At 72.3% G+C, this 55,225-nt stretch carries 59 protein-coding genes and 1 riboswitch (1 of these 60 only partly in view); of the genes, 30 read left to right on the top strand and 29 right to left on the bottom strand.

Annotated elements, in window-relative coordinates; translation table 11 throughout:
• Window positions 1-118 precede the first annotated feature (118 nt).
• From F9C41_RS09340 to F9C41_RS09350, 3 genes are all read right to left on the bottom strand, one after another.
• A complete protein-coding gene (locus tag F9C41_RS09340) occupies window positions 119-1,045 on the bottom strand; it encodes a phytanoyl-CoA dioxygenase family protein (protein ID WP_155386311.1) in 927 nt (308 codons plus the stop codon).
• A gap of 173 nt (window positions 1,046-1,218) precedes the next feature.
• Window positions 1,219-2,079: a hypothetical protein gene (locus F9C41_RS09345; protein ID WP_155386312.1), complete on the bottom strand. Its 861-nt coding sequence runs from the start codon at window positions 2,077-2,079 to the stop codon at window positions 1,219-1,221.
• 89 nt (window positions 2,080-2,168) lie between these two features.
• Window positions 2,169-2,987 (bottom strand): enoyl-CoA hydratase-related protein, encoded by an 819-nt coding sequence (locus F9C41_RS09350; protein ID WP_155386313.1) that lies wholly within the window; start codon window positions 2,985-2,987, stop codon window positions 2,169-2,171.
• 17 nt (window positions 2,988-3,004) lie between these two features.
• Here F9C41_RS09350 and hemW point away from each other — a divergent pair, with 17 nt between their 5' ends.
• Window positions 3,005-4,219, top strand: coding sequence for a radical SAM family heme chaperone HemW (gene hemW, locus F9C41_RS09355; protein ID WP_155386314.1), 1,215 nt, complete (start codon window positions 3,005-3,007; stop codon window positions 4,217-4,219).
• A 5-nt stretch (window positions 4,220-4,224) separates the two neighbouring features.
• Here the strand turns inward: hemW and F9C41_RS09360 are convergent, their stop codons facing one another.
• Window positions 4,225-4,743, bottom strand: a complete 519-nt coding sequence (locus F9C41_RS09360) for a DUF4870 domain-containing protein (protein WP_155386315.1) — start codon at window positions 4,741-4,743, stop codon at window positions 4,225-4,227.
• A 228-nt stretch (window positions 4,744-4,971) separates the two neighbouring features.
• Between F9C41_RS09360 and hrcA the strand changes: the two genes are divergently transcribed.
• The 3 genes from hrcA (at window position 4,972) to F9C41_RS09375 (ending at window position 7,992) form a co-directional block, all read left to right on the top strand.
• The gene (hrcA, locus tag F9C41_RS09365) at window positions 4,972-5,994 is read left to right on the top strand and encodes a heat-inducible transcriptional repressor HrcA (protein WP_155386316.1); all 1,023 of its coding nucleotides are present in this window, start codon (window positions 4,972-4,974) and stop codon (window positions 5,992-5,994) included.
• A 42-nt stretch (window positions 5,995-6,036) separates the two neighbouring features.
• Window positions 6,037-7,167: a molecular chaperone DnaJ gene (gene dnaJ, locus F9C41_RS09370; protein WP_155386317.1), complete on the top strand. Its 1,131-nt coding sequence runs from the start codon at window positions 6,037-6,039 to the stop codon at window positions 7,165-7,167.
• Window positions 7,168-7,257: 90 nt separating this feature from the next.
• Window positions 7,258-7,992 carry a 16S rRNA (uracil(1498)-N(3))-methyltransferase gene (locus tag F9C41_RS09375; RefSeq protein ID WP_155386318.1) on the top strand — a complete coding sequence of 245 codons (735 nt, stop codon included), beginning with the start codon at window positions 7,258-7,260 and terminating at the stop codon, window positions 7,990-7,992.
• Between the two features lie 129 nt (window positions 7,993-8,121).
• Here F9C41_RS09375 and F9C41_RS09380 read toward each other — a convergent pair whose 3' ends face one another.
• Window positions 8,122-8,886, bottom strand: a complete 765-nt coding sequence (locus tag F9C41_RS09380; RefSeq protein ID WP_155386319.1) for an SDR family NAD(P)-dependent oxidoreductase — start codon at window positions 8,884-8,886, stop codon at window positions 8,122-8,124.
• 23 nt (window positions 8,887-8,909) lie between these two features.
• Here F9C41_RS09380 and F9C41_RS09385 point away from each other — a divergent pair, with 23 nt between their 5' ends.
• The 6 genes from F9C41_RS09385 (at window position 8,910) to F9C41_RS09410 (ending at window position 14,111) form a co-directional block, all read left to right on the top strand.
• Window positions 8,910-9,263: a histidine triad nucleotide-binding protein gene (locus F9C41_RS09385; RefSeq protein ID WP_155386320.1), complete on the top strand. Its 354-nt coding sequence runs from the start codon at window positions 8,910-8,912 to the stop codon at window positions 9,261-9,263.
• Between the two features lie 10 nt (window positions 9,264-9,273).
• Window positions 9,274-10,650, top strand: a complete 1,377-nt coding sequence (locus F9C41_RS09390; protein ID WP_155386321.1) for a serine hydrolase domain-containing protein — start codon at window positions 9,274-9,276, stop codon at window positions 10,648-10,650.
• A 146-nt stretch (window positions 10,651-10,796) separates the two neighbouring features.
• The gene (locus tag F9C41_RS09395) at window positions 10,797-11,840 is read left to right on the top strand and encodes a PhoH family protein (protein WP_155386322.1); all 1,044 of its coding nucleotides are present in this window, start codon (window positions 10,797-10,799) and stop codon (window positions 11,838-11,840) included.
• 16 nt (window positions 11,841-11,856) lie between these two features.
• Window positions 11,857-12,408, top strand: a complete 552-nt coding sequence (gene ybeY / locus F9C41_RS09400; protein WP_155386323.1) for an rRNA maturation RNase YbeY — start codon at window positions 11,857-11,859, stop codon at window positions 12,406-12,408.
• 40 nt (window positions 12,409-12,448) lie between these two features.
• Window positions 12,449-13,765, top strand: a complete 1,317-nt coding sequence (locus F9C41_RS09405; protein WP_155386324.1) for a hemolysin family protein — start codon at window positions 12,449-12,451, stop codon at window positions 13,763-13,765.
• Window positions 13,758-14,111, top strand: a complete 354-nt coding sequence (locus tag F9C41_RS09410; RefSeq protein ID WP_155386325.1) for a cytidine/deoxycytidylate deaminase family protein — start codon at window positions 13,758-13,760, stop codon at window positions 14,109-14,111. The genes F9C41_RS09405 and F9C41_RS09410 overlap by 8 nt, the downstream gene beginning before the upstream one ends.
• A gap of 86 nt (window positions 14,112-14,197) precedes the next feature.
• Here the strand turns inward: F9C41_RS09410 and F9C41_RS09415 are convergent, their stop codons facing one another.
• The 3 genes from F9C41_RS09415 to F9C41_RS09425 are packed head-to-tail and all read right to left on the bottom strand — an operon-like array spanning window position 14,198 to window position 17,240.
• Window positions 14,198-15,007, bottom strand: coding sequence for a sugar phosphate isomerase/epimerase family protein (locus F9C41_RS09415; RefSeq protein WP_155386326.1), 810 nt, complete (start codon window positions 15,005-15,007; stop codon window positions 14,198-14,200).
• Window positions 15,004-16,098 carry a dihydrodipicolinate synthase family protein gene (locus tag F9C41_RS09420; protein ID WP_155386327.1) on the bottom strand — a complete coding sequence of 365 codons (1,095 nt, stop codon included), beginning with the start codon at window positions 16,096-16,098 and terminating at the stop codon, window positions 15,004-15,006. Before F9C41_RS09420 ends, F9C41_RS09415 begins: the two co-directional genes overlap by 4 nt.
• A complete protein-coding gene (locus tag F9C41_RS09425) occupies window positions 16,095-17,240 on the bottom strand; it encodes a Gfo/Idh/MocA family protein (protein ID WP_155386328.1) in 1,146 nt (381 codons plus the stop codon). The genes F9C41_RS09420 and F9C41_RS09425 overlap by 4 nt, the downstream gene beginning before the upstream one ends.
• Before the next feature lie 137 nt (window positions 17,241-17,377).
• On the opposite strand from F9C41_RS09425, the gene F9C41_RS09430 reads away from it, so the two are divergent.
• Window positions 17,378-18,403, top strand: a complete 1,026-nt coding sequence (locus F9C41_RS09430) for a LacI family DNA-binding transcriptional regulator (protein ID WP_155386329.1) — start codon at window positions 17,378-17,380, stop codon at window positions 18,401-18,403.
• Window positions 18,404-18,496: 93 nt separating this feature from the next.
• Entirely contained in the window at window positions 18,497-19,777 is a 1,281-nt protein-coding gene (locus tag F9C41_RS09435; protein WP_155386330.1) for a hypothetical protein, read from the top strand.
• Window positions 19,778-19,905: 128 nt separating this feature from the next.
• On the opposite strand, the gene F9C41_RS09440 is transcribed toward F9C41_RS09435, so the two are convergent.
• The 4 genes from F9C41_RS09440 to F9C41_RS09455 form a co-directional block, all read right to left on the bottom strand.
• Window positions 19,906-21,195 carry a delta-60 repeat domain-containing protein gene (locus tag F9C41_RS09440; protein ID WP_155386331.1) on the bottom strand — a complete coding sequence of 430 codons (1,290 nt, stop codon included), beginning with the start codon at window positions 21,193-21,195 and terminating at the stop codon, window positions 19,906-19,908.
• Window positions 21,196-21,264: 69 nt separating this feature from the next.
• Complete coding sequence (locus tag F9C41_RS09445) at window positions 21,265-21,651, bottom strand: hypothetical protein (RefSeq protein ID WP_155386332.1); 387 nt, start codon at window positions 21,649-21,651, stop codon at window positions 21,265-21,267.
• A complete protein-coding gene (locus F9C41_RS09450; RefSeq protein ID WP_155386333.1) occupies window positions 21,648-21,836 on the bottom strand; it encodes a hypothetical protein in 189 nt (62 codons plus the stop codon). The genes F9C41_RS09445 and F9C41_RS09450 overlap by 4 nt, the downstream gene beginning before the upstream one ends.
• 47 nt (window positions 21,837-21,883) lie before the next feature.
• Window positions 21,884-22,717, bottom strand: coding sequence for a phosphoribosylaminoimidazolesuccinocarboxamide synthase (locus tag F9C41_RS09455; RefSeq protein WP_155386334.1), 834 nt, complete (start codon window positions 22,715-22,717; stop codon window positions 21,884-21,886).
• Between the two features lie 111 nt (window positions 22,718-22,828).
• Here F9C41_RS09455 and F9C41_RS09460 point away from each other — a divergent pair, with 111 nt between their 5' ends.
• From F9C41_RS09460 to F9C41_RS09475, 4 genes are read left to right on the top strand one after another with little or no spacing between them, the layout of a single operon-like run.
• A complete protein-coding gene (locus F9C41_RS09460; RefSeq protein ID WP_155386335.1) occupies window positions 22,829-24,046 on the top strand; it encodes a helix-turn-helix domain-containing protein in 1,218 nt (405 codons plus the stop codon).
• Window positions 24,047-24,061: 15 nt separating this feature from the next.
• Complete coding sequence (era, locus tag F9C41_RS09465; RefSeq protein WP_155386336.1) at window positions 24,062-24,949, top strand: GTPase Era; 888 nt, start codon at window positions 24,062-24,064, stop codon at window positions 24,947-24,949.
• Between the two features lie 27 nt (window positions 24,950-24,976).
• Window positions 24,977-25,732, top strand: coding sequence for a DNA repair protein RecO (recO, locus tag F9C41_RS09470; protein WP_155386337.1), 756 nt, complete (start codon window positions 24,977-24,979; stop codon window positions 25,730-25,732).
• A gap of 34 nt (window positions 25,733-25,766) precedes the next feature.
• Window positions 25,767-26,576, top strand: coding sequence for an isoprenyl transferase (locus F9C41_RS09475; protein WP_155386338.1), 810 nt, complete (start codon window positions 25,767-25,769; stop codon window positions 26,574-26,576).
• A gap of 90 nt (window positions 26,577-26,666) precedes the next feature.
• On the opposite strand, the gene F9C41_RS09480 is transcribed toward F9C41_RS09475, so the two are convergent.
• The 4 genes from F9C41_RS09480 to F9C41_RS09495 form a co-directional block, all read right to left on the bottom strand.
• The gene (locus F9C41_RS09480; protein ID WP_155386339.1) at window positions 26,667-27,143 is read right to left on the bottom strand and encodes a hypothetical protein; all 477 of its coding nucleotides are present in this window, start codon (window positions 27,141-27,143) and stop codon (window positions 26,667-26,669) included.
• A gap of 95 nt (window positions 27,144-27,238) precedes the next feature.
• Window positions 27,239-28,027 carry an energy-coupling factor transporter transmembrane component T family protein gene (locus F9C41_RS09485; protein ID WP_407924680.1) on the bottom strand — a complete coding sequence of 263 codons (789 nt, stop codon included), beginning with the start codon at window positions 28,025-28,027 and terminating at the stop codon, window positions 27,239-27,241.
• A gap of 85 nt (window positions 28,028-28,112) precedes the next feature.
• Window positions 28,113-29,453 carry an ABC transporter ATP-binding protein gene (locus F9C41_RS09490; RefSeq protein WP_155386341.1) on the bottom strand — a complete coding sequence of 447 codons (1,341 nt, stop codon included), beginning with the start codon at window positions 29,451-29,453 and terminating at the stop codon, window positions 28,113-28,115.
• Window positions 29,453-30,037, bottom strand: coding sequence for an ECF transporter S component (locus F9C41_RS09495; RefSeq protein WP_155386342.1), 585 nt, complete (start codon window positions 30,035-30,037; stop codon window positions 29,453-29,455). Before F9C41_RS09495 ends, F9C41_RS09490 begins: the two co-directional genes overlap by 1 nt.
• Before the next feature lie 98 nt (window positions 30,038-30,135).
• Window positions 30,136-30,240, bottom strand: a riboswitch (TPP riboswitch).
• A gap of 109 nt (window positions 30,241-30,349) precedes the next feature.
• On the opposite strand from F9C41_RS09495, the gene F9C41_RS09500 reads away from it, so the two are divergent.
• The 3 genes from F9C41_RS09500 to F9C41_RS09510 all read left to right on the top strand — a co-directional run bounded on the left by F9C41_RS09500 (window position 30,350) and on the right by F9C41_RS09510 (window position 34,278).
• A complete protein-coding gene (locus tag F9C41_RS09500; RefSeq protein WP_196279697.1) occupies window positions 30,350-31,378 on the top strand; it encodes a permease in 1,029 nt (342 codons plus the stop codon).
• The gene (locus tag F9C41_RS09505) at window positions 31,375-32,226 is read left to right on the top strand and encodes a TIGR03943 family putative permease subunit (protein ID WP_155386343.1); all 852 of its coding nucleotides are present in this window, start codon (window positions 31,375-31,377) and stop codon (window positions 32,224-32,226) included. Before F9C41_RS09500 ends, F9C41_RS09505 begins: the two co-directional genes overlap by 4 nt.
• A 153-nt stretch (window positions 32,227-32,379) precedes the next feature.
• A complete protein-coding gene (locus F9C41_RS09510; protein WP_155386344.1) occupies window positions 32,380-34,278 on the top strand; it encodes an acyl-CoA dehydrogenase family protein in 1,899 nt (632 codons plus the stop codon).
• 59 nt (window positions 34,279-34,337) lie between these two features.
• On the opposite strand, the gene F9C41_RS09515 is transcribed toward F9C41_RS09510, so the two are convergent.
• The 7 genes from F9C41_RS09515 to F9C41_RS09545 form a co-directional block, all read right to left on the bottom strand.
• Window positions 34,338-34,949, bottom strand: a complete 612-nt coding sequence (locus F9C41_RS09515; RefSeq protein ID WP_155386345.1) for a hypothetical protein — start codon at window positions 34,947-34,949, stop codon at window positions 34,338-34,340.
• 43 nt (window positions 34,950-34,992) lie between these two features.
• Window positions 34,993-35,403, bottom strand: coding sequence for a Fur family transcriptional regulator (locus F9C41_RS09520; RefSeq protein ID WP_120316472.1), 411 nt, complete (start codon window positions 35,401-35,403; stop codon window positions 34,993-34,995).
• Between the two features lie 40 nt (window positions 35,404-35,443).
• The gene (locus F9C41_RS09525) at window positions 35,444-35,782 is read right to left on the bottom strand and encodes an ArsR/SmtB family transcription factor (RefSeq protein ID WP_155374867.1); all 339 of its coding nucleotides are present in this window, start codon (window positions 35,780-35,782) and stop codon (window positions 35,444-35,446) included.
• The gene (locus F9C41_RS09530) at window positions 35,779-36,648 is read right to left on the bottom strand and encodes a metal ABC transporter permease (protein WP_155386889.1); all 870 of its coding nucleotides are present in this window, start codon (window positions 36,646-36,648) and stop codon (window positions 35,779-35,781) included. Before F9C41_RS09530 ends, F9C41_RS09525 begins: the two co-directional genes overlap by 4 nt.
• Before the next feature lie 11 nt (window positions 36,649-36,659).
• Window positions 36,660-37,421 carry a metal ABC transporter ATP-binding protein gene (locus F9C41_RS09535; RefSeq protein ID WP_155386346.1) on the bottom strand — a complete coding sequence of 254 codons (762 nt, stop codon included), beginning with the start codon at window positions 37,419-37,421 and terminating at the stop codon, window positions 36,660-36,662.
• 52 nt (window positions 37,422-37,473) lie between these two features.
• On the bottom strand, window positions 37,474-38,397 hold the full coding sequence (locus F9C41_RS09540; protein ID WP_155386347.1) for a metal ABC transporter substrate-binding protein: 924 nt from the start codon (window positions 38,395-38,397) through the stop codon (window positions 37,474-37,476).
• A gap of 116 nt (window positions 38,398-38,513) precedes the next feature.
• On the bottom strand, window positions 38,514-38,777 hold the full coding sequence (locus tag F9C41_RS09545; protein ID WP_155386348.1) for a hypothetical protein: 264 nt from the start codon (window positions 38,775-38,777) through the stop codon (window positions 38,514-38,516).
• Window positions 38,778-38,863: 86 nt separating this feature from the next.
• Between F9C41_RS09545 and F9C41_RS09550 the strand changes: the two genes are divergently transcribed.
• The 7 genes from F9C41_RS09550 to F9C41_RS09575 all read left to right on the top strand — a co-directional run bounded on the left by F9C41_RS09550 (window position 38,864) and on the right by F9C41_RS09575 (window position 44,835).
• Window positions 38,864-39,187: an antibiotic biosynthesis monooxygenase family protein gene (locus F9C41_RS09550; protein WP_155386349.1), complete on the top strand. Its 324-nt coding sequence runs from the start codon at window positions 38,864-38,866 to the stop codon at window positions 39,185-39,187.
• 82 nt (window positions 39,188-39,269) lie between these two features.
• Window positions 39,270-39,773 (top strand): hypothetical protein, encoded by a 504-nt coding sequence (locus F9C41_RS09555; protein ID WP_155386350.1) that lies wholly within the window; start codon window positions 39,270-39,272, stop codon window positions 39,771-39,773.
• Window positions 39,774-39,946: 173 nt separating this feature from the next.
• Entirely contained in the window at window positions 39,947-41,326 is a 1,380-nt protein-coding gene (locus tag F9C41_RS09560) for a glycine--tRNA ligase (protein WP_155386351.1), read from the top strand.
• 112 nt (window positions 41,327-41,438) lie between these two features.
• Entirely contained in the window at window positions 41,439-42,398 is a 960-nt protein-coding gene (locus F9C41_RS09565) for an endonuclease/exonuclease/phosphatase family protein (protein WP_230689462.1), read from the top strand.
• 221 nt (window positions 42,399-42,619) lie between these two features.
• The gene (locus F9C41_RS09570) at window positions 42,620-43,438 is read left to right on the top strand and encodes a SigB/SigF/SigG family RNA polymerase sigma factor (RefSeq protein WP_155386352.1); all 819 of its coding nucleotides are present in this window, start codon (window positions 42,620-42,622) and stop codon (window positions 43,436-43,438) included.
• Between the two features lie 54 nt (window positions 43,439-43,492).
• A complete protein-coding gene (locus F9C41_RS40625; RefSeq protein WP_196279698.1) occupies window positions 43,493-43,636 on the top strand; it encodes a GPGG-motif small membrane protein in 144 nt (47 codons plus the stop codon).
• 131 nt (window positions 43,637-43,767) lie between these two features.
• Window positions 43,768-44,835 carry an NADH:flavin oxidoreductase/NADH oxidase gene (locus F9C41_RS09575; RefSeq protein ID WP_155386353.1) on the top strand — a complete coding sequence of 356 codons (1,068 nt, stop codon included), beginning with the start codon at window positions 43,768-43,770 and terminating at the stop codon, window positions 44,833-44,835.
• Window positions 44,836-44,838: 3 nt separating this feature from the next.
• On the opposite strand, the gene F9C41_RS09580 is transcribed toward F9C41_RS09575, so the two are convergent.
• Window positions 44,839-45,048: a DivIVA domain-containing protein gene (locus F9C41_RS09580; RefSeq protein WP_155386891.1), complete on the bottom strand. Its 210-nt coding sequence runs from the start codon at window positions 45,046-45,048 to the stop codon at window positions 44,839-44,841.
• A gap of 18 nt (window positions 45,049-45,066) precedes the next feature.
• The gene (locus tag F9C41_RS09585; protein WP_155386354.1) at window positions 45,067-46,062 is read right to left on the bottom strand and encodes an ArsR/SmtB family transcription factor; all 996 of its coding nucleotides are present in this window, start codon (window positions 46,060-46,062) and stop codon (window positions 45,067-45,069) included.
• A 218-nt stretch (window positions 46,063-46,280) separates the two neighbouring features.
• On the opposite strand from F9C41_RS09585, the gene F9C41_RS09590 reads away from it, so the two are divergent.
• Window positions 46,281-47,003: an alpha/beta fold hydrolase gene (locus F9C41_RS09590; protein ID WP_155386355.1), complete on the top strand. Its 723-nt coding sequence runs from the start codon at window positions 46,281-46,283 to the stop codon at window positions 47,001-47,003.
• 133 nt (window positions 47,004-47,136) lie between these two features.
• A complete protein-coding gene (locus F9C41_RS09595) occupies window positions 47,137-49,482 on the top strand; it encodes a polyprenyl synthetase family protein (protein WP_155386356.1) in 2,346 nt (781 codons plus the stop codon).
• A 168-nt stretch (window positions 49,483-49,650) separates the two neighbouring features.
• On the opposite strand, the gene dusB is transcribed toward F9C41_RS09595, so the two are convergent.
• The 3 genes from dusB to F9C41_RS09610 all read right to left on the bottom strand — a co-directional run bounded on the left by dusB (window position 49,651) and on the right by F9C41_RS09610 (window position 51,965).
• A complete protein-coding gene (dusB, locus tag F9C41_RS09600; RefSeq protein ID WP_155386892.1) occupies window positions 49,651-50,763 on the bottom strand; it encodes a tRNA dihydrouridine synthase DusB in 1,113 nt (370 codons plus the stop codon).
• A gap of 180 nt (window positions 50,764-50,943) precedes the next feature.
• The gene (locus F9C41_RS09605; protein ID WP_230689463.1) at window positions 50,944-51,216 is read right to left on the bottom strand and encodes a DUF6158 family protein; all 273 of its coding nucleotides are present in this window, start codon (window positions 51,214-51,216) and stop codon (window positions 50,944-50,946) included.
• A gap of 74 nt (window positions 51,217-51,290) precedes the next feature.
• Entirely contained in the window at window positions 51,291-51,965 is a 675-nt protein-coding gene (locus F9C41_RS09610; protein WP_155386357.1) for a hypothetical protein, read from the bottom strand.
• 118 nt (window positions 51,966-52,083) lie between these two features.
• Here F9C41_RS09610 and F9C41_RS09615 point away from each other — a divergent pair, with 118 nt between their 5' ends.
• On the top strand, window positions 52,084-53,457 hold the full coding sequence (locus F9C41_RS09615) for an FAD-dependent oxidoreductase (protein ID WP_155386358.1): 1,374 nt from the start codon (window positions 52,084-52,086) through the stop codon (window positions 53,455-53,457).
• A gap of 31 nt (window positions 53,458-53,488) precedes the next feature.
• Here the strand turns inward: F9C41_RS09615 and F9C41_RS09620 are convergent, their stop codons facing one another.
• The gene (locus F9C41_RS09620; protein ID WP_155386359.1) at window positions 53,489-54,448 is read right to left on the bottom strand and encodes a TIGR03557 family F420-dependent LLM class oxidoreductase; all 960 of its coding nucleotides are present in this window, start codon (window positions 54,446-54,448) and stop codon (window positions 53,489-53,491) included.
• A gap of 57 nt (window positions 54,449-54,505) precedes the next feature.
• On the opposite strand from F9C41_RS09620, the gene F9C41_RS09625 reads away from it, so the two are divergent.
• Window positions 54,506-55,225, top strand: partial view of a RecQ family ATP-dependent DNA helicase gene (locus tag F9C41_RS09625; protein WP_155386360.1) — the beginning only. 1,416 nt of this gene lie beyond the right edge of the window; 720 of the gene's 2,136 nt are visible here — the first part of the coding sequence; the start codon lies at window positions 54,506-54,508; its stop codon lies off the right edge, out of view.

Genomic DNA, 55,225 nt, shown 5'->3' on the forward strand with positions numbered 1-55,225 from the left:
CGGCGCGCCTACCCGCCTGCCCGCCCCCCCCGCCCCCCCCGCGCGCCCGGGCCGCGAGATGCGGCCCGGCCTCTCTGCTTCGTTCAGTCGCCGATCGAGGCGGCTGTTCCGTCGGTGCTCAGCGCAGCCAGGGGACGTTGCGGTCCAGCAGACCGCGCTCTTTGAGCTCGGCACGCAGCGGGATCGTGTCGTCGATCCAGCCGCCCTCGCCGACGCCCCACATGTTCTGCACCTTCAGGTTGCCGAACGCCTCGCCGATGAGCTGACGCTGCACGGGGGTCAGACCGGCGTACCACGCGGACTCGCGGTCGACCGGCATGTCGTCGACCGGGCGGATCCAGCGGTAGGTGTAGCTCATGAAGAGCATCTTGCGCGTCACGTCCGAGCGGTTGCGCGAGCGCGAGTGCCACAGGCGGCGGTCGAAGATGAACGCGTCACCCGGCTTGGCCAGCCACGGCACGGCGCCCTCGGGGCCCTTGGCGATCTCCGCCGGGTCCGTCGGCCGGTACATGTGGTTGTTCAGGTGCGAACCCGGGATGCACAGGGTCTGCCCCCGGCCCGGCTCCGAGATGTCGCTGAGCACGATGGCGACCTTGATGGACAGCATCGGCCGCGGGACGTCGCCGTAGTACGGCGCGTAGTACTCCGCGTCGGAGTTCTGCCGCCAGCCGTCCTGGTGCCACTCCCAGCGAGGGGTCTCGTCCTCCTCGTACGGCGGGTTGACGTCGAGGTGGTTGTGCTGGGAGTAGATGTTCCAGCCGGCCAGACCCCAGACCCAGCGGAAGGTCGGGGAGTAGTCGAGCATCCGGGCGAATGCGGGGCTGTGGCTGACGGCGCCGAGCAGGTGCAGGGAACCGGTCTTGTCGATGTGACCGGTGTCCTTGTTCTCCACGTACAGGCGATCGGCCTCGGCCTGGAGTTCGGCCACGATCTCGGGGCTGACGACACCGGGGAGGTGCTTGTACCCGTTCTCGTGGAATTCCTTGCGCTCGGCGTCGGTGAGCGGCGCGTAGTCCGTCGCCGGCTCCTGAGAGGTGATGGTCATGTCCTCCCCTTGCGTCCTTCCAGACTTGGGCACAGTCGAAGGCAGGATCGGGGCGCGCGACTTGGGGGGTGGCGTGCCGGGATGAGCAACCTTCGCGAACGAGTGCCGATACTAACTCGCGTTCCCGAGTGACGTCGTCGCGCGGGGACCGATAAAGCGGCTTGCCACCAGGGTCACCCGCCCGCGACGGCCTGGGCCACCACCTGTTCGGCCACTTTCTCGGCGCTCGACCACGCCCTGTCACCAGCGGACCACTGCTGGTCGGCGTAGGTCACCCGGGTGACCCCGGTGAGTGGGGCATGGGCCACCAGCCAGTGCGCGAACTGCCAGCCCGTCTTGCTGTTCGCGGCCGGCACGCGCAGCGCCGTGCCCTCGATGACCACGCCCTTGGCCTTCGTGCCGAAGTCGGCCTTCATGAGGTCGGCGAGCACCGTCGACGTCGCGGCGTCGTCGGCGTCCGGACCATAGGTGTCGCAGGTCACACCGCCGGCCTGCTGGCCGGTCAGCACCTTGGCCAGCACGGTGGCGTCGTCGGCCCACTTCTCGTACGCCTCGGGGTAGGCCGACCGCTGCACCCGCTGGGCGGCATCGGTGACGCGCATCTTCTGCCAGCCCTTGACCTTGGTCAGGCTCGTGTAGAAACGCCGGGCCGCGTGCCGCGGGTCCATGATCTGCGTGGCGGTGCCCCAGCCCTGGCTGGGCCGCTGCTGGAACAGACCGAGCGAGTCGTGGTCGTTGCCCTCGCCCAGGTGCTCCAGGTTGCGCAGCTTCGACTCCTGCAGGGCGGTGGCCAGCGCGACCACCACCGCGCGATCGGGCACGTTGCGGCCGATGCCGACGGCGGCGATGGTCGCCGCGTTGGCCATCTGCTCGGGGTCCAGGCTCACCTCGCCGTCGGCGCGCGCCACGCACTTGGGCGCGCCCAGCCGGGGCAGCTCCAGCTTGCCGTCGACCTGCTGCCGGGCCAGGTAGCCGCCGACGCCGAACACCACGACGAGGATCACCAGGACGGTCAGCACATGCCGGCCCTTCACGGCGGCCTCCTCGACGTCGATGCGGTCGGCGGGGCGCCTTCCGGTTCTCCCGGAAGGCGCCCTCCTGCCGCAGGCTCGTTCAGGCCACCCTACGGTGTGCCCGCCCCCGTGGCACCGTGCTCGTCGGGCCGCGGAACCCAAGCGGCATCCCGTTTCTCCCGGAATGCGGCGACTCCTTCCCGGCCTTCCGTGGAGCCGAAGAAGCGCAGCGAGATTTCCGACAGGTGGGCCAGCTCGGCGTCGAGTTCCGGCTCCGGGCGGCGGCGCAACAGCTCCTTCGTGGTCGCCAGCGACGCGGGGGCGCCCCGGACGAGGCTGTCGCACCAGCGCGACACGATGGCGTCCACGTCGTCGTCCGGTGCGGTCGCGGTGACCAGGCCGATCGCTGCCGCGCGGGCCCCGTCGAAGACGTCGCCGGTCAGGTACAGCTCCGCGGCGGCACGCGGAGCCAGCCGCGGCAGCACCGTGGCCGAGATCAGCGCGGGCACCACGCCCAACCGCACCTCGGTGAAGGCGAACGTGGCCTTGCCCGCGCACACCGCCAGGTCGGCCGCGGCGATCAGGCCCAGCCCGCCCGCCCGCGCCGGTCCGCGCACCGCGGCCACCACCGGCTTCGCCGAGCTCGCCACCGCGCCCAGCACGTCACCGAGCAGCGCGGCCGGCATCTGCCCCGACTTCGCCGCGGCGGCGGTCTCGGCGAGATCGGCCCCGGAGCAGAAGACCGGACCGGTGTGGTCGAGCACGATCACCCGGACCCGCTCGTCGGCGTTCGCCTCGGCGAGCGCCGCCAGCAGCTCGGTCATCAGCCGCTGCGACAGCGCGTTGCGGTTGTGCGGGCTGTCGAGAGTGATCGTGGTTACGCCGCGGGCGTGGGTGACCCGGACGAGGTGGGAGTCAGGTGAGGACATGAGGGCAGACTAGAGCCGTGGCCCAGCTTCCCGATGGTGAACCCGTCCCCGACGACGGCACTCTTCCCGGCTCCGCGCTGGCCGACGTCGGCGGACGCGGCTTCGGCGTGTACCTGCACGTGCCCTTCTGCGCCAGCCGCTGCGGGTACTGCGACTTCAACACGTACACCGCCTCGGAGCTGGGCGGCGCGGACACCGAGGGCTACGTCGAGGCGGTGCTGGCCGAGCTGGCGCTGGCGGCGAAGGTGCTGCCCGCCCCGCCGCGGGTGGACACCGTCTTCGTAGGCGGCGGCACGCCGACCCTGCTCAAGCCGGCCCAGCTCGGGCGGATGCTGGAGGCGGTCGACCGCACCTGGGGCCTGGCCGCCGGGGCGGAGGTGACCACCGAGGCCAACCCGGAGTCGGTGGACCCCGCCTCGCTGCGGGAGCTGCGCCGGGCCGGGTTCACCCGGATCTCGCTGGGCATGCAGTCGGCCGCGCCCGGGGTGCTGCGCATCCTGGACCGCAAGCACACCGCCGGACGCGCCCCGGCCGCCGCGACCGAGGCGCGCGAGGCCGGGTTCGAGCACGTCAACCTGGACCTGATCTACGGCACGCCGGGGGAGACCGAGGACGACTTCGCCGCCTCGCTGGCCGCCGTGGTGGGGGCGGGCGTGGACCACGTCAGCGCGTACGCCCTGATCGTGGAGGACGGCACCCGCCTGTCGGCCCGGATCCGGCGCGGGGAGCTGGCCTCCCCGGACGACGACGTGGCCGCCGACCGCTACCTGGCGGCCGAGGCGGCGCTGTCCGCCGCCGGGCTGGGCTGGTACGAGGTCTCCAACTGGGCCGCCGACGACGCGGCGCGGTGCGCGCACAACCTGCTCTACTGGCGCGGCGGCGACTGGTGGGGCCTGGGGCCCGGCGCGCACAGCCACGTCGGCGGGGTGCGCTGGTGGAACGTCAAGCACCCGGCGCGGTATGCGGCCCGGCTGGCCGAGGGCCTGTCCCCGGGCCTGGGACGCGAGGTGCTCACGAACGAGCAGCGCCACACCGAGGACGTGCTGCTACGGCTGCGCCTGGTAGAGGGCCTGCCGCTCGACGTGCTGGACCCGGCGGGGCGCGCCGCGGCGGGGCAGGCGCTGGCCGACGGGCTGCTGGAGTCCACCGCGTACACGGACGGCCGCGCGGCGCTGACGCTGCGCGGCCGTCTCCTCGCGGACGCGGTGGTCCACTCCCTGCTGGCCTGGTGAACTGCTTACTTGACCAGCTTCAGGAACGTCATCGGGTACGTGTACAGCTGGCCCTCGTTGGCCTTGATGCCGGCGAGCACGCCGAAGACCACGCCGACCACGGTCGCGGCGAGCGCGATGAAGATCGGGATGATCAGGCAGCTGAGGATCCAGCAGACGATCGAGACGATCGAGATGCCGATCTGGAAGTTCAGCGCCTCGACCGCGTGCGCGCGGGCCGTGGGCGACTTCGGGCCCTGCACGAGCAGCGCGATCAGCGGGGCGACCCAGCCGCCGCCGCCCGCGCCGAGCAGCGCGCCGGCCGCGCCGCCGAAGTGGGCGACCAGGGCCCAGGTCTTGTCGTCGTTGTTGGCGAAACCGGCCGGCGCGACGTTGCCGGCGACCGGCGGCGGGCCGTAGCCGCCGGGGGCGGACGGCGGGACGGACGCGGGGGCCGACGGCGGCGCTGCCGGGGCCGGCGGCTCGTAGGAGGGGGCCGAAGGAACCGGCGGCTCGGAGGAGCCGGGCGGGGTGGGTTCACTCATGCCCGCCAGGCTAGGTGTGTGGATCAATCGGCGCCAGTCAACACCCGTGACCGATAGGCGACACTCTGCGAACCGAATGGACGAATTCACCGGGCGCCACTAAGCCGATGACTGCGAGCGGTGTCGGATGCCGCGCGGTGTCGACCCCGTCACCACGCCTATGCCGTCCGGGTGACGGCCCACGTAGACTGGCACTCACTCACGACGAGTGCCAGCCGGGAGGTGCGTATGGGTCTGGATGACCGCAAGCTCGAAGTGCTGCGTGCCATCGTCGAGGACTACGTCTCGACGCAGGAGCCCGTCGGGAGCAAGGCGCTGGTCGAACGGCACGCCCTGGGCGTGTCGTCGGCGACCGTGCGCAACGACATGGCCGTCCTCGAGGAGGAGGGCTACATCCGGCAGCCGCACACCTCGGCCGGCCGGGTGCCGACCGACCGCGGCTACCGCCTGTTCGTCGACCGGCTGTCGCGGGTCAAGCCGCTCTCCCCGGCCGAGCGCCGGGCGATCGAGCGTTTCCTGGTCGGCGCGGTCGACCTCGACGACGTCGTGCACCGCGCGGTGCGGCTGCTGGCGCAGCTGACCCGCCAGGTCGCCGTCGTGCAGTATCCGAGCCTGACCCGCTCCTCCGTACGCCATCTGGAACTGGTCCCGGTCTCCACCACCCGGCTGCTGCTGGTCATGATCACCGACACCGGTCGCGTCGAGCAGCGCGTCGTCGAGCTGCCCGGCCCGGTCGAGGTCGAGGAGATCACCGAGCTGCGCCGCACCCTCAACGCGACCCTGGTCGGCGTGAAGCTGGTGGACACCCCGCCGTTGGTGCAGGGCCTGGTGGAGCGGGCCGAGCCGCAGGCGAAGGCAACCATGAGCACGCTGGTCAGCGTCCTGCTGGAGACCCTCGTCGAACGGCACGAGGAGCGCCTCGCGCTGGCCGGCACGTCGAACCTGGCCCGGATGGGTCCGCTGGACCTGACCACCGGCGCGCTACGGCCCATCCTGGAGGCGCTCGAGGAGGAGGTCATCCTGCTCAAGCTCTTCGACGAGGTGAAGTCGGGTGCGGCCCGGGTGCGCATCGGCGACGAGAACGAGGTCGTCGACCTGCGGGCCACCTCGGTGGTCAGCACGGGCTACGGTCCGGGCGCGACCGTCGTCGGCGGGATGGGCATCGTCGGCCCGACCCGCATGGACTATCCCGGCACCATCGCCACCGTTCGCGCCGTCGCGCGTTACGTCGGCGAGATGCTGGGACATTGATTCCGAATTTCCTGTTGTTGCTGAACGAGGCTTGAGGACAGCGTGGCCAAGGACTACTACGGCATTCTCGGCGTTCCCAAGGACGCCGACGCCGACGACATCAAGCGGGCTTACCGCAAGCTCGCCCGTCAGTACCACCCGGACGTCAATCCGGACCCGGCCGCGGCGGAGAAGTTCAAGGACATCAACAACGCGTACGAGGTGCTGTCCGACGACCAGAAGCGGCGCATGGTCGACCTGGGCGGCGACCCGCTCGCGCCGGGCGGAGGCGGCGCGGGTCCGGGCGGCCCCGGCGGCGGCCCGTTCGTCGGCTTCCAGGACATCATGGACGCCTTCTTCGGCGGCAGCGGCTCGCGCGGCCCGCGCCCGCGCACCCGGCCCGGCGCCGACGCGATCCTGCGGCTGGACCTCGACCTGTTCGAGACCGCGTTCGGCGTCGAGGCGCCGATCACCGTGGACACCGCGGTGCTCTGCACCACCTGCTCCGGCGCGGGCACGGCGGCGGGCACCCACCCGCAGACCTGTGACACCTGCGGCGGCCGCGGCGAGGTGCAGTCGGTGCAGCGCACCTTCCTGGGCCAGGTCGTGTCGTCGCGTCCCTGCAACGCCTGCCAGGGCTTCGGCACCACCATCCCGCACCCGTGCCCGACCTGCGCCGGCGACGGCCGGGTCCGCACCCGGCGCAGCCTGACCGTGAAGATCCCGGCCGGCGTCGAGGACGGCATGCGCATCCGGCTGGCCAACCAGGGCGAGGTCGGCCCCGGCGGCGGCCCGTCCGGCGACCTGTACGTGGAGATCCACGAGCGGGCCCACGACGTGTACGCGCGCAAGGGCGACGACCTGCACTGCAAGGTCACCGTCCCGATGACCGCCGCCGCCCTGGGCACCCGCCTCACCATCAAGACCCTGGACTCCGAGGAGCAGGTGGAGGTCAAGCCCGGCACCCAGCCGAACTCCACCCTGCGCATCCGGGCCAAGGGCGTGCCGCACCTGCGCGGCGCCGGCCGCGGCGACCTCTTCGTGCACCTCGACGTCCGCACCCCCACCCGCCTGGACGGGGAGCAGGAGCGCATGCTCCGCGAGTTCGCCCGCCTCCGCGGCGAGGAGGTCGCCGAACTCTCCAAGCAGGGCGGCTTCTTCTCCCGAGTCCGCGACGCCTTCAACGGCCACTGAGAGTTTTCCCGCGTTGATCATGAACTTATGGCACGGGTCGACGGCGTGTCGGTGCCATAAGTTCATGATCACCATTGGAGGGTGTGGCACGTGAGCGCGCCGCTGTTTCTGGTCGACGAACTGCCGGGTGAGGGCCTCTACACGCTGGGCGGGGCGGAGGGCCACCATGCCGCGACCGTGCAGCGGCTGCGGGTGGGCGAGGCGCTGCTGCTCGCCGACGGGCGGGGCGGCGTGGCGTCCGCGGTGGTCCGGGCCGTCGGCAAGGGCGCGCTCGACGTCACCGTCACCGATCGGCGGTACGCCGACGCGCCCGACCCCCGCCTGCTCGTCGCCCAGGGCATCGCCAAGGGCGACCGGGGCGAGCTGGCCGTGCAGGCGATGACCGAGGTCGGCGTGGACGAGATCCTGCCCTGGGCCGCGTCCCGCAGCGTCGCCCAGTGGCGCGGCGACCGGGGCGCGAAGTCCCGCGAGAAGTGGGCGGCGGTGGCCCGCGAAGCCGCCAAGCAGGCCCGCCGCACCTGGCTGCCGGTGGTCGGCGGCGACCCCGACCTGTCCACGAAGCAGTTGACCCAGCGCCTTTCGGCCGCGTCAGCCGCGTTCGTGCTGCACGAGGAGGCGACCGAGCGGCTGTCGCAGGTCGAGTTGCCCGCTGCCGGGGAGATCGTGCTGGTCGTCGGCCCCGAGGGCGGGATCGACGACGCCGAGCTGAAGACGTTCACGGCGGCCGGTGCGGTCGCGGTGCGCCTGGGCGACAACGTGCTGCGCACCTCGACGGCCGGTGTCGCGGCCCTCAGCGTCCTCGCCACCCGCCTCGACCGCTGGTGACCCCACCCGCCTGACCGGTGCCGTCTTGATCGCTCGACTTGCCAGGCAAGTGGGCGAAAGCGCGCTCAAGATACGCACACCTGACCGGCAAGTCGAGTGATCAAGGCTGGGCGGGGCGGGGACGACGGGTCAGCGGAGGTGGGAGGCGCCGTTGAGGTCGAGGACGGCGCCGGAGGCCCATTCGGCGGCGGGGTCGGCGAGCCAGAGGACGGCGGCGGCGATCTCCTCGGGGCGGGCGACCCGGCCGAACGGGCTCTGTGCGGCGTGCTCGGCCCCCCGGGGGACCTTGTAGGAGGCGTTGGTCTCGTCCTCCTGGACGTAGCCGGGGGCGACCGTGGCGACGCCGATGCGGTACGGGGCCAGCGCGACGGCGAGGGACTGGCCCATGGCGTGCAGGCCGGCCTTGGCGGCGCCGTACGCGGGCTGGCCGGGCTCGCCGCGGTAGGCGCCGCGCGAGCCGACGTTGATCACGCGGGCGGGCGGGGAGCCCGGGGGGCGGCCCAGCATGTGCCGGACCGCGCAGTAGGTGACGTTCGCGGGGCCGGTCAGGTTCACCGCGAGCGTGCGTGCCCACAACTCCTGCCACTCGGTGTAGGAGACCCCGGTGATCGGGTGCGGGTACGCCTGCCCGGCATTGTTGACCAGCACGTCGAGCCCGCCCAGCGCCTCCGCGGCGGCGTCGACCATCGCGGCGACGGCGGCCGGGTCGGCCAGGTCCGCCCGTACCACGGCATGTCCTTCGCCGGGCAGCGAGGCTCGCAGCGACTCGGCGAGGTCGGCGGAGTCGCGGTGGTGGATCGCGACCCGGTCGCCGCGGGCGGCGAACGCGGCCGCCACGGCCCGGCCGACGCCGCGCGACGCTCCGGTCACCAGCACCGCACGTGGCTTTGACATGAGGTGAGCCTACGATCTGTCTCGTGACCGTTGCCGACTGCCTGTTCTGCCGCATCGTGACGGGGGAGATCCCCGCGACGGTGGTCGTCGAGACCGAGCGCACCCTCGCGTTCCGGGACATCGCGCCGAAGGCCCCCACCCACGTCCTGGTGATCCCCAAGGAGCACTACGCGGATATCGCGTCGCTGGCCACGGACAATCCAGGGCTGGCCGGCGAGGTGCTGGGCACCGTCGCCGACGTGGCCACCGCCGAGGGCCTGGCCGGCGAGGGCTTCCGGGTGATCTTCAATACCGGCGCGTCGGTGGGGCAGACCGTGTTCCACGCGCACGCGCACGTGCTCGGCGGTGTCGACATGGACGGCGACCTCACCGGGTAGTCTCGCCGCCGTGGCAGACCTGAACCGCACTCTCGAACGCCTGGTCCGCGCCGTACAGGCCGAGGCCCGGGTGCCCGCTCTCAGCGTGGCGCTGCGCCGCGACGACCGCCCGCTGTGGACCTTCCAGGTGGGCGGGTCCGGCAATCCCGGCGCGCCGCTGGACGCCGACACCCCGTTCCGGATCGGGTCGATCACGAAGACCTTCACCGCGGTGCTGGTGCTGCAAGCCCGCGACGCGGGCCTGCTCGACCTCGACGACCCGATCGGCGCGCACCTGGACGTGCCCGCGCACGGCGGGCTGACGATCCGGCGGCTGCTGTCGCACACCGCGGGCCTGCAACGCGAGCCGGTCGGCGACGTGTGGGACACGCTGACCCCGCCGGATCTGCCGGGCCTGCTCGACGACCTGGCCCGCACCGAGGCGATCCACCCTCCGGCGCGCCGCTTCCACTACTCCAACCTGGGCTTCGCGCTGCTGGGCCACCTGGCCGCGCGGCGGCTCGGCGGCGACTGGTGGGACCTGGTCGACGAGCGGATCTGCCGCCCGCTGGGCCTGTCCGCCACCACGTACGGCGCCCCGGCGCACGCCGCGATCGGCTACCTCGTCGACGAGTACTCCGACCACGCCCGGCCGGAGCCGCCGACCGACTTCGGCGCGGTCGGCCCGGCCGCGCAGCTCTGGAGCACCGCCGCCGACCAGGCCCGCTGGGCGGCGTTCCTGACCGACCCGGCGTCGGTGGACCCGGCCGGCGCGGTGCTGGCCGCGGCCACGCTCGCCGAGGCGCGCCGGCCGCTGACGCCGCGCAACGAGACGCTGTGGGAATCGGGCGTCGGCCTGGGCCTGATGCTGTGGCCGCGCGAGGGCCGCGTGCTGCACGTGGGCCACAACGGCGCGATGCCCGGCTTCCTGGCTGCCGCGTGCGGCCGTCACGGCGGTCCCGGCAACCCGGGGGGTATGGCCGCAGCCGTGCTGGCCTCCTCGGGCACCGCCTCGGCGATCATCGACCTGCCGCACCGGCTGATCGAGGAGGCGCTGGCCGCCGACCCGGTGGACGTCGCGCCGTGGGCCCCGGGCGAGCCCGCCCCCGAGCACCTGCGCAGCGTGCTGGGCCGCTGGTGGGGCGAGGGCTACGAGTACGTGTTCCGCTGGGCCGACGGCGCGCTGACCGGCCGCGGCGCGGACGACCCGGCCGACGCGCCCCCGGCGGTCTTCGCGGCGCTGCCCGGCGAGCCGGACGTGCTGCGTACCGTCTCGGGCCGGGAGGTGGGCGAGCGGCTGCGGCTGACCCGCGACGCCTCCGGTGAGGTGGTCCGCATGCACTGGGCGACCTACCGCTTCACCCGCCGCCAGGAGACCTTCGACGGGGTCTGGGTCAGCCGTCCCTGAGGTATCCCCCGCATGCCGAACCCACCACGCCGTCATAACCACTGGCGGCGATGGTGGGATCGGTGACTACGATAGGACCAGCGGGCGGCGACCTGAGCCGGTCCGGTGAGCACAGAGAGCGGGTGCGGAAGGCCCTCGGCCACCTTATGAGCATTGGTTCCTCTCCGAACGCGGTGCAGACGAAGATCACCGTGTCTGACCCGAGTGTCATGGTCCAGTTGCTGGGCACCGGCGACCGCGTGCTCAAGCTCATCGAGAAGGCCCTGTCCAGCGACATCCTGGTCCGGGGCAACGAGATCACCATCACCGGCCCGGCGGCCGAGAACGCGCTTGCCGAGCGCGTCTTCGGTGAGCTGCTGGAACTTATCGAGAAGGGCGAGCCGCTGACCGAGGACGCCGTCCGACGCACCGTCGGCATGCTTACCGATGAGGGCACCACCGAGCGGCCCGCCGAGGTGCTCACCCTCAACATCCTCTCCCGCCGCGGGCGCACCATCCGCCCCAAGACCCTCGGCCAGAAGAAGTACGTGGACGCGATCGACGCAAACACGATCGTCTTCGGCATCGGGCCCGCCGGCACCGGCAAGACCTACCTGGCCATGGCCAAGGCGGTCCAGGCGCTGCAGGCCAAGGAGGTCACCCGGATCGTGCTTACCCGGCCCGCGGTCGAGGCGGGCGAGCGGCTGGGCTTCCTGCCCGGCACGCTCAACGAGAAGATCGACCCGTACCTGCGCCCGCTCTACGACGCGCTGCACGACATGATGGACCCCGAGTCGATCCCGCGGCTGATGACGCAGGGCACGATCGAGGTGGCTCCGCTGGCGTACATGCGCGGCCGGACCCTCAACGACGCCTTCATCATCCTGGACGAGGCACAGAACACCACGCCCGAGCAGATGAAGATGTTCCTGACCCGGCTCGGCTTCAACTCCAAGGTCGTCGTCACCGGTGACGTGACGCAGGTGGACCTGCCCGGTGACCAGCGCAGCGGCCTGCGTGTCGTGCAGGAGATCCTGGACGGCCTGGAGGACGTGCACTTCTCCCGGCTTACCAGTGCCGACGTCGTGCGGCACCGGCTGGTCGGCGAGATCGTTGACGCATACGAAAAGTGGGACGAGAACCAGCAGCGCCAGACGCTGCCGGCGAACGTTCACCCCGTGCCGCGGCGCGGTGCGGGGCGACGCCGCTGACGACTAGGGAATCAGAGTGTCTATCGAGATCGCCAACGAGTCCGGGTTCGACGTCGACGCCGACAACATCGTCGCCGTCGCCCGGCACGCCCTGGTCCAGATGGGTGTCAACCCGCTCGCCGAGCTGTCGGTGCTGCTGGTCGACTCCGACTACATGGCGGAGCTGAACCACCGCTGGATGGACAAGGACGGCCCCACGGACGTGCTGGCCTTCCCGATGGACGAGGACACGATCGACCACGGCCCGTCGGAGTCCTCCGGCGGGCAGCCGTCGCTGCTCGGCGACATTGTGCTGTGCCCGGAGGTGGCGGCGTCGCAGGCGGCGCGGTACGGCTCCGCGGATCCCCGCATGCGCACCGGTGATAGCGTGCCGGAGGCGCCCGCCCCCGGGCTGCACGGTGACTACAGCACCACGGACGAGCTGAGCATGCTCACCATCCACGGCGTGCTGCATCTGCTCGGCTATGACCACGCCGAGCCGGAGGAGGAGCGGGAGATGTTCGCCCTGCAGGGCAAACTCCTGGACAGCTGGCAGGCTCGGGCAGCGGGCGGGGCGAGCGGATCATGAATCCTGCCCATACCGTTCCGGCTGAGGACGGGACAGCACGGTGACCGAGCTGGGCGGACTGCCCGACGGGCCGCTGCTGTGGTCGGCGGCCGGTCTGGTGGTGCTGGCGGGGCTGTTCGCGATGACGGAATCGGCTCTCGCCGTGATCTCTCCCGCCCGCGCGGCGGAGCTGAACCGCGAAGGCCTGCGCGGCGCTGCGGCGCTGCAGGCGGTGGCCGCCGACGCGGTACGCCACATCAACCTGCTCCTGCTGCTGCGGCTGCTGTGCGAACTGACCGCCACCACGCTGGTGGCCCTGGTCGCCGTCGACACCTTCGGGCCCGGCTGGACGGCCGCGCTGGTCACCGCCGGCGCGATGAGCGTGATCAGCTTCGTGGTGGTGGGCGTGGCCCCGCGCACCATCGGCCGTCAGCATGCGTACGAGGTGGGCCGTTACACCGCTCCGGTGCTGCGCTGGCTGGGCCGGGTGCTCGGCCCGCTGGCCAGCCTGCTGATCATCATCGGTAACGCGGTCACCCCGGGCAAGGGCTTCCGCGAGGGGCCGTTCGCCAGCACCCAGGTGGAGCTGCGCGAGCTGGTCGACCTAGCCGAGCAGCGCGGCGTCGTGGAGCACGGCGAGCGCGAGATGATCCACTCCGTGTTCGCGCTGGGCGACACCATCGCCCGCGAGGTCATGGTGCCCCGCACCGAGATGGTCTGGGTGGAGTCGAGCAAGACCGCCGAGCAGGCGCTCGCGCTGGCCCTGCGCTCGGGCTTCTCCCGGGTGCCCGTCATCGGCGAGTCCGTCGACGACGTGCTCGGCGTGGTCTACCTCAAGGACATGGCCCGCCAGGTGCAGGAGGGCGGCGCCGAGACGCCGGTCGAGCACCTGATGCGGGTGGCGGCGTTCGTGCCGGAGTTCAAGCCCGTCGACGACCTGCTGTCGGAGATGCAGGCGGCCCGCACCCACCTCGCCATCGTCATCGACGAGTACGGCGGCACCGCCGGCCTGATCACCATCGAGGACATCCTCGAGGAGATCGTCGGCGAGATCACCGACGAGTACGACGTCGAGCGGCCCCCGGTCGAGCGGCTGGAGGACGGCGCGGTGCGGGTGACCGGGCGGCTGCCGATCGAGGACCTCGGCGAGCTGTTCGACGTCGAGCTGCCCGCCGACGAGGTGGAGACCGTGGCCGGCCTGCTCGCCCAGGCGCTGGGCCGGGTGCCGATCCCCGGCGCGCGGGTGTCCGTGGGCGGGCTGACCCTGGTCGCCGAGGGCACCACCGGCCGGCGCAACCACATCGACACGGTGCTGGTCAAGCGCGAGGAACCCGCCGAGAAGACCACCCCCTCCGAAAGGCACATGGCAGATGTCTGACGTCACCCTCGAGTCGGTCTCGGCCGAGGACCGCAAGCTGCTCACCATGGCCCGCTCGGCCCGCGCCCGGATCGACGCGATCGAGGGCGCGGCGGTGCGCGACGGCGACGGGCGCACGTACACCGGGGTCAGCATCAGCCTGCCGTCGTTCTCGGTGTCGGCGCTGCGGCTCGCGGTGGCCTCGGCGGTCGCCGCGGGCGCGAGCTCGCTGGAGGCGGCGCTGGTGGTGACCGAGGCGTCGATGGTCGACAGCCAGGACCTGGCCGCCGTCCGTGACGTGACCACCGGCATCCCGGTCTACCTGGCCACCCCCGACGGCAGCATCGCCGCAGCCGGCACGGCCTGATTTCGCCGCTGGTCACCGCCCCGCAGAGTTAAGAAGGGCACCTTCTACAACGCTATGCGTTGTAGAAGGTGCCCTTCCTTTTGCTCTCAGACGGGGCCGAGGTGGGTGAGGTGGCGGTCTACGACGGTTTTGACGGTTTCGGCGGGGTCGGTGTCCCAGATGGTCTGGTTGAAGATCTCGACCTCGACGTGGCCGGTGTAGCCGGCGCGGAGCACCGCGTCGGTGATGGGTGCGAAGTCGATGTGGCCGTCGCCGACGTGGCCGCGGCCGAGCAGCATGTCGGCGGGCAGCGGGACGACCCAGTCGCAGACCTGGTAGGCCGAGATGCGGCCCTCGGCGCGGGTGATCTGGGTGAACAGCTGCGGGTCCCACCACACGTGGTAGGTGTCGACGACGACGCCGACCTCGTGCGGGGCGAACGGCTCGGCCAGGTGCAGCGCCTGCCCGAGGGTGGACACCACCGCCCGGTCGGCGCAGAACATCGGGTGCAGCGGCTCGATCGCCAGGCGTACGCCGAGGCTGCTCGCATACGGCACCAGCTGCTCCAGGGCGCGGGCCACGTGGGCGCGGGCCGCGGGCAGGTCCTTCGAGCCCTCGGCCAGTCCGCCGACGACCAGCACCAGCTCGGCGGTGCCGAGGTCGGCGGCCTCCTCGATGGCGCGCCGGTTGTCCGCCAGCCCCTCGGCCGAGCCGGTGGTGACGAAGCCGCCCCGGCACAGGCTGGTGACGGTCAGCTCGTACTGGTCGAGCAGCCGCTTGGCGGCCTTGGCCCCGCCCGCCGCCTCGACGACGTCCCGCCACGGGCCGATGCCGGTGATGCCGTTCTCGGCGCACAGCCGGGCGGCCTGGGCGAGCGTCGCCTTCTTGATGGTGGCGGTGTTCAGCGACAGCCTCATGCCGCGCCGTCCAGGTAACGCGCGAGCCGGTCCGCGGCCAGGTCGGGGTCGTCGAGCACGCCCGCCTCCCCGGCGAGGCGGTGCAGCTCCAGCAGGTGGTCGCGGGAGCGCGAGTGCTCCTGCCCGCCCACCATGACGAACCGCTCCTGGTGCCCGTTGAGCCAGGCCAGGAACACGATGCCGGTCTTGTAGTGGTAGGTCGGCGTGCCGAAGATGTGCTTGGCCAGCGGCACGGTCGGGTCGAGGATCGCGCGGAACCCGGCGGTGTCACCGGCGTCCAGCAGTTCCAGCGCCTTCGCGGCGGGGACCGCGATGGCGTCGAAGATGCCCAGCAGCGCGTCCGAGTAGCCGACCTCGTCGCCCGCGATCAGCTGCGGGTAGTTGAAGTCGTCGCCGGTGTAGAGGCGTACGCCGTCGGGCAGCCGCCGACGGATCGCGACCTCGCGGGCCTCGTCCAGCAGGGACACCTTGATGCCGTCGATCTTCGAAGCGTTGGCGTGGATCAGCTCCAGCGCGCTCTCGGTCGCCGCGTCCAGGTCGGCCGCGCCCCAGTAGCCCGCCAGCGCCGGGTCGAACATGTCGCCGAGCCAGTGCAGGATCACCGGCTGCTCGGCCTGCGCCAGCAGCTTGCCGTAGACGGCGTGGTAGTCGGCGGGGCCGGTGGCGGCCGCGGCCAGCGCTCGTGACGCCATCAGGATGACCTTCGCACCGGCCTCCTGCACCACGTCGAGCTGCTCGGCGTACGCGGCCTCGATGGCGGCCAGGCCGTGCGCGCCGGGGGCGAGCTGGTCGGTCCCCGCGCCGCAGGCCAGCCGCCCGCCGACGGACTTGGCCTCGGCGCCGCTGCGCCGGATCAGCTCCGTGGTGGCGGCCCAGTCCAGGCCCATGCCGCGCTGTGCGGTGTCCATCGCGTCGGCGATGCCCAGGCCCAGCGACCACAGGTGGTGCCGGAACCGCATGGTCGCGTCCCAGTCGACGACCGCCGGGCGGCCCGCCCCGTTGTCGGCGGCCGGGTCGGCGACGACGTGCGCCGCGGCGTAGAAGACCCGGCTGCGGGCGGCAGCCGTGCCCTGCTCGGCAGGCGCGCTCACAGGTCGCCGACCAGGATCTTGCGGCCCTCGCGGGCGGACTGCAGGCCCAGCTCGGCCAGCTGCACGCCACGGGCGCCCGCGTAGAGGTCGTGGCCGTACGGCGCGTCGGCGACCACGTACGCCAGGAACTCCTCCCACTGTCGCTTGAAGCCGTTGTCGTAGGTGTCGTTCTCCGGCAGCTCGCTCCACTGGTCGCGGAAGTCGTGGCTGACCGGCAGGTCGGGGTTCCACACCGGCTTCGGGGTGGTGGCGCGGTGCTGGATGCGGCAGTTGCGCAGGCCGGCCACGGCGCTGCCCTCGGTGCCGTCGACGTGGAAGGTGACCAGCTCGGTGCGGTCCACGCGGGTGGTCCAGGAGCTGTTGACCGAGGCGACGATGCCGCCCTCCAGCTCCAGCACGGCGTACGCGGCGTCGTCGGCGGTGGCCGGGTAGGCCTTGCCCTGCTCGTCCCAGCGCTGCGGGATGTGCGTGGCCATCTGCGCGTAGACCGAGCGCACCGGGGCGATCACGTGGTCGAGCACGTAACGCCAGTGCGGGAACATGTCGAGGATGATGCCGCCGCCGTCCTCGGACCGGTAGTTCCAGCTCGGACGCTGCGCGGTCTGCCAGTCGCCCTCGAACACCCAGTAGCCGAACTCGACCCGCACCGACAGGATGCGGCCGAAGAAGCCCGACTCGACCAGGCGGCGGAGCTTCAGCAGGCCGGGCAGGTAGAGCTTGTCGGCCACCACGCCGTGCTTGATGCCCGCGGCCTGCGCCTCGTCGGCCAGCGCGACGGCGTCGGCCAGCGACTCGGCGGTCGGCTTCTCGGTGTAGATGTGCTTGCCCGCGGCGATGGCCTGGCGCAGCGCGGCGACGCGGGCGGTGGTCACCTGTGCGTCGAAGTAGATCTCGTTGCTCTCGTCGGCCAGGGCCGCGGCCAGGTCAGTGGTGTAGCGGGTGAGTCCGTGCAGCTCCGCGAGCTGCTCCAGCTTCGCCGCGTTGCGGCCGACGAGCACCGGCTCCGGCCACACCACGGTGCCGTCGGCCAGCGCCAGGCCGCCCTGCTCGCGGATGGCGAGAATGGACCGCACCAGGTGCTGGCGGTAACCCATCCGGCCGGTGACACCGTTCATGACGATGCCGACAGTTCTGCGGTCCATGCTCGTACCTCTCGGTCTGGCAGGTCGTGACGCGGGCACGACCTGTCGGGATCGGGGGAGGCCGCCGCTCGCGAGGAGCCGCGGCGAAGGGTGGGGGTGGAAAGCGCTTTCCGCCTGCGAGGCGGTACCCTACGCCCATGCCTCGAACCTCGTCAACCAGAGCGCCCGGCGGCGCCGTCACGCTGCAGCAGGTCGCCACGGCGGCCGGTGTCTCGCTGGCCACCGCGTCCCGCGTGCTGCACGGCAGCGGCGGGCGCAAGGTGGCCGAGGCGCTGGCCGAGCGGGTCACCACGGCTGCCACCGAGCTGCGCTACGTCGCGCACGCCCCGGCGCAGTCGCTGGCCCGCTCCCGCAGCACCGTCGTCGGGGTGCTGGTGCACGACATCGCCGACCCCTACTTCGCCGCCATCGCGGCCGGCGCGATGGACGTGGCCCGCGAGTACGACCTGATGGTGCTGGTGGCCAACACCTTCCGCGATCCGGGGCTGGAGCGCGACTACCTGGCCCGGCTGCGCGCGCAGCGGGCCCGCGCGGTGCTGCTGGCGGGCTCGGCGTTCGTCGGCGAGCCGTTCGCCGAGGAGGTGGCGGCGTTCGCCGAGTCGGGTGGGCGGGTCGCCGCGATCGGCGCGCACGGCACCGGCATCGACACCGTCGAGCCCGACCAGTACGGCGGCGGCCGCCTCATCGCCGAGCACCTGGTGGGACTGGGCCACCGCGAGATCGGGGTGATCACCGGCCCGGCCGGCCTGGCCACGGTCGCGCAGCGGCTGGCCGGGTTCACCTCCGTGGTGGCCGCTCCCCGGCTGGTCCACGCAGACTTCACCCGCGAGGGCGGCCGCGCGGCGACCCACGAGCTGCTGGGCCGCCACCCCGAGGTGACCGCGGTCTTCGCGCTGAACGACCTGATGGCGGCCGGGGCCCTGGCCGCCCTGCGGGAGCTGGGCCGACCCGTGCCGGAGCAGGTCTCGGTGGCAGGCTTCGACGACCTGCCCGTCGCGACCGACCTCACGCCGGCGCTGACCACGGTGCGTCTGCAGCTGGCCGACATCGGGGCGCGGGCGATGCGGCTGCTGCTCGACGACGAGCCCGGCGGCCGACTCGTGCCGGCCCCGGCAGAGCTGGTGGTACGTGACAGCACCGGGCAGGCCAGCAGGCTGCACTGAGATCCCAAATTTCCCAAATAATCTGATTAGTCCGGTTTGAGGCGAATAACCGCGGGTAGTCCCTGGGCTGCGTCGAGCTCAGTGGAGGTATGCATGCGACGTCTCAACTTCCGACTCATCCGGCCGGGAAACCGACCACTCGCCGCCTGCGGGATGGCAGTGCTCACCTTCGGGATGGCGCTGGTGTTCGCGGGGACCGACCTCGGCGGCCAGCCCGCGAAAGCGTGGGCGAACGCGCCCGTCGACATCCTGCCGGCGAACGTCGGCTTCACCGCGGCGGCGTTCGAGAACCACGTCTGCGATCCGGCCTTCGGCGGCGGGCCGCTGTCCGGTCAGGACGTCTGGGTCTTCAAGCTGCCCGGTGACCAGGCCAAGACGGGCGACTTCATCAGCGTCAGAGCCACGTTCACCACGCCCGAGGGCACCGAAGAAACCGCGGTCGTCCCCGCCGAGGGCGGCGGTGTCGTGCTGCGGGCGAACACCAGCAAGGCCTGGGTGGCCCTGCCGGAGGGCTGGACCCTCACCGGGGCCAAGGCCGAGATCACCGGCACCGCACCGCTGTTCGTGCTGGCCCGCACCTGCCCGGCCGAGGGCACGGTCACGCCGCCGGTCGCACCGGACCCCGACCCGTCGGCCACCGCCGAGCCGGACCCGTCGTCCAGCGCCGACCCGCACCCGTCGCACTCCGCCAACCCGGACCCGTCGGACACTGCCAACCCGGACCCGTCGGACAACCCGAACCCGGACCCGTCTGCTTCCGCGGCGCTCTTGCCGTCGGGCGCACCCGAGCCGTCTGTCGCGCCGTCGGGTGCGCCAGAACCCTCGGTCGCACCGTCGGTGCTGCCCGAGCCCTCGGTCGCGCCGTCGGTAGCACCCGAGCCCTCGGCACCGCCGTCCGGTCGGGCGAAGCCGGCGCACGTCAGCTCGGCGCTGGGGCTGTCCCCCTCGGCGGACCCGGTGGAGCCGCCGATCGTGGATCCGTCTGCGCCGCCGTCGGACCCGATCGTGGACCCGTCTGCGCCGCCGGTGGACCCGATCGTGGATCCGTCGGCCCCGCCGGTGGATCCCATTGTGGATCCGTCTGCGCCGCCGTCGGACCCGATCGTGGATCCGTCGGCCCCGCCGGTGGACCCGATCGTGGATCCGTCGGCCCCGCCGGTGGACCCCATTGTGGACCCGTCTGCGCCGCCGTCGGAGCCGATCGTGGACCCGTCCGCGCCGCCCGTGGACCCGATCGTCGACCCGTCGGCCGCGCCGGAGCCGTCCGCTCCGCCGGTGGCCCCGGGGCACCGACCGCGCCCGGCCGAGCCCGGCCCGCATGTGGCGACCGCCCTCATCGGTCTGTGGGACGACCTGGTCGCCTGGTTCCGCTGAGGCCTGGTGGCCCGAAGCCCGAAGCCCGAGGCGGCGGGCGATGAGGCACTGAGGCTCGAGGCCCCGTCTGCGCCGACCCACGCGGCGCGGACGGGGCCTCGTCCGGTGTGGTGCCGGACCGGTGTCGCTCAGGCGGGCGCGGCGACCGGCGGGTACGGGAACAGGCCGATGCGGGCGTGGTACTCGCGGGCCAGTTCGTCGGTGTCGGAGCCGACCAGCAGGCCCTGCGGGCTGAGCACGAAGGCGCGTACGCCCTGGCCGCGGCTGCGGGTGGGATTCCAGTCCAGGGCGCGGCCGGTGACCGGGTCGAGCGCGGCGATGCCGGGCCGGTCCACCGCGCCGGGGCCCTTCGTCTTCTGCCCGTACGTGTTGTCCTGCCAGAGCTGGTGCCCGCCGACGTACACGGCCGGACCGGTGGCGGCCACGGCGTACAGGGAGTGGCCGCCGGTGTGGTTGATCCAGGTGGGGTGGTGCTCGCCGGATCCGGCGCTCTCGAACCGGGCCGCGGCGGTGCAGGGCAGGTCCGGCCCGGAGTCGTGGCCGGTGGTGACCACCACGAAGTAGGAGCCGTCGGGGGAGTGGTCGATGCCGCGCACGTAGCTGTCGAAGCGGGCGTCGCAGCGGTCGACGCCGTAGAAGGCGGTGGACCAGTCGCTGACCACGGCCTGCGGGCCGGTGACGTCGAGGCTGACCAGCTGCTGGCGGTCCAGGCCCTGCACGCGGGCGAAGTTTCCGATCACGACGAGCCGGGTGCCGTCGGGGGACAGGCTCATCGCCTCGGCGCGGGGGTAGTTCGCGACCGCGTCCGAGAGCCCGGCGTCGAAGCCTTCGTCGAGGCGGCCGGACAGGGCGTCGACCCTGGCCAGCCCGGCGCGCGGCACGCCGTTGACGGAGCGGTAGTAGCCGCCGACGTAGAGCGTGCCGGCCGACACCGCGAGCGTGCGCACGTCGCCGTCGACCGGGGCGTAGAAGCCGCGGTGCAGCCGGCCGGTGGCCAGGTCGAGGCGGGCCAGCGAGCGGCGGTTCCGGCCGTTGACCTTGGTGAAGTCGCCGCCCACCAGCAGGCTGCCGTCGGGGCCCTCGGCGAGGGCGTAGACCGGCCCGTCCAGTTCCGGCGCGAAGTCGGTGATCTGGCCGTCGGACAGGCGGAACGCCATCAGGTGGCGGCGGTTCACCGCGGCTCGGCGGTGCGCGTCGGTGGTGGCGTTGAAGTTCCCGCCCACCACGACCGTGTCGCCGATCAGGGCCATGGCCCAGACCTGCCCGTCGGTGACGTGCGGGGTCCAGTCCACCGGATTCGTGGAGACGACCTGGGGCACCGGTGGCCCCACGCCCGCGTCGGCTCCGGCCACCGCGGGCGCGGGGCCGCCGAGCAGGACGGACGAGATGACAAGCGACACGCCGAGCAGAGAACGCATGTCTCTATGATCGGTGTGATATGGCTCTTATGTGAAGAAATGCGACAAAATCTAAAAACGCGTTCGGGTTCACACTTCGCGCAGCAGGTCAGCGCCGAGGATCTTGCCCGCGAGCGAGGGTTCGGTGGTCATCAGCGGCACCCGCAGCACCGCCGCGAGCAGGCAGGCATGGGCCAGGCCGAGGGTGCCCAGGTGTTGGGCCAGGCCGCCGACGGCCTGCGCGTCCCCGGCGCTCAGCGGGACGACCTCGACCTGCGGCAGCGTGCGCAGCACGTCCAGCATCGGCTCGTCGGCGCGGTCGGCGGCCCAGTACGCCTCGCTCAGGCACAGCGCGGGCACCAGTGCGGTGAACCCGCCCGCCTCCAGGCCCGCCAGCGCGGCGCTGACGGTCAGGCTGTCCGCGGCCACGTAGCGCCGGATCGCGCCGGTGTCGAGGATGCGGCCGGCCGGTTTCACCGGGCCTTCCGCTGCAGCCGAGCCAGCACGGCCTCGTAGCAGGCCTCCTGCTCGGCGATCCACTCCGGATCGTTGCGGCGCTGCTCTTCCAGCTCCAGCTGGGCGCGGAACTCGTCGAGCAGCTCCTGCGGGATGTCCGGCAGGCCGAGCCGCCGCCGGGTCTCCAGGTAGGTCTCGCGCGCCATACCGCCAGGCTAGCTCGGTCCTCGCGGGCCGGGCAACGACCGTCGGGTCAGGACCAGGCCAGACCGGTGAGCCGCTCGTACGCCTCGATGTAGCGGGCCCGGGTGGCCGCGATGATGTCCTCGGGCACCTCGGGGGCGGGAGGCGTCTTGTCCCAGCCGGTGCCGACCGCCCAGTCGCGCACGAACTGCTTGTCGAAGCTGGGCTGCACCCGGCCGGGGGCGTATCCGTCGGCGGGCCAGAAGCGGGAGGAGTCGGGGGTGAGCACCTCGTCGCCCAGCACCAGCGTGCCGTCGGCGGCCCAGCCCAGCTCGATCTTCGTGTCGGCCAGGATGATGCCCCGCTCGGCGGCGATGTCCCGGCCTCGGGCGTACACGGCGAGCGTGATGTCGCGCAGCCGTGCCGCGGTGTCCGCGCCGACCTTGTCCTCGACCTCCGGATAGGTCATCGGCAGGTCCTTCTCGCCGACCGGGGCCTTGGTCGAGGGCGTGAACACCGGCTCGGCCAGCCGCGACGCCTCGGTCAGCCCCGCCGGCAGCACCACTCCGGACACGGAGCCGCCCGCCTGGTACTCCTTGAGACCGCCGCCGGTCAGGTAGCCGCGCGCCACGCACTCCACCGGCACCATGGTCAGCGAGCGGCAGCGCACCGCGCGCCCGGCGAACTCGGCGGGCACGTCGTCGCCGGAGATGACGTGGTTCGGCACGATGTCCTTGAGCTGCTCGAACCACCACAGCGAGAGCTGGGTCAGCACCCGTCCCTTGTCCGGCACCGGCGTCGGCAGGATCACGTCGTAGACCGAGAGCCGGTCCGATGCCACCAGAATGATGTCCGCGCCGTCGCGGTAGACGTCCCTGACCTTGCCCGAGTGCAGCAGCTCCACGGAGATCACCGTACCGGAGCCGGGACGCCCGGCCGCGACCGCGGGGCGGGTTCGTGTCAACCGTCCCGACGGCCGTTGCGATTATCGCGACCGCTTATTACGGTGATGGCCATGGATGAAGGCGTGATCGACCGCGTCCGTTCGGTGATCACCCGTGTCTCGTCCAGCCAGGCTGCTTTCAGCGAGCTGGTCGGCATCAGCGCCGACAAACTGTCCAAGTCGCTCAACGCCGTGCGCCGCTTCACCTCGCTGGAGCTGGCGCTCATCGCCGACGCCGGGGACGTCAGCGTGGACTGGCTGCTCACCGGACGCACCCGGGAGCCCGCCCTGCCCGCCGTGGAGCCGAGCACGGGTGACGAGATCCGCGCGCTGGTCGACCGCTACGCCGCGGCGTACGAGCGGCTGCGCCTGCTGGGCCGCCGCCCGCCGCTGCCGCGCCTGCCCGCACCGCCCGCAGGGTCGCCCGCCGCCGCGGGCCGGGCGCTGGCGGAGCGAGCCGTCGCCGCGCTGCGCGAGCACGGGGTGCCCCGCCTGGGCGGCCTGCCCACGGCCGAGCTGGCGGCCGCCGTCGAGCAGGTCTTCGCGGTGGACGTGGCGGTCACGGCGCTGCCCGGTGGCGCGGACGGCCTGGCCTGGCAGTCCCCGCACGGCCGGTTGGTGCTGGCCAACGTCACCAGCCAGTTCACCCGGCAGCGTTTCGCGCTCGCGCACGCCCTGGGCCACGTGCTGGCCGGGGACGCCGAGCAGCCGCTGCTCGACCAGCACCTCACGCCGGGCCGCCAACGGGCCGGGCTGGAGCAGCGCGCCGACGCCTTCGCCGCCGCGTTCCTGATGCCCGCCGACGAGCTGCACGCGGCGGCCGCGACGCCGGTCACCGCGCCCGTGTCCGTCCAGCCGGGGGCTCCGGCCCCGGTCACCGAGGCGGTGTCCGCCGGGCTGCGGCTCTCGGCCCCGGTAGCCGACGCGGCGTTCGCCGCGCTGGTCGGGCTGTTCGGTGTCTCGGCCGGGGCGATGGCGGCCCGGCTCCGCGGGCTCGGCCTGCTCGACGCGGCCCGCCAGGCCGAGCTCAGCCTGTGGACGGCGGCCCGCTGCCAGCACGGACCCGCCGGCCGGGCGGCGCTGCTCGCCCGGCTGGGCGCGGCGCAGGCCCCGCGGCTGCCCGCCCGGCTGGTGGGCGAGCTGTTCGGGGCGTACGCGGACGGCGCGACGACCCTGCTCCCGCTGGCCGACCTGTTGCAGACCCCGGTCGACGACCTGTTCGCCGCGCTCGTGGCCGAGCAGGCCGCCGGTCGCCGCGGGTACGCCGATGAGCTTGCCTTCCTGCCCTGACGGTAGGTTGAGCAGGTGGCGAACAACTCATACCGTGCTGGATTCGCCTGCTTCGTCGGGCGGCCGAACGCGGGCAAGTCAACTCTGACGAATGCGATCATCGGGCAGAAGATCGCGATCACGTCGAACAAGCCGCAGACGACGCGGCACATCATCCGTGCCGTGCTGCACCGCCCCGACTCGCAGCTGGTGCTGGTGGACACCCCCGGGCTGCACCGCCCGCGCACCCTGCTCGGCGAGCGCCTCAACGACCTGGTCCGGGCGACCTGGAGCGAGGTCGACGTGATCGGCCTGTGCATCCCCGCCAACGAGCCCGTCGGCAAGGGCGACACCTTCATCGCCGGGGAGATCGCCGGGCTCAAGGCGACCGTGGTCGCCGTGGTCACCAAGACCGACCTGGTGGACAAGGAGACCCTGGCCAAGCAGTTGCTCGCGGTCAACGCGCTCGGTGAGTTCGCCGACGTGGTGCCGGTCAGCGCGGTGGCCAACTCCCAGCTCGACACGCTGGTCGACGTGATGGTCGGGCACCTGCCGAAGTCGCCGCAGCTCTACCCGGACGACATGCTCACCGACGAGCCCGAGCACGTGCTGATCGCCGAGATGATCCGCGAGGCCGCGCTGGAGGGGGTGCGCGACGAGCTGCCGCACTCGATCGCGGTGCTCATCCAGGAGATCATCCCCGAGGACAACCTGACCAAGGTGTACGCCGACATCTACATCGAGCGGCAGAGCCAGAAGGCCATCATGATCGGTGCCCGCGGCTCCCGCCTCAAGGAGGTCGGCACCAAGGCCCGCGTCGACATCCAGGAACTCCTCGGCACCAAGGTCTACCTCGACCTTCACGTCCGCGTCGCCAAGGACTGGCAGCGCGACCCCCGCCAGCTCCGGCGGCTGGGCTTCTAGTCGGCCGCGGCCGGTAGGGTCGTCGGCATGCCGGGTATGCGTCGACCGCTCTATCGCGATGACGCGCTCGTGCTGCGGGTGCAGAAGCTCGGCGAGGCCGACCGGATCGTCACGCTGCTGACCCGGCAGCACGGGCGGGTGCGCGCGGTCGCCAAGGGCGTGCGCCGGACCACGTCCCGCTTCGGGGCGCGGCTGGAGCCGTTCGGGCACGTCGACGTGCAGTGCAGCGAGGGCAGCTCGCTCGACACCGTCACCCAGGTCGAGGGCCGCGACCTGTTCGGCCGCCGCTTCCTGACCGACTACCCGCGCTACACCGCGGCCAGCGCGATCGTGGAGCTGGCCGAGCGGCTGACCCCGGTCGAGCGGGAGCCCGCGCTGCGGCTCTACCAGCTGACCCTGGGCGCGCTGCGGGCGCTCGCCGAAGGGCTGCGGCCAGGCCCGCTGGTGCTCGACGCCTACCTGCTGCGGGCCATGGCCCAGGCCGGCTGGGCACCGGCGCTGCGCGACTGCGCGGTGTGCGGGGAGGCGGGGCCGCACCGGGCGTTCTCCGTACCCGCCGGGGGTGTCACCTGCCTGAACTGCCGCCCGCCCGGCGCCGCGCATCCCGACCCGGCCACCCTCGACCTGATGGCGGCGCTGCTGGAGGGCGACTGGCCCGCGGCGGAGCGAGCCGAGCCGCCGGTGCAGCGCGAGTGTGCAGGTTTCGTGGCGGCGCATTTGCAGTGGCACCTGGAACGGCAGCTACGCTCTCTGCCGTTGGTTGATCGCCGGGAACCGGGCTGAGCCCGCTCCCGCACCCGAACAGGGGAAACGCAACGTGATCCGAACCCGGCGCGAGCCTAAGCCGCCGTCGCTCCACCCGTCCGGCGCGACCCCGCCCAAGCTGCCCGGCGACGCGCTGCCCAAGCACGTCGCCATCGTCATGGACGGCAACGGTCGCTGGGCCAAGGAACGCGGCCTGCCGCGCACCGAGGGGCACAAGCGCGGCGAGTTCTCCCTGTTCGACACCATCGAGGGGGCGCTGGAGATCGGCGTGCCCTACCTGTCGGTGTACGCCTTCTCGACGGAGAACTGGAAGCGCTCGCCGGAGGAGGTCCGCTTCCTGATGGGCTTCAACCGCGACGTCATCCGCCGCCGCCGCGACATGCTCAACGACCTGGGCGTACGCATCGTGTGGTCGGGCCGGCGCGGGCGGCTGTGGAAGAGCGTCATCGACGAGCTGGAGACGGCCGAGCAGATGAGCCGCGGCAACAGCAAGCTCACCCTGCAGTTCTGCGTGAACTACGGCGGCCAGGCCGAGATCGCCGACGCGGCGGCCGCGATCGCGCGGGACGTGGCCCTGGGCCGGCTGAAGGCCGACAAGGTCAACGAGAAGACGATCGCGAAGTACCTCTACCACCCCGAGGTGCCGGACGTGGACCTGTTCCTGCGTCCGTCGGGCGAGCAGCGCACCAGCAACTTCCTGCTCTGGCAGTCCGCCTACGCCGAGCACGTCTACCTGGACACGCTGTGGCCCGACTTCGACCGCCGCCACCTGTGGTACGCCTGCGAGCTGTACGCCCAGCGCGACCGCCGCTTCGGCGGTGCCCTGCCCAACCCGGTCGCCCCGCCCGCCCCCACCGCCTGACCGCCCGCCCTTGACCGTTCGACTGCCTGGCACTTGTGCGTATCAAGGACCCGGATACCCACAGGTGCCGGGCAAGTCCATGGATCGTCGTCAGCCGTCGCCGTAGTGCAGGGTCCACGGCTTGGCGAGTATGCCGCCGCGGGACGCGATCGCGGCGCGCAGGCGCTGCTCGTCCGCGTCGGACAGCAGGTGGGCGGCCTGGTCGGCGGTGAGTTCGGTGGCGTTCGCGGTCCACTGCCAGCCGTTGGCCATGCCGCGGTACTCGACCCGTACGGCGACCGGTCCGCGGCGCGTGTCCAGCAGCAGGTCGGTGTCGGCGTCGGCGCTGAACAGGCCGACCTCGCCGCCGAGCACCCGGCACGAGGTGACCGTGCCGTAAGGAAACAGGAACGCGCCGCGGTGCTCCTCCTCGGTCACCGTGGGCAGCAGTGGTCCGGTCCGGCATCCGAGTTCGGCCACCCGCGCCCGCTCCCAGGCGTGGTGTGCGGTCACGGCCAGACCCGCGAGGACCAGCCCGAGTATCACCACGAAGGTCCTTCCGACGCGCTGCGTCGCCGACTGCGCCATGCCGTGCCTCCCGTCACTGAGGTCAATATGTCGGTGACCGACAGATAAGGCAACAGGCCGGCCAGGTCCTGCCGGGGACGTCCTCGCGTTCGGGGTCAGCGGTGGGCGATGAGTTGGATGGCTGCGGCGAGGAGGGCGCCTGCCGCGACGAGCAGCCAGTCGGCGGGGCGCCAGGGCATCGGGCGGGCCACGGTGCGGGGCAGGCCGGAGTCGAAGCCGCGGGCGTCCATCGCCACGGCCAGCCGGGTGCCCCGCCGGATCGCCCCGACCAGCAGGCCGAACGCGGTACTGGCGAACAGCGTGAACCAGCGCACCGGGTTGCGCCCCGCGTCGATGCCGCGGGCCCGGCGCGCCATCGCGATCATCCGCCACTCGTCGCCCAGCAGCCCGACCAGCCGGAACGCGGCCAGCGCGCCGATCGCGAAGCGCGGCGAGACCCGGGCGTGCTGGATCAGTGAGTCGGCCAGGTCGGTCGGGTCGGTGGTGCTGAACACCAGGATGCTGGGCAGCGCGATGGCCAGCAGCCGCAGCGCCAGCGACAGCGCGTTGCCCAGCACCGTCGAGGTGATCACGATCGGCCCGAAGTCCACCAGCACGGTGCCTGACCGGTCCGCCGCGAACAGCGCCAGCGACAGCACCACCGTGGCCGCGCCGAGCAGCGCCGGCCAGCCGCGCCGCAGCAGCCCCCACGGCGTGATCCCGAACAACGGCGCGACCGCGAACGTCACCACCAGCGCGAACCCGAGCGCGGCCACGTCCCGGGTGAACAGGGCCGAGGTGGTGAACAGCGCCAGAAAGACGATCTTCGCAACCGGGGTGCGGCGTGCCAGCAGAGCATCGCTGCGCTGCAGCGACGCTCGCGGGGCGGCGGTGGGCAGGGTCACGAGGTGCTCCATCCGCGGCGGCGGCCGATCGGGGCGGCCTGGTCGTCGCCGACGCCGGGAGCGGCGGAGCACAGAGGGGGACTGGTCATGAGGTGGGTCCCAGCTCAAGGGTCCGGTCGGCGAGGGCGGCCACGACGTCCGGGTCGTGGGTGACGGTGACGACGCCGTGGCCGTCGTCGCGGAGCGCGGCCAGCATGTCGACCAGCTCGATCCAGGTGCGCCGGTCCTGGCCGAAGGTGGGCTCGTCCAGGATCAGCAGCCGCGGCCGGGCCGCCAGCGCGGTGGCCACGGACAGCCGCCGGGCCTCGCCGCCGGACAGCGTGAACGGATTCGCCCCGGCCAGGCGGTCCAGCCGCAGCCGGGTCAGGAGTTCGTCGACCCGGCCCGCGGGTGTGCCGCCCAGCGCCAGTTCCTCGCGCACGGTGGCGGCCACGAACTGCTGCTCCGGGTTCTGGAACACCGAGCCGATCCGGCCCGCCAGGGCGCGCGCCCGCCAGCGGTGCGGGGGGCCGTCGGGGGAGCGCACCTCGCCGCCGGCCGGCTTGAGCAGGCCGCCCAGGGCCAGGGCGAGCGTCGACTTGCCGCAGCCGTTGGGGCCTGTCACCGCGAGCGCCTCGCCCGCGCGGACCGTGACATCGGGGTAGGACAGGTGGCGTACCCGCAGGTCATGGGTCGAGAGAAGGGTGTCGCCGGGCGGGTTGGCGGCGTGGTGGGCGGGCGCGGGGTGGCCGGGCACCCATACCCCGGCGGCGGCCAGCTCCGCGCCGAGCGGGCCGGCCAGCAGGTGGGGCGGGACGTCGTCGCGCACCCCGCCGCCCGGCTCCAGCACCACCACCCGGGTGACCAGGTCCAGCACCTCGGCGATGCGGTGCTCGATGAGCACCACGGTGGTGTCGGCGTCGACGGCGTCACGCAGCGCCCGGCGGACCAGTGCCGCCCCGGCCGGGTCCAGGTTGGCCGTGGGCTCGTCGAGCAGCAGCAGCTCCGGACGCGGGGCCAGCGCCCCGGCGAGGACCAGGCGCTGCTGCTCGCCGCCGGACAGGGCAGCGGTGGCCCGGTCGCGTTCGTAGCCGAAACCGACCTGGTGCAGCACCTCGTCCACGCGGGGCCAGACGCGGTCGGCGGACCATCCGATGTTCTCCAGGCCGAACGCGACCTCGTCGCCGGCCCGCGACATCACCAGCTGCGACTGCGGGTCCTGGAACACGATGCCGACGTGCTCGGCGTCGACCTTGCGCACGCCCTCGGCCTCGCCGGAGTCGTCGGGCAGCAGCCCGCCCAGCGCGTGCAGCAGCGTGGACTTGCCCGCGCCCGAGGGGCCGAGCAGCAGCACCCGCTCGCCGCGCTCGATGCGCAGGTCGACCCCGCGCACCGCCCACGCACGGCGGCCGGCGTGCCGCCACCCGTACCCCTCGAGCGTGATCATCAGACCAGGTCGCGGCTGCGGCCGGACGGGAACCGGTCGAGCGCGCCGGTGCCGGCCAGGGCCTTGGTCAGGAAGTGCCCGCCGACGCCGGCGAACAGCAGCGTGCTGGCCACGACGATGGCGACATAGGCGATCTTCCAGCTGAACTGCCAGTCGCCGTAGTAGTAGAACAGGTCGAGCCCGGCCGCCGTGGCGCCCGCGAACGTGGCCGCGACCAGCGACTGGCCCAGGTTCCAGCGGCGGTAGCCGCCGAGCAGGAAGCCGAGCTCGCCGGCCGCGCCCTGGGCCAGGCCGTACCAGAGCACGGAGATGCCCCACGAGGTGCCGAGCAGCGCCGACACGATCGCGGCGACCAGTTCGGTGTAGATCGCCGCGCCCGGCTTGCGGATGATCAGCGGGGCGAGCACGGCGGGCAGCAGCCATACGCCGTAGATGGCGGCCGCGGCAGGCGGGAACGTCGAGCCGAAGATCGCCCCGGCCGGGCCGTTCCACAGCAGGCCCCAGGCCCAGAAGACGACGCCGAAGGCGACGGCGAGGATCGAGGCGACGACGATGTCGACGGTCCGCCAGCGATAGTTGGTCATGAATAACTCCTGGTCCGTTGAGGGGACGAACGAGGAGAAGTGCACACGTCGCGCCCGCGATAACCCCATTTGGGGGTATCACGGAAGCAGACGTGGCGGTGAGGTGTTGACCGAACTCCCTGCGCTGGCATTACCCAGATCAGGTTCGAGGGTCTGCGGCCGATGCCGCACTCTCAGCGCTGTGCGCTCCCCTGTCGTTACTTGTTCATATGAGGCCGCTGGACAGCGGCGCTTGTGCCGGAAAGGCTAACACCGATCGCACGCCCGGTAACCTGTGCCGGTCGGCACACCCCGATACCGCGAAGGATCAGCGTGACCTCCGTCGATCAGCGCCCGCCCGCGGCGCCCCCGTCCGCGCCCGCCGGACGGCCGGTCCGCAAGCCACTGCTCGGCGGCCGGATCGGATCCGTCGAGGTGCTCGCGGCGCTGCTCATCGTCCTGCTGATCTTCCGCGAGCCGATCGCCGCCGCGATCTCCACGCCGCTGCTGCAGACCTGGACCACCGTGTTCGTATCGGTGATGGTGCAGGCCACGCCGTTCCTGGTGTTCGGCGTCGCGCTGTCGGCGGTGATCGCGGTGTTCGTGCCGCGCTCGTTCTGGTCGAAGGCGCTGCCCAAGCATCCGGCCCTCGCCGTTCCGGTGGCCAGCTGCGCGGGCGTGGTGCTGCCCGGCTGCGAATGCGGCTCGGTCCCGATCGCAGGCTCGCTGATCCGCCGCGGCGTCACGCCCGCCGCCGCGCTGGCCTTCCTGCTGGCCGCGCCCGCGATCAACCCGATCGTGCTGACCGCCACCGCGGTCGCCTTCCCGAACAACCCGGAGATGGTGGTCGCCCGCGGCGTGGCCAGCATCGTCGTGGCCATGGTGATGGGCTGGCTCTGGCTGCGGCTGGGCAAGCAGGAGTGGATACGGTTGCCGCACCGGCCCGAGCTGGACGACCTGTCCCGCTGGCGGGCCTTCTGGGCGGCCTGCCGCCACGACATCGTGCACGCGGGCGGCTTCCTGGTGCTGGGCGCGATGGCCGCGGCCACCATCAACGTGCTGGTGCCCGAATCGGTGCTGCAGGCGGTCGCCGACCAGCCGGTGCTGTCCGTGCTGGCGCTGGCCGTACTCGCCGTGCTGCTGTCCATCTGCTCCGAGGCCGACGCGTTCGTCGCCGCGTCGCTGAGCCAGTTCTCGCTCACCGCGCGGCTGGCGTTCCTGGTCGTCGGCCCGATGGTCGACCTGAAGCTGATCTCCATGCAGGCCGGGGTGTTCGGCCGCCGCTTCGCGATGCGCTTCGCCCCGGCCACGTTCGTGATGGCGGTCGTGGTCGCCGCCGGAGTCGGGATGGTGCTGCTGTGAACCGTCAGGCCCAGGGCGTGGTGATGCTGCTGCTCGGCGGCGCGATCCTCAAGGCCAGCCTCACCGACATGTATCTGCGCTACGTCAAGGCCGGCCTGCAGCCGTTCCTGATCGGCGCGGGCGCGCTGCTGGTGCTCGCGGCCGTGATGACCCTCTGGTACGACCTCCGCCACGGCGCGACGGTGGACACCGAGTGCGCCGACCACCCCGAGCCGGTCGGCGCGGCGGTCGGCGACCCCGCCCACGACGGCGCGGAACGGCCCGACCAGGGCGGCTCCGGGCACCCGCTCGACAGTCACGGCCACGACAGCCACGGCCACGACAGCCATGGCGACCACGGTCACGGGCATCGCGAGCCGCGGGTCGGCTGGCTGCTGATCGCGCCGGTGCTGGGCCTGCTGCTGGTGGCCCCGCCCGCGCTCGGTTCGTACGCCGCCGGTCAGGCGGGCTCGGCGCTCTCCGCGCAGCAGGTCTCCGACTTCCCGGCGCTGCCCGACGGCGACCCCGCCGAGATCAGCGTGCTCGACTACGCCACCCGCGCGATCTTCGACAAGGGACTGTCCATCGGCGACCGCCGGGTCAGGGTGACCGGCTTCCTGTCGGACACCCCCGAGGGCGGCCAGCTGCTCACCCGCATGATCCTGTCCTGCTGCGCGGCCGACGCCCGTCCGATCAAGGTCGGCATGAACGGCAGCGTGCCGACGGGGCTGCCCGCCGACAGCTGGGTCGAGATCACTGGTGGCTACACCGACCAGCAGGGCGCCGACCCGGTCAACGGGGAGAGCATCCCGTTCATCGAGGTGCTGGAGTGGCGTCCGATCCCGGCTCCCGCGGAGCAGTACGAGTAGCAACTGTCCGAGGGTTTGCCAACTGCTACCGCCCGGTAGTACTGCGGGGTAGCGTGATTTCAGGGCGCAAACCACCGAACACGGCTCGTCGCGGCGCGCTCATGAGGCGGCCCCGGCGACCCCGCGTTCGAACGGACGACAGGGGTGTCGACGATGACGACGGTGCAGCGTGAGGTGAGCGCGGAGCAGGCCCGCCAGGTCGCGGAGGCCGCCCGCGAGAGCGAGTGGCGCAAGCCCAGTTTCGGCAAGCAGTTGTTCCTGGGACGGCTGCGGATGGACCTGATCCACCCGTGGCCCCAACCCGCCCCGAACCCCGACGCCGAGCAGTTCCTGCAAAAGCTCGGGGAGTACGTCAGCACCGAGGTCGACGGGGCCGCCATCGAACGCGACGCCCGCATCCCGGACGAGGTCTTCCACGGACTGGCCGAGCTCGGCGCGTTCGGCATGAAGATCGATCCCGCGTACGGCGGCCTCGGCCTGTCCCACCTGGACTACTGCCGCGCGCTGACGCTGGCCGGCTCGGTGAGCCCGGCGATCGGCGCGCTGCTGTCGGCGCACCAGTCCATCGGCGTGCCGCAGCCGCTCAAGCTGTTCGGCACCAAGGAGCAGAAGCAGCGCTTCCTGCCGCGGCTGGCCGCGGGCGAGGTGTCGGCGTTCCTGCTCACCGAGCCCGACGTCGGCTCCGACCCGGCCCGGATGGGGGCCACCGCCACCCCGGTCGAGGGCGGCTACCGCCTGAACGGGGTCAAGCTGTGGGCCACCAACGGCACCGTGGCGACGCTGCTCGTGGTCATGGCGATGGTGCCGAAGGGCGAGGGCCGGCGCGGCGGCATCACCGCGTTCGTGGTGGAAGGCGACGCCGAGGGTGTCACCGTCGAGAACCGCAACGCCTTCCTCGGCCTGCGCGGCCTGGAGAACAGCGTCACCCGCTTCCACGACGTCCTCGTGCCGGCCGAGAACGTCATCGGCGGCGAGGGCCAGGGCCTCAAGATCGCGCTGAGCACCCTGAACACCGGCCGGCTGTCGCTGCCCGCGATGTGCGTCGGCGCGTCCAAGTGGTCGCTGAGCGTCGCGCGGCAGTGGTCGCAGGAGCGGGTGCAGTGGGGACGGCCGGTCGGCCAGCACGAGGCCGTCGCCACGAAGATCGCGTTCATCGCGGCCACCGCGTACGGCATGGAGTCCATGCTCGACCTGTGCTGCATGCTCGCCGACGACGACCGCAACGACTTCCGGATCGAGGCCGCGCTGGTCAAACTGTACGGATCCGAGCTGGCCTGGCGGGTCGCCGACGAGCTGGTACAGATCCGGGGCGGGCGCGGCTACGAGAGCGCCGACTCCCTAGCGGCCCGCGGCGAGAAGGCGATCGGCGTCGAGCAGATCCTGCGCGACCTGCGTATCAACCGCATCTTCGAGGGCTCCACCGAGATCATGCACCTGTTCATCGCCCGCGAGGCGGTGGACCAGCACCTGTCCGTGGCCGGCGCGCTGATCGACCCGAAGTCGAGCGTCGGCGCCAAGGGCAGGGCGCTGCTGCGCGCCACCGGCTTCTACGCCCGCTGGCTGCCCACCCTGGCGGCGGGCCGGGGCACCTTCGGCGGCTACCGCAGGTTCGGCCCGCTGGCCAAGCACGTGCGCTGGGCCGAGCGCGCCGCCCGCCGCCTGGCCCGCAACACCTTCCAGGGCATGGCCCGCTGGCAGGGCAAACTGGAGCATCGGCAGGCGTTCCTGGGCCGGATCGTCGACATCGGCGCGGAGTTGTTCGCCATCGCCGCGGTCTGCTCCCGTGCCACCGCCTCCGGCCGCCCCGAGGAACGCGAACTCGCCGACCTGTTCTGCCACCAGTCCCGCGGCCGCATCGCCATCCTCGAACACGCCCTCTGGAACAACACCGACGCCGCCGACGTCGCCCTGGCCCGCGCCGTCCTCGCCGGCACCCACACCACCCTGGAGCAGGGCATCATCCCCCCACCCGACCAGGGCGAATGGGTCTCCACCTGGACCCCCGGCCCGTCCACCGCCACCGACACCCGCCGCCGCATCCCACCCCGCTAGAAGGAAGGGCACCTTCCCATCGCTATACGTAGCGGAAGGTGCCCTTCTTAACGGGCGGGTCAGCGGCGTGGGCTGCCGCGCAGGCCGAGGCGGCGCAGTTCCAGGGCCGCCAGCTGCTCCACCGCCTCCGGGTCGCCGGTACGCCAGCCCGCGACGACGCCGCTGTCCAGCGAGGCGAGCCGCCGCAGCGGCGCGGTGGCCAGCGCCCGCAGCGCGAGCAGCTCACCGCCGCCGGGATACCGGCGCACCTTCGCCGCGACGCTGGCCGCCCGGATCCACGACAGCCGCAGCGGCAGCCACAGCGCCAGCGCCATCAGCACCGGTATGCCCGCGGTCAGCCAGGCCAGCACCGTCGCCAGGTTCGCGATGGCGTCCTGCTGGTCGCGCCCGGCCTCCGCGATGGAGTTCGCGGCGTTGGCGGCGCTCCCGAACGGAGCGCCCACCTCGTCACCGACCAGCGGGATGCGCCCCGCGCGCGCCTGCGCCTCCACCATGTCGGCGGCCAGGTTCGTGCCGGCGCTCTCCAGCTTCTGGCCGGGCACCGCCAGCTTCTGGACCAGGTCGTACAGCGTGATCGCGGCCCAGATCCAGACTGCGCTCCAGACCAGGGCGGTCATGTCGGCGATGATCTGCCGGGTGAACCGCCACGGCTTCTCCGCATAGAGCTTCATGAGAGCATTCTGATCGACCGGGGCGATCGATAAACGCCCCGCGTCAGGCCCGTGTCGTCGCGCAGCCCTGGCAGGTGCCGAAGATCTCCAGCGTATGGCTCACGTCGACGAACCCGTGCTGCGCCGCGACCCGGTCCGCCCACGACTCCACGGCCGGTCCGGCCACCTCGACGGTACGCCCGCAGGTGCGGCATACCAGGTGATGGTGGTGGCCGTTGGAGCAGCGCCGGAACAGCTGCTCGCCACCGGGCGGGCGCATCACGTCGATGTCGCCGGCGTCGGCCAGCGCCTGCAGCGTGCGGTACACGGTGGTCAGGCCGACCCGCTCGCCCCGATCGCGCAGCATGGCGTGCAGCTCCTGCGCGCTGTGGAAGCCCTCCACCTCGGACAGCAGCGTCGCCACGGCAGAACGCTGGCGCGTGTTCCGGGCCGCGGTGCCCTGTGGGCTGGTCATGCCATCTCCTCGCTGCGTTCGTGCGTGTCGCGACACCGGTTCACGGGCGCTGCTCCGCGGCGTGCGTGACGGCGTCGGCCACGATGTGCGCGACGTGCTCGTCCACCAGGGAGTATGCGATCTCGCGGCCGTGCCGTTCGGCGCGGACCACCCCGGCCGCCCGGAGCACCCGCAGGTGCTGGGAGACCAGCGGCTGGGCCACCCGGAGTCGTTCCACCAGTTCGTGCACGTGGCGTTCGCCGTTGGCCGCCAGCTCGGTCACGATCGCGATCCGCACCGGCGCGGCGAGTGCCCGCAGCAGCTCTCCGGCGCGGGCGTAGGACTGCGTCTGGCTCACATCGACCACCGTAGCCCCGCGCGTCGGTGCATACCCAATCATGAGTCGAGGACGCACTCGGGCGGATCGCAGACCGCCGCGGGGCCGATGTCCGCCCGCCGTCGCCGGCGCAGCGCCGCGCCCACGGCCGCGACCAGGATGAACAGTGCGATGGCGGCGAGCACGATGGTCGCGCCGGGCGCGGTGTCGTAGCCCGCGGAAACGAGGATCCCACTTCCGGCGCTGATCACTCCGCCGAGCATGGCCAGGGTCATGGTGCCGCCGAAGCCGCGCGAGACCAGCTGCGCCGCCGCGACGGGCACCACCATCAGTGCGCTGACCAGCAGCAGGCCGACCGAGCGCATGGCGACGGTGACGGTCACCGCGGTCATCACGGCGAGCAGCAGGTTCAGCGCGCGCACCGGCAGGCCGGAGACCTTGGCGTACTCCTCGTCCTGGCAGATCGCGAACAGCCAGGGCCGCAGCCCGACGGTGACCGCGAGCACGCACGCGCCGAGGATCGCGATCGTGACCAGGTCCGTGGTGGACGTGGTCAGCAACGAGCCGAACAGGTACGACGTGAGGTTGGCGCTGCCCTTGCCGGGGGCGAGCCCGACCAGGAAGACGCCGCCCGCGATGCCGCCGTAGAACAGGATCGCCAGCGCGATGTCGCCCGAGGTGCGGCCGCGTTCGCGGATCAGCTCGACGGCGACCGCGCCCAGGGTGGACACGATGATCGCGGTGAGCACCGGGGACGTGCCGGTGAGCAGGCCGACGCCGACACCGGTCAGGGCGATGTGGCCGATGCCGTCGCCGATCAGCGACATCCGCCGCTGCACCAGGTAGATGCCGAGCGAGGGTGCGATCAGGCCGGTGATGAGGGCGCCCAGCAGCGCCCGCTGCATGAACGGCAGCGACATGATCTCGATGAGGTTCACGTTCATTCGCGTCCCCAGATGCTCGGCGGGTCCTGCGGGGCGTGCGGGTGCACGTGGTCGTGGCCGGGTTCGGCGTGGTGGCCGGTGGGATGCGGCACCGCGCCGTCGTGCGCGATGACCCCGTCGTGCACCACCACCGCGCGGGTGATGACCGGTTGCAGCGGGCCCAGCTCGTGCGCGACCAGCAGCACCGTGCCGCCGTGCCGGACGAAGTCGCGCAGTGCCTGTGCGAACGCCTCCTGCGACTTGGCGTCCACGCCCGCGGTGGGCTCGTCGAGGACCAGCAGGTCCGGCTCCCCGGCCAGCGCCCGTGCGATCAGGGTGCGCTGCTGCTGGCCGCCGGACAGGGAGGCGACCGGGTCGTGTGCCCGGTCCGTCAGGTCGACCGCGGCCAGCGCCTTCGCGACGGCCTGCCGGTCACCGGCGCGCAGCAGTCCGGGGAAGCCGCGCCGGGCCAGCCGGCCGGAGGAGACCACCTCGCCGACGGTGGCGGGCACGCCGCCGCCCGCGCCCAGCCGCTGCGGCACGTACCCGATGCGCTGCCAGTTGCGGAAGCGCCGCAGCGCGACGCCGAACAGCTCCACCTGGCCCTCGGCCAGCGGGACCAGGCCGAGCCCGGCCCGGATCATCGTGGACTTGCCGCTGCCGTTGGCGCCCAGCACGGCGACCACCTCACCGCTGCGTACGGTGAGATTCACGTCGCGCAGCACGGGCCGGTCGTAGGCGACCGCGCCGTGCTTGATCTCGAGAACCGGGGGGTTCACGCCTTCTCCTCGTCCCACACGTCGGCGGCCGTGACCGGCTCAGCGCACCGGCTCATGAACAGCCCAACGCCGTACGCAGGGTCGCGAGATTGGTCCGCATGACCGAGAAGTAGTCACCCGTCCCGCCCTCGGCGAGCCCTTCCAGCGGGTCGAGCACGGCGGTCTTCGCGCCTACCTGCTCGGCCAGCGTCTGCGCGACCTTAGGCGACACCAGCGTCTCGAAGAAGATCGTGGTCGCGCCGTACTTGCGCGCCTCGGCGGCGACGGCGGCGACCTGCTGCGGGGTGGGCTCGGTGTCCGGGGTCAGCCCGGACAGCGCGATCTGCTTGAGCTTGTACCGGTCGGCGAGGTAGCCGAACGCGGCGTGGCTGGTCACGATCTCGTGCCGCTGGCAGTTCGCCAGCCCGGCGGTGAACTCGGCGTCCAGCTTGTTCAGCTCGGCGACCAGGGCGTTGCCGCGCTCGGCGTACGCCGCCGCGTGCGCAGGGTCGCGTTCGGCCAGCTGGTGCGAGACGCTGCCGGCGATCGCGGCCAGGCGGGTCGGGTCCAGCCAGACGTGCGGGTCGGGGGCGGTGCCGCCCTCCTCGTTCGCGCCCTCGTGGTTGGGGCCGCTGACGAGCGGGGTGACCGTGGCCACGTCGAACGCGCGGTCCGCGGCGTTCTGCGCGACGGCCTCGTCGAGCTGCGGCTGGAAGCCCTTGAGGTAGACCACCAGCCCCGCGTTGGCGACCTCGGCGACCTGGGCGGGGGACAGCTCCATGTCGTGCGGTTCCGCGCCCGGCTGGGCCAGGTTGACCACGTGGACGTCGGGGCCGCCGACCTTCTCGGAGACGAACTGCAGGGGGTAGAAGCCGGTGACGACGCTGAATCGGCCGGAAGTGTCGGCGGGGGAGTCGGAGCAGGCGGTCAGGGTGCCCAGGGCCAGCAGCGCGGCGACGCCGGCGACGGCGGCGCGCTGGAGAGATCGGCTCAGCATGGCGTCAACTCTCCCTGAAAATGAGAACGATTGTCAAAAACGCATAGGTGCATATCCCTCCCGCCCCGCCTCCATGATCTGCCGCTCCGGCGATCTTGGCCGGTCGGCGGAGGTGGTCAGAACAGGCGGGTCAGGGCGGCGGCGGTGAGCAGGGTGAGCACGACCACGCGCAGGGCCCGGGTCGCCGGGGGCTGCACCGGCCAGGTGGTCACCAGCAGCGCGGCCAGGGCGGCGGCCAGCGCCAGCAGGAGGACGCCGCTGTACGGGTTCGGCAGCAGCACGGCCACCACGAGCAGGACCAGGGTGCCCAGCACCGCGATGCTCTTCGGGACCCGGGCCAGCCGGCGCAGCAGGGGGTTGTTCGCGACGTCCTGGGGCACAGCTGCGGTCCTCTCCGACTGACGTTAAGAAGGGCACCCTTTACCCCGTAAAACGATAAGAAGGTGCCCCTCCTTACTGTAGTGAGGTGCTGATGCTCAATCGATTCGTGATCGCCGCCAACGAGGAGGCGTTCGTCGAGCGCGCCCACGCGGCGCTCGCCGCCCTCGCGGCCCGCCCCGGCTACCTGCGCGGGGAGCTGACCCGTTCGCTGGACGAGCCGGAGCACTGGTGCCTGCTCACCGAGTGGGAGAGCGTGGGGGCGTACCGGCGGGCGCTGGGCGGTTTCGACGTGAAGATGACGGCGACGCCCCTGCTGGCCGAATCGCTGATGGAGCCGTGCGCGTTCGAGACCCTCGCCGCGGCCGAGCCAGGCGGTGAGGTGCAGACCAAGGCCAGCGACCGGGCCTGATCCCGCGAAGGCGGAGGGCTGCCCGCGGTCGGCTTTCGGGCGCGGCGGCGGCGGGTGGGGTGCACGCAATATGATCGCGGCCATGACCCACGCGCCCGCGCCCTCGCCCGTGCCGCCCGGTCCGGGCGCCGCGCCGCCGTTCCCGGCCGCGCCCGCCGAAGGCGGCGGAACCCGCCTGGGCTGGGCGCTCGGCATCGCGGGCGGGCTGGTGGCGCTGTGCTGCGGCGGCGGCCTGGTGGCCGGGGTCGGCCTGGGCGTCACCGGGGTGCAGGCGATCAACGAGCGGGCACACGTCGCGGTGGGTTCCTACCTCGATGCGCTGAAGGCCAAGAAGTACGACCGGGCGTACGAGCTGCTCTGCGAGGACGAGCAGCGGCGGCTGGACCTGGCACGCTTCACCAGCCGCGAGGAGTCCCGGCCGGACCGCATCCAGTCGTACGAGCTGGGCGAGGTCGAGCTGCAGGGGACCTCGGGGATCACCCTGCCGGTGACCGAGCGCTACACCGACGGCGACACCGAGCGGGTCGTCTACCACCTCGCACAGGACCCGAAGACCACCGACCTGGAAGTCTGCGGACGCGAGTAGTCGGGGTGTCGGCGCGGCGCACCGGCGGGCTCACCACGTTGTGTGTGCAGTAGCGTTTAACCGAATGCGGGTGACCAGAGGTGGCCCGTACCGTATCCACGTCGTGCGGATCTTCCGCCGACCTCCGCCGACAGCCAGCCGGCGGCAACCTCCAACGGAATGGAGACCTGATCATGCCCGCGGACCGCATCGACTCCGTCGTCAGCCTGGCCAAGCGCCGGGGCTTCGTCTACCCGTCGAGTGAGATCTACGGTGGCACCCGTTCGGCCTGGGACTACGGTCCGCTGGGCGTGGAGCTCAAGGACAACGTCCGCCGGCAGTGGTGGAAGACGATGGTCCAGCAGCGCGACGACATCGTCGGCCTGGACTCCGCGGTGATCCTGGCCCGCCAGGTGTGGGAGGCCTCCGGCCACATCGAGGCGTTCGTCGACCCGCTCACCGAGTGCACCAGCTGCCACAAGCGCTTCCGGGCCGACCACCTGGAGGAGGCGTTCCTGGAGAAGAAGCCCGGCGCCACCTTCGTGCTGTCCGAGCTGAACTGCCCCAACTGCGGCAACAAGGGCACCTTCACCGAGCCGCGGATGTTCAACGGCCTGATGAAGACCTTCCTCGGCCCGGTCGAGAGCGCCGAGGGCGTGCACTACCTGCGGCCGGAGACGGCGCAGGGCATCTTCGTGAACTACGCCAACGTCGCGACCACGGCCCGCAAGAAGCCGCCGTTCGGCATCGCGCAGGTCGGCAAGAGCTTCCGCAACGAGATCACCCCGGGCAACTTCATCTTCCGTACGCGGGAGTTCGAGCAGATGGAGATGGAGTTCTTCGTCGAGCCCGGCACCGACGAGACCTGGCACGAGTACTGGCTGAACGAGCGCTGGAACTGGTACCTCGACCTGGGCATCTCGGCGGAGAACCTGCGCTTCTTCGAGCACCCGCAGGAGAAGCTGTCGCACTACTCCAAGCGCACGGTCGACATCGAGTACCGCTTCCGGTTCGGCGGCACCGAGTTCTCCGAGCTGGAGGGCATCGCCAACCGCACCGACTTCGACCTGACCACGCACGGCAAGCACTCGGGCACCGACCTGTCGTACTTCGACCAGGAGAAGAACGAGCGCTGGGTGCCGTACGTCATCGAGCCGGCGGCGGGTCTGACCCGCGCGGTGCTGGCGTTCATGCTGGAGGCGTACGACGAGGACGAGGCGCCCAACACCAAGGGCGGCGTGGACAAGCGCACCGTGATGCGCTTCGACAAGCGCCTGGCCCCGGTGAAGGTGGCCGTGCTCCCGCTGTCGCGCAACGAGCAGCTCTCGCCGAAGGCCCGTGGCCTGGCCGCGGACCTGCGCAAGCGCTGGGTGGTGGACTTCGACGACGCCCAGGCGATCGGCCGCCGCTACCGCCGCCAGGACGAGATCGGCACGCCGTACTGCGTCACCGTCGACTTCGACACCTTGGAAGACAACGCGGTGACCGTACGTGATCGTGACACGATGGTCCAGGAGCGGGTCTCGCTGGACCAGGTGGAGCGCTACCTGATCGAGCGCCTGCCCGGCTGCTGAACCTGGTCGACGTGCGTGAAGTCCCCCGAACCGGTGGTTCGGGGGACTTCGCACAGGGGTAGTGCGACGTTTGCCGAGTTTGATTCGGGTCCTCCCCGGTAACATACGGACAGTGACCACCATCGAGCTGAAGAAGACGCCCGGAGGCCCGGCCGAGCCGACGCCCCGGCGCCCGGCCTGGCGCGCGGGGCTGGTCATCGCGGCCGCCCTGCTGCTGGCGGCTGTGCTCGCGGGTCACCGGCTCGTCCCCAATGTGCACGGCATCGGCAGCGTGCTCGACACCATCGCCCCGCTGTTCGGCCTGGCGGTGCCGGTGCTGGCCGTCGCCGCGCTGCTGGCCCGCTCGGGCAAGGCACTGCTGGCGGTGCTGCTGCCGGCGGTGATCTGGGCGGCCATGTTCGGCCGCGCCCTGCTGCCGCCCCCGGGCGGCGACGTGCAGCTGCGGGTGGTCACCCAGAACCTGTACGCCGACAACCCCGACCCGCAGACCACCGTGCGGGCGCTCGCCGACGGGGGCCCCGACCTGATCGCGCTGCAGGAGGCCTCCGGCGGCACCATCGAGACGGTCGCCGAGGAACTGGCGAAGACCTACCCGCACCACGCGGTCCGGTCGACGGTGGGCCTGCTCAGCAAGTATCCGATCGTGGACGTCGCGGGCGTCGACACCGGTCTGGAGTGGACCCGCGCGCTGCGCGCGCAGGTGAAGACCCCGCAGGGCGAGGTCGCGGTGTACGTCGTGCACCTCGGCTCGGCGCGGATCAACGACACGGCGACCCGGGACCACACCATCGACATGCTGGCCCAGGCGGTCCGGGCGGACAAGGCACAGCGGGTGCTGGTGCTCGGCGACCTCAACACCGCCGCCACCGACCGGGCCATCGCGCCGCTGTCGGCGCTGCTGAGCGACGCGCAGGCCGAGGCCGGCTGGGGTTGGGGCTTCACGTGGCCGTCCTCACTGCCGGTGATGCGCCCCGACCACGTGCTGTATCGGGGACTGACCGCGACGCGGGCCGGGGTGCTGCGTACCCCCGGCACCGACCACAGGGCTGTGACCTCGGGTTTCTCCTTCTGAGTGCGTCGCCCCCGCGCCCGGAACGTGTACGTTCCTCTCCTTGGACTAGTACTTTCGGCTGACCTTCGGTATGGTCGGCAGTGCTCGGCTTGCCGAGTCGGCTGCCAAGCCGTCCATCAGCGCTCAAGAAACGGGTGCTGTGTCCGTCACAGGCGAACCGTGTCCGAAGTCGACCCCCGTCGCTCCGGAACACACGCGGTTCACTGCGCCGGAGGCCTGCAATGACTGCAACACTGGTTCGCGAGACCGTCGTGTCCGCGTCCCCCTCGTCCCTGACCGACACTCTCGACGCGACTGCCGGCGATGTTCTGCTGCGCCGTCTCGGAGAGCTGAGCGAGCAAGACCCCGCACATGAGGACGTGCGGCAGGAGGCCATCTGTGCCTGGCTGCCGCTGGCCGAACGCCTGGCCCGCCGCTTCCGCCATCGCGGCGTGGACGGCGACGACCTCGTGCAGGTGGCGACCATCGGCCTGATCCAGGCCGTGGACCGTTTCGACCCCTCCCGCGGCAGTGCTTTCGTGCACTTCGCGGTGCCGACGATCGTCGGCGAACTCAAGCGCTACTTCCGTGACCGGGGCTGGAGCATGCGGGTAAGCCGCCGCATGCAGGAGCTGTACCTGGACATCAACCGGGTGTCCCCGCAGCTCTGCCAGGACCTCGGCCGGTGGCCGACCGCCGACGACCTCGCCGCGCATCTCCAAGTCACCGTCGAAGACGTGGTGGCCGGGATGCACTGTGCGCAGGCGTACCGCATCAACTCCCTCAATGTCGCGGTGAGCGGCGAGGACGGGGATGTGGAGCTCGGCGAGCTGATCGGCGAGACCGACACCGTGCTGGAGTCCATTCCGGACGTGCACGCGGTCCGGCAGTACGTCAAGGAGCTGCCGGAACGCGAGCAGAAGATCCTCATGCTGCGCTTCGTCCAGGGCCACAACCAGGCCCAGATCGCGGAGCAGATCGGGGTCTCCCAGATGCACGTGTCGCGCCTGCTCAGCCGGTGCCTCGCGCAGCTGCGTGAGCGCATGCTGGCGGAGGACTAATCGGCAACGGACAGTAGCGGTTTCGTCACCGAGTTCGTGGGGAAGGTGAGCAGCATGGAAACGTTGCTGCTGATTCTCGCCGCGGTCCTGGTCATTGCCGGGATCGTCTCGCTGGTGCGACGCCAGTTCCTGTGGGGCATCGTGCTGATCATCATCGGTCTGCTCGTCGGACCGGGGGGCGTGAGCGTCTTCTCGTAGGACGCAACGCAGAAAGCCGAAGGGCCGGGAAGACCATGGTCTCCCCGGCCCTTCACCATGTGCGGACTGTCGTCGGCCGGGTGCGACCCGCGTCACAGGACGACGCCCGCGCCCGGCCGTACTGTTGCGCCGTGACGGTACTCGGCCAGCCCCTCGAACTGCGCGGCGTGACGCTGCCCAACCGCATCGCGATGTCGCCGATGTGCCAGTACTCGGCCGGGCCGGACGGCCTGCCCGGCGACTGGCACCTGACCCACCTGGGCGCCCGCGCGGTCGGCGGGGCCGGCCTGGTCATCGCCGAGGCCAGTGCGGTGCTGCCGGAGGGCCGGATCTCGCCGCGCGACGCCGGCATCTGGTCCCCGGCGCATGTGGACGCCTGGCGGCCGGTGACGGCGTTCGTGGCCGCGCAGGGGGCGGTGCCCGCGATCCAGCTCGCCCACGCCGGGTTCAAGGCGTCCACGTACTGGCCGTTCGCGCTGGAGCGGGGCGGGGTGCCCGACACCGACGGCGGCTGGCAGCCGACCGGGCCGGGCGCCGAGCCGTTCGTGCCCGCGTACCGCACGCCCCAGGCCCTCGACGAGGCCGGCATCAATGCGGTGATCGCCGCGTTCGCGCAGGCTGCGGTGTACGCGATCGACGCCGGCTTCCAGGCCGTGGAGATCCACGCGGCGCACGGCTACCTGCTGCACGAGTTCTACTCGCCGCTGACCAACCACCGTACCGACGGCTGGGGCGGTGACCGTGCCGGGCGTACGCGCCTGGCCGTGGCGGTCGCGACGGCGGTACGCGACGCCGTCGGCCCCGACGTGCCGGTGCTGGCCCGGGTCTCCGCGACCGACTGGACCGACGGCGGCTGGGACGTCACCGACACCGTCGCCCTCGCCCGCGAGCTGGTCGCGGCCGGGATCGACCTGATCGACTGCTCCTCGGGCGGTGCCGTCCCGCACGCCGACATCCCGGTCGGGCCCGGCTACCAGGCCCCGCTGGCCGAGCAGGTGCGCAGGGACGCCGGGGTGCCGACCGGCGCGGTCGGCCTGATCACCGAACCTGAGCAGGCCGAAAGCATCGTCGCCGACGGCCAGGCCGACCTGGTGCTGATCGGGCGGGAGCTGCTGCGCGACCCGTACTGGCCGCGCCGGGCGCTGGCCAAGCTCGGCGGGCAGCCGCACTGGCCGGACCAGTACGCCCGCGCCTTCTGAGGCTCAGCGGCCGTCGGCCGCGTCCAACGCCGCCAGGCGGCCCAGGTACGCGTTCACCTGCTCGCGGTCATATCCGCGCAGGACGACGGTGAAGTCGAACACGGTGACGCCGGCGAGGTTCAGCTCGCCCCGGCGTACCTTGTCGAGCAGGGCGTCGACCTCGGTGCGGTCGAAGCCGCGCAGGACGACGGTGAAGTTAGGTCGGGGGTGCATGGCGGACATCCTGGCAGATCAGGGCAAGGCGGTCCCGGTCCCGGCGCCGAGCAGGGTGTGGCCCGCCGCGGTCGCCACGTAGAGCACCGCGCGGCCGTGGCGGCTGCGCGCCAGCAGGCCGGCCGCGTGCAACACCTGGAGGTGCTCGGAGACCGCACCCGCCGACATGCCCAGCCGCCGGGACAGCTCGCTGGTGGTGGCCGGCTGGCGCAGCATGTCCAGCATCCGCGCCCGGGAGGCGCCGAACAGCGCGGCCAGCGCCTCGTCGGCGGGCGGCCGACGTTCCCACACCGTCCCTCTGGCCTGGGCGGGGTAGGCGGCGAACGGCGGCGACTCCGGCCGCACAGTCCACAGCACGTGGCAGGTCACGAAGATGCTCGGCACCAGGGCCAGCCCCCGCCCGCGCAGGTCCAGGTGGATGTCGAACGGGTCGTCGGAGTCGATGCGGTCGCCCGCCCAGCGCACCTCGGGGTGCAGGGTGTTGATCAGCCGCCGGACCCCGCCTTCGGCGAGCTCGCGCGAGCGGTACGCGACATCCGCCTCCAGCAGTGCCCGGATCCTGGTCCAGTACGGTGCCAGCGCCACCCGGTGCCACTCCCGCACGCCGGTGACCAGGTCGGCCAGCAGTTTCTCCGGGTCCGCCAGCCCCGCTGCCGCCAGTGGGCCCAGCGGCAGCCGCACTGTGGTGGACCGCAGGTCCGCGACGACCACGTCGAGCGGGGTCGCCGCGACGACGGCGAGCTCGGCCTCGATGTCGCCGAGCGGGCCCGCGGGTGGCGGGGTGAGGAAGTCCGGGAAGTAGGCGCGCGGCCGGGTCAGCTCGGCCAGCAGCGCGCCACCGGGTGCGGCGGCGGGCGCGGCGGACAGCTCGCGGGCCTCGCGTCGCCACGGCAGGTGGATCGGGCTGCCGTCGGTGTCCGTCAGCGCGTACCGGCTGCGGACCGTCTCCCACAGTGGCGAGATGCAGAAGCGGATGTCCGCGGCGTCGCTGACTCCGAAGAGGATCTGGCTCAACGCGCTCGTCCTTTCGGCGTACGCCGAATCGTTGGATGCACCCCACACCGTACTGGTGGGATCGATCCCGGTGCAGCCGTGTACGGCGTTCTTGACAAGCGAACGGGGGAGAGCGCCGGGCGGCCCGTACCGGGGACGGGTCTGCGACCGGTCCCCGGTACGGCCTGCCACGGGGCTGACGTGGTGCCGTGTCGGTGCGTCGGCCTAGCGTGGCGGGTATGACGACATTCGTACTCGTGCCGGGCATGTGGCTCGGGGCATGGGCCTGGCAGGACGTGGCGTCGCGGCTGGCGGGGGCGGGCCACGATCCGCGGCCGGTGACGCTTTCCGGGGTCGCGGAGCGGGCCGCCGAGGCCCTGCCGCAGACCGATCTGGACACGCACGTCGCCGACGTCGTCGCGCTGGTCGAGGGCGCGGACCTGCGGGACGTGGTGCTGGTCGGGCACAGCTACGGCGGCATGGTGGTGTCCGTCGCGGCGGGACCGCTCGCATCGCGGCTGCGCCGGGTGGTGTACGTGGACAGCGGACCGCTGCCCGAGGGCATGTCGCAGTTCGGCACGAACCCGCCCGAGCAGCAGGAGCGCATCCTCGCCGAGATCGGCGACGGCTTCCTCGCTCCCGTGCCGCCGTTCCGGCCGGACCCCGACGATTCGTCCCTGGCCGGCCTCGATGCCGACATGCTCGCCATGCTGCGCGAACGTGCCACCCCGCACCCGTTCGCCTCGGCCCGCCAGCCCGTGCACTACCACCCGGACTTCGCCACGGTGCCGTCCGCGCTGATCAGCTGCATGTTCCCGGCCGCCCAGGTGCACGAGATGATCGCCGCTGGTCACCCCTACTTCGCCCTGCTCGCCGGTGCCGACGTCCTCGAACTGCCCACCGGCCACTGGCCCATGCTCAGCCGCCCGACCGACCTGGCCACGCTCCTCAGCACGCTGTAGGCCGGGACAGGCACCGCCGCGCCCGTCCGTCGTGTTTGGAAGGTGCTCTCCTTCTGTCCGGGCGAGGGTTGGCATGGGGGTGGGATCATGGGGTAGCGGGGTCGTCAGAGTCCGCGGGGAGGTGGTCGGCCTCATGAGTGTCGTTGCGGAGTTGCTGGAGCCGTTTCCGTTCCGGCAGGAGGATCTCGAGCACAGCAGGCTCGAGGAGGGTGTACGGCACACGCTGGTGCACTACGCCCGCTGGCGGGACGGGAACCCGGCGGCGATCGGGTCGCATGTGGAGCAGTACACCGCGCAGCTCAACGCGATCGCCGGGCGGCACACGCCGGGGGCCGCACTGCTGCGCGGGGTCTACGCGCCGCGGCGGCGGCGGGAGCTGCGCGAGCAGGCGCTGCTGGAGCTGAACTACTTCGGGGTGTACAACCTCAGCGAGGTGCCCGACCCGGCCGACGTGGCCCGCGGCGAGGTGCTCGCGCGGGCGCACGCCCGGACGGCGCGCGAGGTGGCCGAGGGCATCGAGCGCGGGCGGGGCGTGGCCGGGGTGGTGGAGTCGCTGGAGCGGCGCTTCCCGGCGCTGCGCGGGGTCGCCGAGACGCGCTGGCTGGCCGAGCGGCTGGACCGGCTGCACCGCACGCTGCCGGAGACGGTGGTGCAGGCGGGCGCGATGGGCAAGGTGGTCCGCACGCTGGTGGGGGTGCTGGCCATCGGGGGGTACGACACCCGCGACGCGGGCCGGACCGCGGTGCGCGAACACCTCACCCGGATCCTGCCCGGCGCGTACGCGTACGGGGCCGCGTACGCCGTGATCGACGACAGCTTCCAGGACCTGCCCGGCGAGCACATGCTGCCGCGCCAGCGCGACCGGCTGCACCGGCTGATCCTGCGCGGCCTGTCCACCGGCGGCGCGATCGATCCCGGCGAGGTGCCCGACCACCCGCTCGCCGAGGAGATGCACGACCTGTACGGCATCGCGCTGCAGGTCTACCCGTTCGGCACGCACCGGCACCTCTACCACGCGGCCGAGTCGATGTACCTGGCCCAGCACCGCGACGCGGCCCGCCGCCCGGACGAGCTGCGCGACGGCGGGCTGGAAGCGGCGTACCCGGACATCTTCCTCAAGGCCGGGCTGAGCCGGGTGGTGGCCAACATCCTCGGCCGCCGCCGCCTCGACGACGGCTTCTACGCCCGCTGCCTCAACACGATCTTCCTGAGCCAGTTCAAGGACGACCTCGCCGACCGCGACGAGGACCGGCGGGCGGGGCGGATGACCCCGTTCACGCACCCCGGTGACGGCCGCACCAACCCGCTGCTGGACCTGTTCGCCTACGACGCGTACGTGGTCGAGCAGGTCTACGGCGGCGACCCGGTCGCCCGCGAGGCGCTGACCGGCGTCGGCGCGATCAAGCTGGCCACGCACCTGTGCGCCGATCCGCAGGGCACGCTGCGGCTGCTCGACCAGTACCCGGTCACCCCGGAGATCGCCGGGTTCCTGCGTACGGCGGCCGGGGTGCCGCGGCGGGTGCTGCCCCAGCTGACCACCGCCGACCTGCGCCTGAAGCGGGAGGCGGCCGCGGTGATGGGCCCCCGCGATCCGAACAGCGCCGACGCGCGCACCTTCGTGCTCGACCGGCTGCCGCGCATCAACGAGATCGTGCACAGCTGCCACGCCGAGGTCAACGCGGCCGAGCTGGCCCCGATCCTGGCGTACACGATGGACGGTCCGGCCAAGCGGCTGCGGCCCGCGCTGACGCTGATGCTGGCCGAGGGGCTCGGCGTGCGCGGGGACATGCCCGAATCGCTGCTCGGGGCGATCGAGCTGTTCCACACCGCCAGCCTGATCTTCGACGACCTGCCCGCCCAGGACGACGCCACGCTGCGCCGGGGCCGTCCCGCCGCGCACACCGTGTTCGACGAGGGCAGCGTGCAGCTCGCCGCGATCTCGATGCTGTCCTCGGGCTTCGGCATGCTGGCGCGGCTCGACCGGCACTATCCGGCGCACCGGGTCACCGACGTCGTCGCGTACGTCGGCACGGTGCTCGGTCCGCAGCGGCTCTGCCGCGGGCAGTACCTGGACCTGCGCTACGCCCGCGACGCGTCGCCGGTCACCGGCGAGGACATCCTGGAGATGTACCGGCTCAAGACGTCCACCATGGTCGAGGCCGCGCTGGTGCCGCTGCTGATGCTGCTGGACCGGCCGCGGGTCGAGATCGAGCTGGTCACCCGGTATGCCGACCATGCGGGCATCGTGTTCCAGGCCCGCGACGACATCCTCGACGCGACCGCGTCCAGCGAGCAGCTCGGCAAGGACTCGGGCAACGACGTGGGCAAGGCCAACCTGGTCCGGGTGTACGGGCTGGCGCAGGCGCGGCGGCTCATGGAGCAGCACCGCGACGCCGCGGTGGACAGCTGCGCCGCGCTGCCCTTCGACACCCGCCTGCTGCAGGGCATCGTCGAGCACTTCGCCGCCCGCGGCCGGTGACGCGGCGAGATCCGTCCCGCCCGGACCGATGAGTTCACCGCGCGGCATCCGTCTACACGGATGAACGCGATGACCTCACTTCGGGAAGGGAATCGGCAGCCTGCGCCGCTGACCGCCGGTGGGCTCTGGCGATCATGCTCGTTACGCGAGGCGGGTGGGGGAGGCTGGTCAGCCGCCGGAGTCGTCGTGTTCGGCGTCCTCCGGGACGAGCTGGGAGTCGCGGTCGTCGAGCCAGCCGTAGGGGAGCACGACCTTGGCGGGGGAGTTGGTGCGCCCGCGCGGCTGGCCCAGGTTGGCCACCGGGAACGGCGCGTCGCGGTCCAGCTTGCCGAGCAGGTCGTCCAATTCCATCAGCGACGACGCCATGGCCATCGAGCGGCGCAGTTCGGAGCCCACCGGGAAGCCCTTGAGATACCAGGAGACGTGCTTGCGGAAGTCGGTGACGGCCTCGCGCTCGGCGCCCCACCAGTGCACCAGCAGCTCCGCGTGGCGGCGCATGACCTGCGCGACCTCGCCCAGGTCGGGCATGACCCGCTCGGGCCGCCCGGCGAACGCGGCGGCCAGGTCGGCGAACAGCCACGGCCGGCCCAGGCAGCCCCGGCCCACCACGACGCCGTCGCAGCCGGTCTCGGCCACCATGCGCAGCGCGTCGTCGGCCTCCCAGATGTCGCCGTTGCCCAGCACCGGCACGTCCAGGGCCTGCTTCAGGGTGGCGATGGACTCCCAGTCGGCCTCGCCGGAGTAGCGCTGGGCGGCGGTGCGCGCGTGCAGGGCCACCCACTTCACACCGGCCTCCTGCGCGATCAGGCCGGCCTCGACGTACGTCAGGTGGTCGTCGTCGATGCCCTTGCGCATCTTGATGGTGACCGGGATGCCGGCGGGCGCGGCCGCGTCGACGGCGGCCTTGATGATCGAGCCGAACAGGCGGCGCTTCCACGGGATCGCGGAGCCGCCGCCCTTGCTCGTGATCTTCTTGACGCTGCAGCCGAAGTTGAGGTCGATGTGGTCGGCGAGGTTCTCGTCCACCACCCGGCGCACGGCCTTGGCGGTGATGTCGGGGTCTACACCGTAGAGCTGCATGCTGCGGGGATGCTCGTCCGGCCCGAACTCGATCATCTTCTCGGTCTTCGGGTTGCGCACCGCCAGCGCGACGGTGGTGATCATCTCGCAGACGTAGATACCGGCCCCCTGCTCGCGGCAGAGCTGCCGGAACGCGACATTGGTGATGCCCGCCATCGGTGCGAGCACCACGGGCGGATCGACGGGGTATCGCCCCAGCATCAAGGTCGCAGTCACGCCCCCAAGAATCTCACGTCCCACCCCACCATCCCGAACCCCCGTAACCCACCCCACACGTCCCGCGCCGTCCCACCCGTCAGATCGCGACGATCTTGCGCGAACTGTTGACCTTATGACCGTTTTGCGTGTGTCGTCGGCGCAGTTCTTGCAAGATCGTCGCGATCATGGGGCTTGGTCGGGGCGTAGGCGGGCCGGGTCGATTTCGCGGATGGGGTGGCGGCGGAGGTAGTCGGCCTCTAGTTCGATCATGCGTTCGGTGTGGTGGGCCAGGGCCTGGTCGGAGCCGTGGCGCAGGGTGTCGTGGCGGGTGCGGTGGATCGCTGCCAGTTCGCGGAGCAGGTCTTCGTCGGGGAGGTCGCGGGCGGGGACGCCCCCGGCCGGTTCCGGTTGCTGCCAGGCGTAGACGACCTCCACCACTTCGTCGTAGTCGCGCATGAAGGAGGGGTACCCGGGGTTCGGGCGGTTCAATCGTCGCGGGCGGTTTCGTCGCCCGTCGAGGCGGGTAGGCGTCAGCGCTTCCCGCGTAGCACGGTCTGCACCGCCTGGGCCTCGTACGCGGCGTCGGCCGCCTCCTGGGTGAGCGCGTGCGAGGACACCCGGGCCACCTCGGCGGCGCGCCGGGCGTGCCGCGCCCGGGAGGCGGCGACGTGGTAGAGCCGGGCCGCCTCGGCGTCCTCGGCGCGCAGCCGGGACAACCCGTGCGAGCGGTCCTGGCGGGACTGGTCCCACCCGTCGACCTGCTGCCACACCGCGCGCAGCTGCTCCATCGACAGGTCGCCGCGCTTGTACGCCGCCCGCGCGGCGCGGGAGACCTCGCGCAGGTTCTCCGCGGAGACGGCGGCCTCGACCGGCTCGGGCGGCAGCGACTCGGTCGCCTCCTCCAGCAGCTGCGCGGCGGCCAGGTGGCTCTGCCAGGCGGCATCCCGCTCGGCCTCGGCGGCCGCCAGCTCGGCCGCTGTGCGCTCGGCCAGCAGCACCGCGGTGCGGGCCGCTTCGAGCACCTCCGCCGCGACCTCCTCCAGCTCGCGGGCCTCGGCGGTCAGCTTCGCGCGCTCGGCCGCGCTGAGCCGGCCCGGGCGCACGCCGTCGCGCCGGGACTGCGCCTGCGCCAGCAGCCCCAGGAAGAGCACCGCGAGCAGCGTGAACGGCAGCCCGCCCAGCAGCACCACGGCGGATGAGGACACACCAGCACCCTAGTATCGATCCTCGTTGATCGTTAGGGCTGGCGGGAAATCGTCACATCCGTCGCGTGAATCGCCACCCGGGTCGGCGATGTCGGCGCGCGGCGTCGAAGATGGACGGATGACCGAGAACGCCCCGAACCCGTCCGGATCCACCGCAGTCGTGATCGGCGCCGGCATCGCGGGCCTGTGCGCCGCGCGGGTGCTGGCCGACCGGTACGCCCGGGTGGTCGTGCTGGACCGGGACGACCTGCCGCCGTCGGCGGTGCCGCGGCGCGGCGTGCCGCAGGGCAACCACGGCGCGGTGCTGCTCGCGGCCGGTCAGCGGGCGCTCGGCGAGCTGTTCGACGGCCTGGTGGACGAGCTGGTCGGGGCGGGTGCGGTGCCGTTCGAGCCGGGCACCGAGATGATCTTCTACCGGTACGGCAGCGTCTGGGCGAAGTCGCCGACCGGCATCACCCTGCTGTCGTTCAGCCGCCCGCTGCTGGAACACGCCGTGCGCGGCCGGGTGTCGGCGCTGCCCGACGTCGAGATCCGGGCCGGGGTCGCGGCCGCCGGGCTGGCGGGCGCGGACGGCGTGGTCACCGGCGTGGTGCTGGACAGCGGCGAGACGCTGCCGTGCGCGCTGGTGGTCGACTGCTCGGGCCGGGGCAGCCGCTCCGACCGCTGGCTTGCCGAGCTGGGCTTCGCCGCCCCCGCGGTCACCGAGGTCAAGATCGGCGTCGGCTACACCACCCGCCTCTTCCAGCGCAGACCCGGCGACCTGAGCGACGCCACCGCGGTGTTCGTGCTGCCCGCCGCACCGCACGAGACCCGGGTCGGGCTGGCCCTGCCGATCGAGGACGACCGCTGGCTGATCTCCATGGGCGGCTGGCATGGCGACTTCCCCGCCTCGGCCGACCCGGACGCGTTCGCCGCGCACGCCCGCAGCCTGCCCCACCCCGGCATCGCCGGACTGATCGACAGGTGCGAGCCGGTGACCGAGGCCGTGTCGTTCACCTTCCCGTCCAACCGCCGCCGCCACTTCGAGGACCTGCCCGCTCACCCCGCGGGCTACCTCGCCCTGGGTGACGCGATCTGCAGCTTCAACCCGATCTACGGCCAGGGCATGACCTGCGCCGCGCTGGAGGCCCAGGCCCTGGCCAGGCAGCTCGACACGCACCGCTCCGCCACCGCCGCCCTCGCCGCGGACTACTACGGACAGGCGGCCCACATCCTCGCCACGCCCTGGGGGTTCGCCGCCGGCGGTGACTTCGCCTACCCGCAGACCCAGGGCGAACGCCCGCGCGGCATCGCCCTGCGCAACCGCTACTCCCGCCGCATCCAGCTCGCCGCCCAGGTCGACCCGGAGATCCGGCGCATCTTCACCGCCGTCCAGCACCTGCTCACCCCACCCGGCGTCCTCCGCAGACCCGCCATGGTCCTGCGCATCCTCCGACTCTCCCGCCGCGCCCCCGGCGCGAAAGGAAGGGCACCTGCACAACGCTCTGCGTAGAGGAAGGGCACCTTGTTAACGCCGTGCCTGTTCAGATGCTGCTCAGGGCAGGTAGGAGTTGCTTCTCGGCAAAGTCGAGGAAGTCGGGCTGGCTGTCGCCGCCGATCTGAATCAGGGCGATGTCGGTGAACCCGGCGTCGGCGAACTGTCGAACGGCGGCCACATGCTTGTCCACGTCCGGGCCACAGGAGATCTTCTCGGCGACCATCCCGGGGGTCATCGCGGTGGTCGCCGCGGCGAACGAGCGCGGGTGCGGCATCTCCGCGTTGACCGCCCAGCCCAGATCGAACCAGCGGAACTGGTCGTGGGCGATCCGGGCGCACTCGTCGGCGTCCGGACCCCAGCAGATGGCCACCTGGCCGTAGCGCGGGCCGCTGCCTCCGGCACGGTCGTACTGCTCGATCAGCTCACGTTTCGGCTCGACCGCGATCATCGCCGCGTCGTGGCGGGCGGCCAGCCGGATCGAGGACGGCCCGGACACCGCGACGCCGATCGGCACCCGCTCGTCGGGCAGGTCCCACAGCCGTGCCTCGGGCACCTCGAAGTACTCGCCGAGGTGGTGCACGACCTCGCCGGCCAGCAGCGGGCCGATGATCTCCAGGGCCTCGGACAGCATCGCGTGGCGCTGTACGGCCTGCGGGTACGCCCCTACCACGTGCTCGTTGAGGTTCTCGCCGGCGCCCATCCCGAGCGTGAACCTGCCCTGGGACATGACGCCCACGGTCGCCGCCATCTGTGCCACCACCGTCGGGTGATACCGCATGGTGGGGCAGGTGACGAAGGAGACCAGCGGGATGCGCTCGGTGGCGTGGGCGGCCGCGCCCAGCACCGACCAGGCGAACGGGGCGTGCCCCTGCTCGGCCAGCCACGGGTAGTAGTGGTCGGAGCAGACCGCGAAGCCGAACCCGGCCGCCTCGGCGCGTACCGCGTCGTCGACCAGTTCCCGCGGCCCGCGCTGCTCGGTCATGAGCGTGTAGCCGATATTGGTCATCTGCCCTGATTACCCGCCAGCCGCCAGGCTGACACCCCCGGCTGGTAGAACTGCGGGATGGCGGACGACAGGACGGAACTGCGCGAACGTGCCGAAACGGTGCTGCGGCGGCTCGCGGGTGACCATGCCGAGCTGCGGCCGGACCAGTGGCGGGCGATCGAGGCGCTGGTCGCCGACGCCCGGCGGGTGCTGTGCGTGCAGCGCACCGGCTGGGGCAAGTCCGCGGTGTACTTCGTCGCCACGGCGCTGCTGCGCGAGCGCGGCCACGGCCCGACGGTGATCGTGTCGCCGCTGCTGGCGCTGATGCGCAACCAGGTCGAGGCGGCGGCGCGGGCGGGCATCCACGCCCGCACCATCAACTCGGCCAACCTCGAGGACTGGGACCACATCACCGCCGAGATCGCCGACGGCGCGGTGGACGTGCTGCTGATCAGCCCGGAACGGCTCAACAACCCCGACTTCCGCGACACCGTGCTGCCCCGCCTGGCGGCCACCACGGGCCTGCTCGTGGTCGACGAGGCGCACTGCGTCTCCGACTGGGGCCACGACTTCCGCCCCGACTACCGGCGGCTGCGCACCATGCTGGCCGAGCTGCCCCCGGGCACGCCGGTGCTGGCCACCACCGCCACCGCCAACGAGCGGGTCACCACGGACGTCGCCGAGCAACTGGGCGGGGGCCAGCCGGCCGACCACGAGCCGCTGGTGCTGCGCGGCCCGCTGGACCGCGAGTCGCTGCGGCTGGCCGCGCTGGAACTGCCCAGCCCGGCACACCGGCTG

Origin of the sequence: Catellatospora paridis (assembly GCF_009720365.1) — a bacterium.
Classification (GTDB): Bacteria; Actinomycetota; Actinomycetes; order Mycobacteriales; family Micromonosporaceae; genus Catellatospora; species Catellatospora paridis.

Excerpts from the sequence above, each read along its gene's own strand:
- hrcA (WP_155386316.1), top strand. The coding sequence starts at position 4,972 with ATGGGTCTGGATGACCGCAAGCTCGAAGTGCTGCGTGCCATCGTCGAG.
- F9C41_RS09435 (WP_155386330.1), top strand. The coding sequence starts at position 18,497 with ATGCGACGTCTCAACTTCCGACTCATCCGGCCGGGAAACCGACCACTC.
- F9C41_RS40625 (WP_196279698.1), top strand. The coding sequence starts at position 43,493 with ATGGAAACGTTGCTGCTGATTCTCGCCGCGGTCCTGGTCATTGCCGGG.
- F9C41_RS09620 (WP_155386359.1), bottom strand. The coding sequence starts at position 54,448 with ATGACCAATATCGGCTACACGCTCATGACCGAGCAGCGCGGGCCGCGG.
- F9C41_RS09510 (WP_155386344.1), top strand. The coding sequence starts at position 32,380 with ATGACGACGGTGCAGCGTGAGGTGAGCGCGGAGCAGGCCCGCCAGGTC.
- F9C41_RS09555 (WP_155386350.1), top strand. The coding sequence starts at position 39,270 with ATGACCCACGCGCCCGCGCCCTCGCCCGTGCCGCCCGGTCCGGGCGCC.
- F9C41_RS09350 (WP_155386313.1), bottom strand. The coding sequence starts at position 2,987 with ATGTCCTCACCTGACTCCCACCTCGTCCGGGTCACCCACGCCCGCGGC.
- F9C41_RS09440 (WP_155386331.1), bottom strand. The coding sequence starts at position 21,195 with ATGCGTTCTCTGCTCGGCGTGTCGCTTGTCATCTCGTCCGTCCTGCTC.
- F9C41_RS09495 (WP_155386342.1), bottom strand. The coding sequence starts at position 30,037 with ATGACCAACTATCGCTGGCGGACCGTCGACATCGTCGTCGCCTCGATC.
- F9C41_RS09615 (WP_155386358.1), top strand. The coding sequence starts at position 52,084 with ATGACCGAGAACGCCCCGAACCCGTCCGGATCCACCGCAGTCGTGATC.
- F9C41_RS09480 (WP_155386339.1), bottom strand. The coding sequence starts at position 27,143 with ATGGCGCAGTCGGCGACGCAGCGCGTCGGAAGGACCTTCGTGGTGATA.
- F9C41_RS09340 (WP_155386311.1), bottom strand. The coding sequence starts at position 1,045 with ATGACCATCACCTCTCAGGAGCCGGCGACGGACTACGCGCCGCTCACC.
- F9C41_RS09460 (WP_155386335.1), top strand. The coding sequence starts at position 22,829 with ATGGATGAAGGCGTGATCGACCGCGTCCGTTCGGTGATCACCCGTGTC.
- F9C41_RS09580 (WP_155386891.1), bottom strand. The coding sequence starts at position 45,048 with ATGCACCCCCGACCTAACTTCACCGTCGTCCTGCGCGGCTTCGACCGC.
- F9C41_RS09570 (WP_155386352.1), top strand. The coding sequence starts at position 42,620 with ATGACTGCAACACTGGTTCGCGAGACCGTCGTGTCCGCGTCCCCCTCG.
- F9C41_RS09395 (WP_155386322.1), top strand. The coding sequence starts at position 10,797 with ATGAGCATTGGTTCCTCTCCGAACGCGGTGCAGACGAAGATCACCGTG.
- F9C41_RS09410 (WP_155386325.1), top strand. The coding sequence starts at position 13,758 with ATGTCTGACGTCACCCTCGAGTCGGTCTCGGCCGAGGACCGCAAGCTG.
- dusB (WP_155386892.1), bottom strand. The coding sequence starts at position 50,763 with ATGCTGGGGCGATACCCCGTCGATCCGCCCGTGGTGCTCGCACCGATG.
- F9C41_RS09380 (WP_155386319.1), bottom strand. The coding sequence starts at position 8,886 with ATGTCAAAGCCACGTGCGGTGCTGGTGACCGGAGCGTCGCGCGGCGTC.
- F9C41_RS09450 (WP_155386333.1), bottom strand. The coding sequence starts at position 21,836 with ATGGCGCGCGAGACCTACCTGGAGACCCGGCGGCGGCTCGGCCTGCCG.
- F9C41_RS09525 (WP_155374867.1), bottom strand. The coding sequence starts at position 35,782 with ATGATTGGGTATGCACCGACGCGCGGGGCTACGGTGGTCGATGTGAGC.
- F9C41_RS09515 (WP_155386345.1), bottom strand. The coding sequence starts at position 34,949 with ATGAAGCTCTATGCGGAGAAGCCGTGGCGGTTCACCCGGCAGATCATC.
- F9C41_RS09425 (WP_155386328.1), bottom strand. The coding sequence starts at position 17,240 with ATGGACCGCAGAACTGTCGGCATCGTCATGAACGGTGTCACCGGCCGG.
- F9C41_RS09415 (WP_155386326.1), bottom strand. The coding sequence starts at position 15,007 with ATGAGGCTGTCGCTGAACACCGCCACCATCAAGAAGGCGACGCTCGCC.
- F9C41_RS09560 (WP_155386351.1), top strand. The coding sequence starts at position 39,947 with ATGCCCGCGGACCGCATCGACTCCGTCGTCAGCCTGGCCAAGCGCCGG.
- F9C41_RS09590 (WP_155386355.1), top strand. The coding sequence starts at position 46,281 with ATGACGACATTCGTACTCGTGCCGGGCATGTGGCTCGGGGCATGGGCC.
- F9C41_RS09430 (WP_155386329.1), top strand. The coding sequence starts at position 17,378 with ATGCCTCGAACCTCGTCAACCAGAGCGCCCGGCGGCGCCGTCACGCTG.
- F9C41_RS09605 (WP_230689463.1), bottom strand. The coding sequence starts at position 51,216 with ATGCGCGACTACGACGAAGTGGTGGAGGTCGTCTACGCCTGGCAGCAA.
- recO (WP_155386337.1), top strand. The coding sequence starts at position 24,977 with ATGCCGGGTATGCGTCGACCGCTCTATCGCGATGACGCGCTCGTGCTG.
- F9C41_RS09520 (WP_120316472.1), bottom strand. The coding sequence starts at position 35,403 with ATGACCAGCCCACAGGGCACCGCGGCCCGGAACACGCGCCAGCGTTCT.
- F9C41_RS09490 (WP_155386341.1), bottom strand. The coding sequence starts at position 29,453 with ATGATCACGCTCGAGGGGTACGGGTGGCGGCACGCCGGCCGCCGTGCG.
- F9C41_RS09540 (WP_155386347.1), bottom strand. The coding sequence starts at position 38,397 with ATGCTGAGCCGATCTCTCCAGCGCGCCGCCGTCGCCGGCGTCGCCGCG.
- F9C41_RS09360 (WP_155386315.1), bottom strand. The coding sequence starts at position 4,743 with ATGAGTGAACCCACCCCGCCCGGCTCCTCCGAGCCGCCGGTTCCTTCG.
- F9C41_RS09595 (WP_155386356.1), top strand. The coding sequence starts at position 47,137 with ATGAGTGTCGTTGCGGAGTTGCTGGAGCCGTTTCCGTTCCGGCAGGAG.